General features: G+C 64.4%; 50 protein-coding genes and 1 pseudogene. 20 read left to right on the top strand and 31 right to left on the bottom strand.

Annotated elements, in window-relative coordinates:
• Positions 1–1392: 1392 nt before the first annotated feature.
• Both AB0L63_RS30930 and AB0L63_RS30925 read right to left on the bottom strand, forming a co-directional pair.
• Complete coding sequence (locus tag AB0L63_RS30930) at positions 1393–1740, bottom strand: hypothetical protein (RefSeq protein WP_364508113.1); 348 nt, start codon at positions 1738–1740, stop codon at positions 1393–1395.
• A 140-nt stretch (positions 1741–1880) separates the two neighbouring features.
• Positions 1881–2273: pseudogene (locus AB0L63_RS30925) on the bottom strand (transposase); the annotation flags it as partial.
• Between the two features lie 188 nt (positions 2274–2461).
• On the opposite strand from AB0L63_RS30925, the gene AB0L63_RS30920 reads away from it, so the two are divergent.
• Together AB0L63_RS30920 and AB0L63_RS30915 are read left to right on the top strand one after the other, a co-directional pair.
• A complete protein-coding gene (locus AB0L63_RS30920; RefSeq protein ID WP_364508111.1) occupies positions 2462–3277 on the top strand; it encodes an alpha/beta fold hydrolase in 816 nt (271 codons plus the stop codon).
• Complete coding sequence (locus tag AB0L63_RS30915; protein WP_364508108.1) at positions 3261–3791, top strand: hypothetical protein; 531 nt, start codon at positions 3261–3263, stop codon at positions 3789–3791. Before AB0L63_RS30920 ends, AB0L63_RS30915 begins: the two co-directional genes overlap by 17 nt.
• Before the next feature lie 142 nt (positions 3792–3933).
• Here the strand turns inward: AB0L63_RS30915 and AB0L63_RS30910 are convergent, their stop codons facing one another.
• The 4 genes from AB0L63_RS30910 to AB0L63_RS30895 all read right to left on the bottom strand — a co-directional run bounded on the left by AB0L63_RS30910 (position 3934) and on the right by AB0L63_RS30895 (position 5830).
• A complete protein-coding gene (locus tag AB0L63_RS30910; RefSeq protein ID WP_364508106.1) occupies positions 3934–4200 on the bottom strand; it encodes a DUF397 domain-containing protein in 267 nt (88 codons plus the stop codon).
• Positions 4152–4355 (bottom strand): DUF397 domain-containing protein, encoded by a 204-nt coding sequence (locus AB0L63_RS30905; RefSeq protein WP_364508103.1) that lies wholly within the window; start codon positions 4353–4355, stop codon positions 4152–4154. The genes AB0L63_RS30910 and AB0L63_RS30905 overlap by 49 nt, the downstream gene beginning before the upstream one ends.
• Entirely contained in the window at positions 4352–5230 is an 879-nt protein-coding gene (locus AB0L63_RS30900; protein WP_364508099.1) for a helix-turn-helix transcriptional regulator, read from the bottom strand. Before AB0L63_RS30900 ends, AB0L63_RS30905 begins: the two co-directional genes overlap by 4 nt.
• A gap of 309 nt (positions 5231–5539) precedes the next feature.
• Positions 5540–5830 (bottom strand): hypothetical protein, encoded by a 291-nt coding sequence (locus AB0L63_RS30895; protein ID WP_364508096.1) that lies wholly within the window; start codon positions 5828–5830, stop codon positions 5540–5542.
• Between AB0L63_RS30895 and AB0L63_RS30890 the strand changes: the two genes are divergently transcribed.
• The 5 genes from AB0L63_RS30890 to AB0L63_RS30870 all read left to right on the top strand — a co-directional run bounded on the left by AB0L63_RS30890 (position 5829) and on the right by AB0L63_RS30870 (position 8648).
• Positions 5829–6008 carry a hypothetical protein gene (locus tag AB0L63_RS30890; protein WP_364508093.1) on the top strand — a complete coding sequence of 60 codons (180 nt, stop codon included), beginning with the start codon at positions 5829–5831 and terminating at the stop codon, positions 6006–6008. The two genes, AB0L63_RS30895 and AB0L63_RS30890, sit on opposite strands and share 2 nt — an antisense overlap.
• Complete coding sequence (locus AB0L63_RS30885; RefSeq protein ID WP_364508091.1) at positions 6005–6706, top strand: ESX secretion-associated protein EspG; 702 nt, start codon at positions 6005–6007, stop codon at positions 6704–6706. Before AB0L63_RS30890 ends, AB0L63_RS30885 begins: the two co-directional genes overlap by 4 nt.
• A 171-nt stretch (positions 6707–6877) precedes the next feature.
• The gene (locus AB0L63_RS30880) at positions 6878–7396 is read left to right on the top strand and encodes a YbaB/EbfC family nucleoid-associated protein (RefSeq protein ID WP_364508088.1); all 519 of its coding nucleotides are present in this window, start codon (positions 6878–6880) and stop codon (positions 7394–7396) included.
• Positions 7386–7727 (top strand): hypothetical protein, encoded by a 342-nt coding sequence (locus AB0L63_RS30875; RefSeq protein ID WP_364508086.1) that lies wholly within the window; start codon positions 7386–7388, stop codon positions 7725–7727. The genes AB0L63_RS30880 and AB0L63_RS30875 overlap by 11 nt, the downstream gene beginning before the upstream one ends.
• A gap of 39 nt (positions 7728–7766) precedes the next feature.
• Entirely contained in the window at positions 7767–8648 is an 882-nt protein-coding gene (locus AB0L63_RS30870) for a hypothetical protein (protein WP_364508083.1), read from the top strand.
• A gap of 215 nt (positions 8649–8863) precedes the next feature.
• Here the strand turns inward: AB0L63_RS30870 and AB0L63_RS30865 are convergent, their stop codons facing one another.
• From AB0L63_RS30865 to AB0L63_RS30830, 8 genes are all read right to left on the bottom strand, one after another.
• Positions 8864–9367 carry a hypothetical protein gene (locus AB0L63_RS30865; RefSeq protein WP_364508080.1) on the bottom strand — a complete coding sequence of 168 codons (504 nt, stop codon included), beginning with the start codon at positions 9365–9367 and terminating at the stop codon, positions 8864–8866.
• Between the two features lie 377 nt (positions 9368–9744).
• The gene (locus AB0L63_RS30860; RefSeq protein ID WP_364508077.1) at positions 9745–10335 is read right to left on the bottom strand and encodes a hypothetical protein; all 591 of its coding nucleotides are present in this window, start codon (positions 10333–10335) and stop codon (positions 9745–9747) included.
• Entirely contained in the window at positions 10320–11171 is an 852-nt protein-coding gene (locus tag AB0L63_RS30855) for a hypothetical protein (protein WP_364508075.1), read from the bottom strand. Before AB0L63_RS30855 ends, AB0L63_RS30860 begins: the two co-directional genes overlap by 16 nt.
• A 3-nt stretch (positions 11172–11174) precedes the next feature.
• Positions 11175–11486, bottom strand: coding sequence for a hypothetical protein (locus AB0L63_RS30850; protein ID WP_364508072.1), 312 nt, complete (start codon positions 11484–11486; stop codon positions 11175–11177).
• Between the two features lie 273 nt (positions 11487–11759).
• Positions 11760–12269, bottom strand: a complete 510-nt coding sequence (locus tag AB0L63_RS30845; protein ID WP_364508069.1) for a hypothetical protein — start codon at positions 12267–12269, stop codon at positions 11760–11762.
• A 487-nt stretch (positions 12270–12756) separates the two neighbouring features.
• On the bottom strand, positions 12757–13101 hold the full coding sequence (locus AB0L63_RS30840; RefSeq protein WP_364508066.1) for an L-2-amino-thiazoline-4-carboxylic acid hydrolase: 345 nt from the start codon (positions 13099–13101) through the stop codon (positions 12757–12759).
• A 30-nt stretch (positions 13102–13131) separates the two neighbouring features.
• Positions 13132–13662, bottom strand: coding sequence for a pyridoxamine 5'-phosphate oxidase family protein (locus tag AB0L63_RS30835; RefSeq protein WP_364508063.1), 531 nt, complete (start codon positions 13660–13662; stop codon positions 13132–13134).
• Between the two features lie 602 nt (positions 13663–14264).
• Positions 14265–15554, bottom strand: a complete 1290-nt coding sequence (locus AB0L63_RS30830) for a D-alanyl-D-alanine carboxypeptidase family protein (protein WP_364508060.1) — start codon at positions 15552–15554, stop codon at positions 14265–14267.
• Between the two features lie 124 nt (positions 15555–15678).
• Between AB0L63_RS30830 and AB0L63_RS30825 the strand changes: the two genes are divergently transcribed.
• Together AB0L63_RS30825 and AB0L63_RS30820 are read left to right on the top strand one after the other, a co-directional pair.
• Positions 15679–17223, top strand: coding sequence for an MFS transporter (locus AB0L63_RS30825; RefSeq protein WP_364508056.1), 1545 nt, complete (start codon positions 15679–15681; stop codon positions 17221–17223).
• Complete coding sequence (locus tag AB0L63_RS30820) at positions 17213–17818, top strand: TetR family transcriptional regulator (protein WP_364508053.1); 606 nt, start codon at positions 17213–17215, stop codon at positions 17816–17818. The genes AB0L63_RS30825 and AB0L63_RS30820 overlap by 11 nt, the downstream gene beginning before the upstream one ends.
• Before the next feature lie 39 nt (positions 17819–17857).
• Here AB0L63_RS30820 and AB0L63_RS30815 read toward each other — a convergent pair whose 3' ends face one another.
• Both AB0L63_RS30815 and AB0L63_RS30810 read right to left on the bottom strand, forming a co-directional pair.
• The gene (locus tag AB0L63_RS30815) at positions 17858–18760 is read right to left on the bottom strand and encodes a phenylalanine 4-monooxygenase (protein ID WP_364508050.1); all 903 of its coding nucleotides are present in this window, start codon (positions 18758–18760) and stop codon (positions 17858–17860) included.
• Positions 18761–19056: 296 nt separating this feature from the next.
• Positions 19057–20544, bottom strand: a complete 1488-nt coding sequence (locus tag AB0L63_RS30810; protein WP_364508048.1) for an aminotransferase class V-fold PLP-dependent enzyme — start codon at positions 20542–20544, stop codon at positions 19057–19059.
• 961 nt (positions 20545–21505) lie between these two features.
• Between AB0L63_RS30810 and AB0L63_RS30805 the strand changes: the two genes are divergently transcribed.
• A complete protein-coding gene (locus AB0L63_RS30805) occupies positions 21506–21709 on the top strand; it encodes a type II toxin-antitoxin system VapB family antitoxin (protein ID WP_364508045.1) in 204 nt (67 codons plus the stop codon).
• A 12-nt stretch (positions 21710–21721) separates the two neighbouring features.
• Here the strand turns inward: AB0L63_RS30805 and AB0L63_RS30800 are convergent, their stop codons facing one another.
• Positions 21722–22024 carry an alpha/beta hydrolase gene (locus AB0L63_RS30800; protein ID WP_364508042.1) on the bottom strand — a complete coding sequence of 101 codons (303 nt, stop codon included), beginning with the start codon at positions 22022–22024 and terminating at the stop codon, positions 21722–21724.
• A gap of 190 nt (positions 22025–22214) precedes the next feature.
• Between AB0L63_RS30800 and radC the strand changes: the two genes are divergently transcribed.
• A complete protein-coding gene (gene radC / locus AB0L63_RS30795) occupies positions 22215–22898 on the top strand; it encodes a DNA repair protein RadC (RefSeq protein ID WP_364508039.1) in 684 nt (227 codons plus the stop codon).
• A 5-nt stretch (positions 22899–22903) separates the two neighbouring features.
• Here the strand turns inward: radC and AB0L63_RS30790 are convergent, their stop codons facing one another.
• From AB0L63_RS30790 to sdhC, 5 genes are all read right to left on the bottom strand, one after another.
• Positions 22904–23068, bottom strand: coding sequence for an N-acetyltransferase (locus AB0L63_RS30790; RefSeq protein WP_364508036.1), 165 nt, complete (start codon positions 23066–23068; stop codon positions 22904–22906).
• A 513-nt stretch (positions 23069–23581) separates the two neighbouring features.
• Complete coding sequence (locus tag AB0L63_RS30785; protein WP_364508033.1) at positions 23582–24352, bottom strand: succinate dehydrogenase iron-sulfur subunit; 771 nt, start codon at positions 24350–24352, stop codon at positions 23582–23584.
• Complete coding sequence (gene sdhA, locus AB0L63_RS30780) at positions 24352–26118, bottom strand: succinate dehydrogenase flavoprotein subunit (protein ID WP_364508030.1); 1767 nt, start codon at positions 26116–26118, stop codon at positions 24352–24354. The genes AB0L63_RS30785 and sdhA overlap by 1 nt, the downstream gene beginning before the upstream one ends.
• A gap of 93 nt (positions 26119–26211) precedes the next feature.
• Positions 26212–26646: a succinate dehydrogenase hydrophobic membrane anchor subunit gene (locus tag AB0L63_RS30775; RefSeq protein ID WP_364508028.1), complete on the bottom strand. Its 435-nt coding sequence runs from the start codon at positions 26644–26646 to the stop codon at positions 26212–26214.
• Between the two features lie 84 nt (positions 26647–26730).
• Positions 26731–27129, bottom strand: coding sequence for a succinate dehydrogenase, cytochrome b556 subunit (gene sdhC / locus AB0L63_RS30770; RefSeq protein ID WP_364508024.1), 399 nt, complete (start codon positions 27127–27129; stop codon positions 26731–26733).
• A 298-nt stretch (positions 27130–27427) separates the two neighbouring features.
• Here sdhC and AB0L63_RS30765 point away from each other — a divergent pair, with 298 nt between their 5' ends.
• A complete protein-coding gene (locus AB0L63_RS30765) occupies positions 27428–27829 on the top strand; it encodes a cytidine deaminase (protein WP_364508021.1) in 402 nt (133 codons plus the stop codon).
• 285 nt (positions 27830–28114) lie between these two features.
• On the opposite strand, the gene AB0L63_RS30760 is transcribed toward AB0L63_RS30765, so the two are convergent.
• Complete coding sequence (locus tag AB0L63_RS30760) at positions 28115–28384, bottom strand: hypothetical protein (protein ID WP_364508018.1); 270 nt, start codon at positions 28382–28384, stop codon at positions 28115–28117.
• A gap of 92 nt (positions 28385–28476) precedes the next feature.
• Here AB0L63_RS30760 and AB0L63_RS30755 point away from each other — a divergent pair, with 92 nt between their 5' ends.
• Together AB0L63_RS30755 and AB0L63_RS30750 are read left to right on the top strand one after the other, a co-directional pair.
• Positions 28477–29763: a thymidine phosphorylase gene (locus tag AB0L63_RS30755; RefSeq protein ID WP_364508015.1), complete on the top strand. Its 1287-nt coding sequence runs from the start codon at positions 28477–28479 to the stop codon at positions 29761–29763.
• A 173-nt stretch (positions 29764–29936) separates the two neighbouring features.
• On the top strand, positions 29937–31034 hold the full coding sequence (locus AB0L63_RS30750) for an adenosine deaminase (protein WP_364508012.1): 1098 nt from the start codon (positions 29937–29939) through the stop codon (positions 31032–31034).
• Between the two features lie 3 nt (positions 31035–31037).
• On the opposite strand, the gene AB0L63_RS30745 is transcribed toward AB0L63_RS30750, so the two are convergent.
• The 5 genes from AB0L63_RS30745 to AB0L63_RS30725 all read right to left on the bottom strand — a co-directional run bounded on the left by AB0L63_RS30745 (position 31038) and on the right by AB0L63_RS30725 (position 34635).
• Entirely contained in the window at positions 31038–32300 is a 1263-nt protein-coding gene (locus AB0L63_RS30745; protein ID WP_364508009.1) for a primosomal protein, read from the bottom strand.
• 26 nt (positions 32301–32326) lie between these two features.
• Positions 32327–32674, bottom strand: coding sequence for a YbaB/EbfC family nucleoid-associated protein (locus AB0L63_RS30740; protein WP_364508006.1), 348 nt, complete (start codon positions 32672–32674; stop codon positions 32327–32329).
• Positions 32675–32823: 149 nt separating this feature from the next.
• The gene (locus AB0L63_RS30735; RefSeq protein WP_364508004.1) at positions 32824–33174 is read right to left on the bottom strand and encodes a hypothetical protein; all 351 of its coding nucleotides are present in this window, start codon (positions 33172–33174) and stop codon (positions 32824–32826) included.
• Positions 33175–33194: 20 nt separating this feature from the next.
• Positions 33195–34313 (bottom strand): NlpC/P60 family protein, encoded by a 1119-nt coding sequence (locus AB0L63_RS30730; RefSeq protein ID WP_364508001.1) that lies wholly within the window; start codon positions 34311–34313, stop codon positions 33195–33197.
• 4 nt (positions 34314–34317) lie between these two features.
• Positions 34318–34635, bottom strand: a complete 318-nt coding sequence (locus AB0L63_RS30725) for a hypothetical protein (protein ID WP_364507999.1) — start codon at positions 34633–34635, stop codon at positions 34318–34320.
• A gap of 143 nt (positions 34636–34778) precedes the next feature.
• On the opposite strand from AB0L63_RS30725, the gene upp reads away from it, so the two are divergent.
• Together upp and AB0L63_RS30715 are read left to right on the top strand one after the other, a co-directional pair.
• Positions 34779–35402, top strand: a complete 624-nt coding sequence (gene upp, locus AB0L63_RS30720; protein ID WP_364507997.1) for a uracil phosphoribosyltransferase — start codon at positions 34779–34781, stop codon at positions 35400–35402.
• A gap of 49 nt (positions 35403–35451) precedes the next feature.
• Positions 35452–35850: a DUF4913 domain-containing protein gene (locus AB0L63_RS30715; RefSeq protein ID WP_364507995.1), complete on the top strand. Its 399-nt coding sequence runs from the start codon at positions 35452–35454 to the stop codon at positions 35848–35850.
• 9 nt (positions 35851–35859) lie between these two features.
• On the opposite strand, the gene AB0L63_RS30710 is transcribed toward AB0L63_RS30715, so the two are convergent.
• Positions 35860–37356 carry a phospho-sugar mutase gene (locus AB0L63_RS30710; protein WP_364507992.1) on the bottom strand — a complete coding sequence of 499 codons (1497 nt, stop codon included), beginning with the start codon at positions 37354–37356 and terminating at the stop codon, positions 35860–35862.
• The gene (locus AB0L63_RS30705) at positions 37357–38136 is read right to left on the bottom strand and encodes a purine-nucleoside phosphorylase (protein WP_364507989.1); all 780 of its coding nucleotides are present in this window, start codon (positions 38134–38136) and stop codon (positions 37357–37359) included.
• Between the two features lie 297 nt (positions 38137–38433).
• Between AB0L63_RS30705 and AB0L63_RS30700 the strand changes: the two genes are divergently transcribed.
• From AB0L63_RS30700 to AB0L63_RS30690, 3 genes are all read left to right on the top strand, one after another.
• A complete protein-coding gene (locus AB0L63_RS30700) occupies positions 38434–39138 on the top strand; it encodes an enoyl-CoA hydratase-related protein (RefSeq protein ID WP_364507986.1) in 705 nt (234 codons plus the stop codon).
• A 93-nt stretch (positions 39139–39231) separates the two neighbouring features.
• Positions 39232–40464, top strand: coding sequence for a M20 family metallopeptidase (locus AB0L63_RS30695; protein ID WP_364507983.1), 1233 nt, complete (start codon positions 39232–39234; stop codon positions 40462–40464).
• Positions 40465–40523: 59 nt separating this feature from the next.
• Positions 40524–41723, top strand: a complete 1200-nt coding sequence (locus AB0L63_RS30690; RefSeq protein ID WP_364508117.1) for a M20 family metallopeptidase — start codon at positions 40524–40526, stop codon at positions 41721–41723.
• A gap of 52 nt (positions 41724–41775) precedes the next feature.
• Here the strand turns inward: AB0L63_RS30690 and AB0L63_RS30685 are convergent, their stop codons facing one another.
• Positions 41776–42255 (bottom strand): gamma-glutamylcyclotransferase, encoded by a 480-nt coding sequence (locus AB0L63_RS30685; protein ID WP_364507981.1) that lies wholly within the window; start codon positions 42253–42255, stop codon positions 41776–41778.
• Between the two features lie 125 nt (positions 42256–42380).
• Between AB0L63_RS30685 and AB0L63_RS30680 the strand changes: the two genes are divergently transcribed.
• Complete coding sequence (locus tag AB0L63_RS30680) at positions 42381–43784, top strand: NAD(P)H-quinone dehydrogenase (protein ID WP_364507978.1); 1404 nt, start codon at positions 42381–42383, stop codon at positions 43782–43784.
• The last annotated feature ends 576 nt before the right edge of the window (positions 43785–44360 follow it).

Raw genomic sequence — 44360 nt, 5'->3', positions numbered from 1 at the left:
ATCCAAGGGAACCGCGGCAACCATCAGCGTCAACACCGAACAGACCAACGATCAGTTTTCCACCGCACTCACCGCTATCACCTGCACAGTCGCCTGACCAAGAGTCATCTACCGTTCCGTCGACGGCATGGGGCGAAAGCCGACACGGTACATCGATGGAAGCGGCAAAGTCGTCGAATTGCCGAGATCCGTCGACTTTAAGACTCGCGGGCCAAGCGATAGACCACGTAGCCGCACCTAGCCTCGATCTTTCGAGCGACCAGCAGATTGGAGGTGACCGTATAGGTCGTTTCTGGTCGTAAGCTCGTCGTCGCTTGCCGGTGGGAGTCCGGTCCGGGTAGCTGTCAGGAGGCCCGGTAGCAGACTGGCGGCTGGGTCTGGAAACGGGTCCGGTCGAAGCCCAGTGTCGAAAGCCCTTCTGGGGGAGCGAAGATGCGGTCCGCAGCATGAAGCGAAGCCTGCGGCGTCGTTAGAGGTCCGTCTCGTGAGGGGCGGGTGAGGAGAGTGCCGAGCCGCCGAAATCACGGTGAAGGCCATGGAAGGCACCGAAGACCTGAAGATGCAGGTGCCGAAGAACTCTCCAGCGTAAGGGGCGTGGAACGTATCGACAGTGGCGGCGGGAACTGGTGAGGCCCTCCCCGGCCCGGTGACCTGCGGAGTAGGTGTTGCCGGAAGCGTGGCGCTCTATAACCGATGACCTCGGGAGGTGAGTGGCTGGCTGGAAGGGCGTCGGAGGCGGTCGTATTGCTGGTTGAGCCGGGCGGACAACACAACCGCCGGTGAGGGAAGGACCGCTGCTTCGTCGATGCGTCATGACTGTGGAGAGGGGCCTGGTGAGTGCCGTTGATGGCTAGTTCCGCCACGTCGGGGTCCGGTCCGGACCCGGTTCGGGTTTTGCAGCATGCGCTTTATCGGGCGGCCAAGGCAGATCCCGGGCGACGGTTTCATGCGTTGCGGGACAAGGTCTTCCGCAGAGACGTCCTGTGGCGTGCATGGGTCGCGGTGCGCGTGAACAATGGTGCACCGGGTATCGACAAGACCACTCTGGCTGAGGTCGAGCAGTACGGGTCGACCGGCTGCTCGATGAGTTGGCGGCCGAGCTGCGGGCCGGAACATGTCGGTCGCTGCCGTCGCGTCGGGTGTGGATTCCCAAGCCCGGCAGCAGTGAGCAGCGTCCGTTGTCGATTCCCGCTGTTCGGGACCGGATCGTGCAGGCGGCGTGCAAGATCGTGCTCGAGCCGATCTTCGAGGCCGATTTCCTGCCGAGGGCTGGGTGGTTTGTCAGTGCCAGCATCTGCATCCATGCGGTAAGGTCGAGCGCGAGCGCGACCAGCGCGAGCCAAATCTGGTTCGCTGCAAAGGATTTGAAGGGCAGGTTACGCATCCCGGTGTCTATCCCGGTCGGCCACCCGGAAAGGTCGACCAGGTCGGTGATTTCAGCGACCCACGCGCCTTTGCGGACCTGTCCGTCGGCGTCGTAGGCGGGGGTCCATACTTTCTTGGGGACCTTGTCGACTGCTTTGACGAGGGCGTCGGTGAGGGTGAACCGAGGGAGTACTGCACCCGCCGTTTGTGGCAGTACTTCACGAACTCGTGTGTTCCGCCGCCGGCGTCGGTGCGTACCAACACTTTCCGTCCGGCCTGCCACGACGGCTGCCATGGCAGCTGACCCAATGCTTGGGCGAGAACGGTTTTGTGGTCGGTGGCGGTGTTGGCGCCGGAGTTTCCGGGCCGCAGCAACAGCGCTGCGGGTTCGCCGGTTCCGTTGGGGCCGTGGTCGATGAAACGCGCACAGTGGATGGAACCCGAATCCTTTTCCAGGTCGGGGTGGCGTTTTCCTTCTCGGAGTGCGCGTCGAGCAGGGTGGCGTCCAGGTCGATGATCAACGGATGTTCGGCGTCGATCTCGTGATCGGGGGCGTGGATCCCGGCGCGTTTCCAGACCGCGGCCCGCGCGGCGGTGCGGGCTTTGGTGCTGGCGGACAACGCTTTCGGCGTATTCGAGGCCAGGGCGGCGACCAGCCGTGACACCGTCGGATCAGAGGCGACCGGACCGAAAATCCTCGGCTGGGTGCGCAAAACCGACACATCCGCGGCGCAGTCGGCCCTGGCCCCGGCCGCGACCGCGACCGCGATCGCCAGATCCAGCACGATCTTGCCCGGATTGTGGGTGGCGAGAGGTTTACACCACGGCGCCAACGCTTCGGACAAGCCTGTGACCAGGCCGATCCTTTCCGCGGTGCGCACCAGCAACAGCGAACCGGCCTGCGCCACCAACCCCGACCCGTCCCCGTCGGCGACCAACCGCGGATACCACGTAGAATCCTTCACCAGAAAGGTGCTCCTCACCCAACGATAAACGGCCCTCAGCAAGCCGAATTATCGTAGGTCGGAGCGCCTTTCGCCGTTCCGGGACCAGCGTGCACTCAATGACCGTGAATGGCGCAGGCTAGCCTTGGCGTATGGAAACATCCCCGGAGGTGCTCGAAACCCACATACTCGATGGTGTCGCATTGACTGAATGCATCTGCGACCCGTCCACAAGTCGTGCACCGGTGGTCCTCGTGCACGGCGGCTGCCACGGAGCTTGGCAATGGGAGGCGACTCAGCGATGGCTCGCGACCGTCGGACGTTCCTCGACTGCCTTGGATTGGTACTCCCATGGCGCTTCGCGTCGGCTGAGCGTCGACGAGTGGATCGCCCGCGGCATCCAAGACGTCCAACACGAGATCGGAATTGCTGTTCGAGAAGTCGGGACACGGCCAGTGCTTGTCGGACACAGCATGGGCGGCCTGGCTGCCCTGTCGTACGCAGCAACCCATACGGAGGAGATCGCGGCGCTCGTCCTGCTCACCCCCGTTGTGCCAGTACAGTTCGCAGGTGCCGTCGTCGATCTACCAGTCGACCTCACCGTACCCTGGCAGGCTCCTCCACCAGACATCGCACGAAAGCTGTTCTACGGGGGCGCATCGGAAGCTGACGGGGACGCAATCTACGCCAAATTGCAGGCGGAATCGCCCCGCGCCGTCTGGGAGGCCACGCGGTGGATGGTCGACGTGGACGTTGAGCGCGTCACGGTGCCGGTACTCGTGATAGCCGGCGAAACCGATCAACTGACCCCCGCCGACCTCGTATCCGACCTGGCGCGCGGCATCGGCGCAGATCTCATCACATTGCCTAGTGTCGACCACGGAGTAACCTTCGACCCGTCCTGGCCTGCGGTGCGCGCCCGCATCGACGCCTGGATCTCCGACGTGCTCGGTGAGCAGCGACTCTGATCTGCCAGCGGTTGCACTGTTGGTTTCTATTGTCGTGTCGGCGCTGAGCGCCTGCACCTCCTCCACCGATCGAGCCGACGATCAAACCTGCACTGGCACATTCGATTTCAGCTCTCCCTACGCTGAGCCGCTTGGTTCGAGCAAACGTTTCGATGCCGCGCTGCGTGAGGTGGCGAAGGGTGCGGACGGAGCCACGCTGATCGAGATAACCCGTGCGGCCGGTTGGACTGATGGCTGGGAGCGGTTGGTGGAGGTGCGTGTGTTCACCAAAGTGGCCGACCTCAACAAGAATGCGAACACGCCAGGTCAGTGTTGGAAGCATCTCCCCACAATGGGTTACCGGGAAGGGCCGGAGCAGGGCTACTACCTGTTCGTCGACAAAGGCAAGCCGGTTCAGATCGTCTCTTGGAGCGGCGATCGCAAGCCCCTCGAAGTACGCGACCGCGGGGCACTGACCGTCGAATCGGTGCTGGTGCCTCGGCCAAGGCACGACAGACTGGAGCCGGCACCATAGGAGTCTGTGGTGGTGACGTTATTCGGCCGCGCCACGTGGACGGATTCCGTTTCAACGCGTAGCGAAGTGCCATGTCCGTCGAACAGTAAGTCGGACAACGCCTCAGCTCAGACGACCTGCTCGCGACCAGACAGGCAGACCATCAGTAATCGAACTCTCCGCGAGTCGTCGCTGCGGTGGTGGCCGACCACTCCGCTGGGGTGAACATGAGTGCGGGGGCTGATGGGTTCTTCGAATCGCGAACGCCGACATGGTTGTTCGGGAGGAAGGCGACTTCGACGCGGTTCGAGTGGGCACCGCTGCGGCTGCTCTTGAACCACGTCGGTTCGAGAGGTTCGCCGTAGGGTGCCCGTCCAGAGATCAGTGGTCGAACTCTCCGCGAGTCGTCGCAGCGGTGAAGGCTGACCATTCGGCTGGGGTGAAGACCAGTGCGGGGCCGGATGGGTTCTTCGAATCACGAACGCCGACATGGTTGTTCGGAAGGAAGGCGACTTCGACGCAGTTCGCGTTGCCCCCGCTGCGACTGCTCTTGAACCAGTCGGCACCTGTCAGATCAATGTTCACGCGTACTCCTTTGCCATTCGCCTGAGCAGAGCACGGTTGTCGGCGGGATCCATCGCGTTTTGCCGGAGGCTCTCGTACGCGTCATGGTATCGCTGAATAGTGGTTGGTTTCGCAAGATACAAGTTCCCCGTGAAAGTCTCCGTGTAGACCACTGGCGGCTCGATTGCCTGCCCCTGCCTATCCGCGCCGAACTCCAGGATGACGAATGGACCAACCGCGACCCCCAGGGGAAACCCCGCGCCGAACGGGAGGATTTGCAGCCTGACATTGGAGCGTGTGCTCATGTCGGCAAGATGCCTCATCTGGGTCGCCATCACCTTCGACCCGCCGATCATCCCCCGGAGCACCGACTCTCGCAGGATGACGTTGAGTGTCGCCGGTTGGTGCTTTCGGGTGATTCTCGTTTGCCGACGTATGCGCAACTGCACTCGGCGTGCGTGCTCCTCGGGGCCATCGTCCGGATAGACGGATCGGATGAGCACACTCGCGTATGCAGGTGTCTGCAACAACCCAGGCACGAGTTCGGGCTCATAGGTCGTAAGCCGCTGCGCCGAAGCCTCCAGGCCGACGAAGAAGTCGAAGTTTGTCGGCATGACGTCGCCGAACTCGTACCACCAACTCAGCTCATTGCCCTGTACGGCAAGCCCTTTCATCGCGGCTGTGTGGTCCGCATCGAAACTGTAGATCTTGCACAGTGCGTCGAGGTCCACATCGCGCAGATGCGCTACCGTGCTCTTCTCGATCCGCTGCAACGTGCTGCCACTGCGCTCGATCAACATCGCCGCCTGTGCCAATGTGAGGTCGCACCCCTCTCGTCCATCTCGCAGATACTTCCCCAGCTGCCGCCGTGCCAGCGTCGATCCGTCCTCTGACATTGCCCGCCTCCCTTCAGGTTTGACTGTTCGCGTCAGCAGATCACACCGCCATCCCATGTGGAGGCCGCATCGAGAATCATCATGCAATCAGTGCATAACCTCAGGAAGAATTGCATCCAGCGGCGGATTCGCGATCCAGATCAGCGTTGGCGCATACCTGTTCAGCGGTCCACTCGACCCGCCCGAGCCCGGTACAGGCACACACCTTCGTGTGGGCGTTCGCGCTGAGCGCGGCATATGTGATCCGAAACCGCAGGATCGAAACCGATCGAGACGCACTTTGCGTCCCAATGGAACCGATTGACCGTTTCACGCGTCCAGTACAGTAAGCGCACGGATGGCGAGGGAGGCCGCCAGCACCGCCGCCACCTCGCCCGCCGCGACTACCAGCACTCCTGGCACCCAAGCGATGACACCGGGACAGACCGGCCACCTCGGCACTTCTGGACCGGGCGGCGCGTCCGGGCCCGGCAGCAGCACCACACCGAGCCCGGGACACAGCGTCACCGGCGTTCCGATGGCCGGAAACTCCAGCGCGGCAACGGTTTCCAGTGCGACGAGAAGTGCGGCCAGCACTGGCCGCAACGGTATGCCGGGCATGTCGTCGCCCGGTGCGGGACGCAAATCAGGGGAGGACGAGTCGAGCCGCAAGGTTCCCGATTACCTGATCGGCCAGTACGAAGAACTGGTCGGCCCGGACGATCCGGCGGTTCCCCCGTCGATCGGGGCCGACGCGCCCTCGGCGCAACCGTCCTACCCGACCGGTGAGCGCCGGTGAAGTTCGAGTTTACGCCGGATGAGTTCATGCACATCTGGCGCGAGACGCGGTCGGATCGCTACCCCTTTCCGTTGCGCCTGATCGCCTCGGTGCGCTGGGAGGACGAATTCGACCAGCTCACCCGCGAATTGGACCGTCGCATGCCGCTGCACGCCAACCCGGACCTCTCGGCCGCCATGCGGGTGGCAGCCGATCCGCAAATCGCCTTGACGCTCAACGGAACTCGGCGACGTCCGCTCCGCGCGTTCGGCGCGATCGACGCCGACATCGGCGGGGTGCAACGGCCGGGCCCCACCCCCGAATTCGGCGGCAATGTCGTGCTCGAGGTCGGCTCCGCCGCGATCGTGCCTGCCGTGTTCACGGCGGTGCTAGGCGACGTGCCGCCCGGACGGCATCCGGCCGTGGCCGAGGATGTCCAACGCCTGGTCGACGATCTCGAATCTTGGACAGGCATCGAAGAGACGGCATCGGACCGGATCTACCGCCTGCTGCGCGCCCCGCGCGCCGGTTCCGGAACGGTGGAAATCCTTCGCGGCCTACGCGATTCACATCCCGTCGCACCCGAATATCTGAACTGGTTCGACATCGATGGCGACGGTCGCTACCACTACCGCCACCAGTACAACGAATTCCACATCGCCCCCTGCGACCAGTCCACGATCCGCCGCGAACTCACCCGTATGGCACAGATTCCCTGACTGCCGCTCGAGCACCGATGGTCGCTCCCCGCGTTTTGACTGCCAGATAGTCGGATGCTCGAGAAATCGATACACCTCGGACTGTCGGTGCGGGCGAAAATTGATGGAACCACACCAGCATTCGGCGCGTCTACAACTTTGAGACGACACTTCCGATCTGAGGACTTCAGTGTGGATTCATACGAGCAGGCCCAACTGAGTGCACGCACCAATGTGCTCCAAGGCGAGGTCGACACCATGCTTGCCACTTACGAGCAGCAGTTGCGTGACATCGCGAACGCCCGAGACGTCCTGGCTACGGCAACCGCCGAGGGTTGGTCATCGGACAACCTTATTCGGGTGACGGCGAACTCGGCTGGGGTGCCGGTTGATGTGTGGGTCGACCCCGCTACCTACAAGCGGATCACTCCGGACAAGCTCGGCGCATCCATCACTGAGGCCGCGCAGGCCGCGGCGCGAGCGGCGAAGGCGGAGATCGATGCTGTGCTCGCACCGGTTACCGCGGCCGCCGCCGAATTCGTGCCCCCGGAGGACATTTTCACCAGTATCCCGTTCGTCGGCCGCCCGATCGGGGATATCTTGCCGCCACCTCCCGGGCCTGAGCAGGTGCCGACGGGGCCCGAGCCGGATGCGGACGAAGACGAAGGACCGCACTGGAAGGGCTGGGGGCAGAGCAAGAATGGCTGGTAACGATGACTTCGGAATCGATCCGGAACAGGTCAAGGCGCAAGCGCCGAAGTTCGCTGAGCTTGCGAGCCAATTGACGACAGGTCTGGCCGCGCTGCGCAATGGGCTTGCCGAGCATGGGGAAAGCTGGGGCAACGACGAATTTGGGGACCGGTTCGCGCAGAACTACGTGCACAAGGCCGACGAGGCGTTGGAGGGAATCGAAGGCGCCGTACTCCTGTTCCAGTTCCTGGAGAAGGGAGTCGGGCTCACCGCCGACACATTCGAAGGGTTCGATCAGGAATTCAAGGATGCCTTGACCAAGGTCACGCGCAATCTCGATGGAAAGGGCTGACCGGCAGTGGGACTCGAGATACCCGACGAGCTGAAGCCGGTGGCCGCGCTGGTCGTAGCGAAATGGCCCGAGACCGATGAAACCGGCCTGCGTGCCCAAGCCGACCGCTGGGACGAAATGGCTGAATTGCTGGAGCAACTCAGCGAGCTCGGCGACGATGTGGTCAAGGTCGTGCTGGCGCACACCGCAGGGAAAACCCACGACGCGATCGATGCCTTCTGGAAGAAGGCTGGCGGTAGTGACGGAGCGTTACCGCAACTTGCCGAGTTCTGCAGGGAATTGGCCTTCGTGCTGCGAGTGATGGCGTTCCTTGTGCTCGGGGTAAAGCTCTACATCATCTCCATGCTCGTCTATTTGGCGGTCCAGTTGGCGATTGCCGCCGCATTGGCGGTCGAGACACTCGGCGCGAGCGTGGCAGAGGGAGCCGCGGTCCAAGTGGCGGTCCGGACGATGATCATGACTGCCTTGCGGGAGTTGATCCAGGAGATCGGCGTTCGCACGATAGTCCAGGGCGCAGTCCTCGGGGCGGGCATCAAAGCCGGGACTGAGGTCGGGTTCGAGTCGCTCGAAATCAAACTCGGCATCCGGGATGGCTACGACGGATTGAGTATCGCCTCACAGGGAATCTCCGGTGCGATCTCGGGTGCGGTCGCCGCCCCAGTGACCAAACTGCTGAACGACAATGGGGTCAACCTCACGAACAGCTCACTGGGTAAGACGGTTTCCAACTATCTGATCGGCAAGAAGGTCGGCACCACCGTCTCGGAACTTACGTGGGGTGAGCAGGATGGCATCACCGATCGGGTGAAAAAGGATGCGGGCGACTACGTCCGCAAGGAAATCGTCGAAGAACTGTCGGAAAAGCCGGACACTCAGACCACTAGCCAGCCACAGAGCAGCCTTGACTTGCCACCTCCCTGATCGGTTGACGTTGTCGACCGGAGCGCTGCCATGCACGAGGCACATCACCTGCGGCGCGAGGGGTGGACAGGTGGAACCTCCCGCAGCCTGAGGCCGCAGGCGGCGGAAAGTCGCTGGGCGGGTACGGGTTTGGCGGATTGGGATATGGGGCCTGTTGGGTGCCAGCGGGATACGGGTGGTGGCTGTAGTCAGAATTGACCGCTGGGCGGGTTCTGCTATGCGGGAGCTAGACCGTGTCCGGACCTCAGTGCGTTCACATCACGTCGGCGGACAGTAACCAGGTGTGGATCGGGGTCCCCGCTACCGCCGAAACCGTCGGCCAGTGTGAGCGCGGTGATGAGGACCCGGGCGAAATACCAGAAGATGAGGCGGCCGGTGGTTGGCCAATTGCCGTCGTCGCCGCGGATCACCACGAGTCCGAAGATTGCCTTGCCGAGGGTGGTGTGGGTGATGCGCTGGACCGCGACAGTATGGATAAAGGACAGCACCACGTAGGCGACGATCGCGAGCGCGATCCCGGCCAGCCCTGAAACCTTGACCAGGACTGTGGCAGCCAACCCAGCATGAGATGCAATGTCGATGATCGGCGCGAAGAAGACGCGCCATTCCCGCGGCGAAGGGTAGCGGGGATCGTTCTTGTCGCCGTGGTACCGGGGTTCGCGCGGTGCTGACTCCAGATAGTCGTTGACTCGCCGCAAACCTCGACTCACGATCCCCATATCGACGATCTTGGCATACCTCGTGCTGTGAAGTCTCCATGCGCGGCGGTGACACCGCGCATGGCCCGAAAGGGTCTCGCATTCATCGAGTTTCGGATCCGTCAGCACCCACAGGGGCGGCTCCAACATGATGCCTATAACGCCCCCGAGCGGCCAGTCCGCTACGTACTCGTCGCCGATACCATGTTGCGTGAACATAGTGATGGCAAGAGCGTGGAGGTAAACCGATGTCTGCGGTTCACTACGACAGCTACACCGAGGCTCGCCCTCATCTGAAAGGCACAAATCGTTCCCTGATCCGCCGCTTCAGTACAGAGGGCTGTACCTGCTAACGCCACGACACCCGCACCGCCGTCAATCTTACCTAATCTGTGAAATCACCAGGGCCATCCAAAAATCCTGCGCGCTTTGGAAGGCAAGGGTTGGCCTTTCAATGCGCGAACCATACCCACAAGTGTTTCCGCCCCGGCCTGAAGTGTTTCCGCGCCGGCCTGCGTGCCCGCGTCATTGCCCAGATTATAATGTAACTCGCCATACCATCCATCGATGGTCGCAGTCAACGTGTACGAGGGCTGAGTAGTCCGGTGATTCCTGTTCGTCGGTATCGGGTCGACATATTGGTCGACGGACGCGCCGTCAACACTGATATGACGCGCCAATCGGCCCTCAACAGCGGACTGTTTCGGTTCTTGCCGCAATGCGACGTATCCGAGGTACTCCGTTGGGGTCTCGTAAAAGCAGCTTTCCCCAAGGCCGATCTTCTTGCTCATCGGCGTCGAGGTGACTGAGCTCGTTTTCAGGTTCGTGGCATTGAATTGCTTGGCGAAGAACGGCTTCGGAAAATCGCACAGTTCCTGCATAGTGTGCGTGCTTTCACCGAGGTCCACAGGCCGAATAAAACCGCATCCGGAAATTGTCAGCACACCCGCCAATAGTGCGAGCCTTGCAAGATTCACCTTGCCGCCCATTTTTCCGAATTGGGCGAATCTATCGACAGTGATCCTGTCCCGATTTCCGGCCACTTGTTGTTATGAAACGATCTGGGGTTATCGGTGGAGCTGTTGATTTTGTTTATGATCTTCTTCTGGGCTAGGAGTGTGTCGCCAAGTGTCTTTGCATATTCGCCGGCAATTTTGATCATTGAACCGAGGGCATCTATCGCATCCGAGGCGCCAAAGGGTGCCCCCACACCAGTGGCTATCTTGGCCAGTGCCGCACCTAGATCGACAAAGAAATCGATCAAGTCCTTGACGATCTTGGAATAGAAGTCCCAAGCAGCGTCCGATGCTGCAGCGAGGCAGTCGCTCATGACATCGCAGTTCGAGCTGGCGGTATCGGTCGCAGTTACCTGCAGTTGCTGTGCTGCGAAGTATTCATCAGCCGCGGCGCCGCTCCATTTACCGCGAAGATCAGTCTTGACTAGGACCCAATTTCGCGCCTTGTTGATTTCGGTTTGAACATTAAGCCAGTCTCCGCTGACCTGAAGCAAGGCGATCGGCGCTTTGAGTCCATCAATGGCATCTTGCAGTTTGCTCAGGAGTTCAACGATCTTATCTTTGATCTCCTCCTTGTTGTCTTGCATAGTCCCGGTGAAGTCATCTTGGGTGATTGCGCCGTAGGTCGCACCGATGGCGGCACCAATCGGCCCACCGCCGAAAGTTCCGCCCTCAGCCGCTGCGAGCGCTATCGCACCCTTCCGGAAAGCCTCCTCGACATCTTCGGGAGAATTCCTGATGCGCTCGATCTGCTTCGAGAAGTCGGCCAGTACGGTATTCAGATCATCAAGGGTCTTGGTTGCGCCCACAGGTCACTCCTCATCAAGTCTGAGCAACACGCTGGCAAAGTTCTGGTCCTGCTCCATCAGCACCTTGGCAACGTGCTCGAGGGTGTTGCCCATCGCTTCGGTCTGCTTACTTCCTTCGGACACTCTGTCGCTCATGTATTGGGCCGCTGCCACCTGTGCATCCCAAATCTCCTGAAAAAGCGCCCACGCCACTTCTTTGTTGCTGTACTGGATGCCCTGGGCTTTTTCCGTGCCTTGCTTCAGGTCGGTGGAGGCATTTTCCCAGGCTTTCGCAGACGAGACCAACTTGTTCAGGTCGGCGGAAAAATCGGGCATTACTGGGTCCTCATCAAATAGTCCCTATACCGGCGAAGCTCGTGCTCGAGCTCTTCATCGGAACGTGTCGCCCATGTTCCGCTCTCCTGGAAGATCGGGCGCTGCTGACGAATGCTATTCGAACAGTCGATAATGTCGCGAGCAATGTTCCAGAGCGGGACAGTTGTCGCCCATTCCGGGTTGATGTCAATCCGGCTGATTCGAGACAGGTTTGCCATGACAGATACCGACGGCGCTCCGAACTGGGTGTCCGGTCCGTCGGCCTTGAACGCATCACGTCCGCGGAGCGCTCGTTCGATTGCCTCGAATTTTGCGCGTGAACGCGATTGAAGTAGCGCAATCATTTGGGAGCGGCGCGGGCGGGTGTGCGCTCAGGTCCGAAAATTTTCCGCGCGCGATGATCGGCGCGTCACGCGCCCACAGCGCAAGATAGTATCCTGTCATTGCTGCTGCAGAGAAATCGTGCGGATCCAACCGGTTATGGAGATTCCTATCGATGTCGATCGCTATCGGAAGGCGGTCATTGTCGAGCTTCATCGAAACCATTCCGGCGCCGATCAGACCGGTCGTCGGTCTGCTATTCGATGATTTTCGCTCTGGATCCGGTGAGGTGTCTAACGGACTCGCAGTCGCGTCGGACATTGCGCTTCCCGGAACCGGTGGGCTCGACGTAACCTGGGCAGGTGCGGGCTCGGGTGCAGCTGGCTGCTTTATTTCAAGAGGATCGTCGTCCCAGAACTCATCCGGATCGTCGTAGTGATTGTGAAAACCCCCAATTGTCATTATCACAGCCACCGCAAGGCGGCGACAGCCCGACTGGACGTCTTTGTGTACTTGAAAATTTGCATCGAACCCCCGCTCGGTCTGGCCGCGTCACTGCGGACACATGGACTCTAGTTGGTATCAGCCGTTCGTGCATCTCTCCACCGGAAGGCTCGGCCAGACCGGCGGCGGGGTGAGCACGGGCGCTGTGGCGAACCATCGGCGGACCTTCACACACCACCGCCGACCGCACCGAACCTCTGAAATTGCCTGGGCCATCCAAGAATTCAGCGTGCGTTGTTCTTGGCCCACTGAATTCCAAGCTCGCCGCTCCCGCCGGTGACCGATCTCGTTACTACCAGCACACCCTTGACCTGAACCCAGTGGCTGGTCACGCTGGCGGCGACACCGTCACCACCAAGCCCGGTTATCGCATTGTCGCCGCCGCGGCCACCCACCCATCTGAGTGTCGTCGCGCGGCCGCTGGGTGGGCGGCCGGAAGGCAGCCTTACCGGGGGATTCGGTCGAAATGGAACGGGCAGCGGCTGCCCCCGAGTCCAATCGTGGTGGTGCGGTCGAACCGGAAGCCGTGCTTGCCCGGATCGATGGCCGCTATCCAATTGCTGTCGAAGGCGCACATCGCCGGGGTCAGTTCGGCGGCCGAATGGGCGGCTAGTACATCGTGATAGAAGCAGCGCACGACCTCCAAGTGGTAATGGTGATCGTCGTCGGCCGGGCGTTCGAAGCCGAAACCGGCTCCGAACGCGTGTATTTCGCGCGATTTGGATACTTCGACCATGGCATCGAACGGATCAGCGGCCGCATCGAGCATTGTCCGGGTGCTGGCTTGCATGGCCGGTCCCGATGCCGCCGGTCCTGCGGATCAGGACTGGGACGCCGCGGTGAGCTTTGCGATGTCGGAGGCGTAGACGGTCATCCAGTGCGGATGCAGCCGGTAGTAGACCACGTCGTTGTCCCAGTCGAAGAAGTCGTCGCCGTAGAAGTCCTTGAAGTGCGCGAGCAGGTCCGGCCAGTCCGCGGCTGGCTCGCCGTCCTCGGGGTTGAGGATCTCCACCGTGCCGTGCGTGAACACGCCCAGGTCCTCACCGCGCATGTGCGCGGCGCTGACGGCGGGCCGCGCCGCGAGGTGGCGCGCCTTGGCGGCGCCGCGCGCCGTGCCGAAGTGCCACTTTCCGCGCAGGAAGTGCCCGTCTACGCCGCTGATCCGCGGTTCGCCCTTCGCCGTCACGGTGGACAGCGCGAGGGTGCACATGCCGGTGAGGACCTGGCTGAGCTGCTCCGCGGTCAGTGTGCTCTCAGCGTTGATGATCGAGCGGAGGTGCGAGGTGGAGCGGGAGAGGGAGGCGTCGAGGAGGGCCTGAAGCTCTTTGAGATCTTCTGGAGTTTCATGCATGGAGGTCCCTTGTCTATTCGTATCCAGCCGTGGTGGCCGGTCCATGCCCACCCATCGTTGACCGGCGAAACCATCCTCGTCTCAAAACCTGACATCTTGTGTCATATTTTCTGCTCTATTTTCGCGGGCGTCACCGGGCCGCATCGACGTAACCTTTCGCGCGTGAAAGAGAAGGTGGCGTACGTGGAAATGACAGCTCATGGTCAGCTCGAGCCGGCTGCTCCGGTTCCCGGCCTGGACCTGCAGCCCTTGAATCGAGATTCACCACTGGTTGTCGACCTCCAGGCCAGGATCGGTGCCGCCTATGGCTGGACGAGTGCCAGTCGAACCGAGGAGGAATGGATCAGTTGGTTCGCGAGCTGTCCGGGCCGGACGTTTTGGCTGCTGACCTTCCAAGGTGAACCGGCAGGCGTACTTTCCTACGAGGCTTGCGCACCTTCAAGATCGAGGAAGGAGAGCGCGGCTGAGCATGAGCGACCCTCTGCGTGCCCAGCCGGACGCCACACATGGCGATGACGGGTGAGAGGGCTGCGGCGGCTACCTGCGCCTCGATGTCACTCCGCGCCGCGGCGCCTGCCCGCACCGAACTTTCGGACGAGGTGCTATCGGCGGCGGCTCATGCGGCGGGCGCCGAACAGGAGTGCCAGGGCCAGGATGAGGCCGCCTATCAGCAGTAGCGTGCGGGTGTCCGCGTGGTTGCCGGGCTCAGCGGCGGGCTGGGCTTCGTGGTCGGTGTCTTTCGGTGGTGGGGAGGCAAGTCCCGCAGTGGCTTTCGTGGATCCGGACTTGATTTCGGGGAGCTTGCCGACGGTGGAGTCCGTCGGCAGCGCGAAACCGTAGTCGAGCAAACGTGCGGCCTGTTCCCACGGCCGCAGCGGCCGTACATCGGCTTTCAGCAGCGTCACGACGAGTCGGCGGCCATCGCGTTGGGCGGCGGCGACGAATGTCTGCCTGGCGTCGTCGGTGAAGCCGGTCTTACCGCCGAGCGCGCCCTCGTAGTTGTAGAGCAGGTGGTTGTCGTTGGCGATGAGGAAGCCCGGATGGTCTTTGTCGTCAGGGTCTTTCGGATCCTTGGGGAAGCCGGGAAAGTCGACCTCTTCGGTCTGGATGAGTTCGGCGAACAATGGGATGGTCATCGCCTCGCGGAACAATACGGTCAGGTCGTAGGCCGAGGTGCTCATGCCGGGCCCGTCCAGGCCGGACGGGCTGGCGGTCCGAGTATCCAAGGCGTACAACGACTTCGCCAGTTCGTTCATCTTCTGTACGGCACCGGCGTCCCCGCCGAGTTGGGCGGCGATGGCGTGCGCGGCATCGTTACCCGATGCCATGATCAGCGCCTGCATGAGCTGTCGGTTGGTGTAGCGGCCGCCCGGGCCGATGCCGACGCGGGTGCCATCGGCATTCGCGTCCTCCTGTGTTCCGGTGACGGTCTTGTTCAGGTCGAGGTTGCGCAGCGCGACGGTCGCGAGCAGCACCTTGATGGTGCTGGCGGGCCGGTAGCGCCCATGCGGGTCCTTGGCGGCGAGCACCTCGCCGGTATCGAGATCCGTTACCTGCCAGGCCGTCGCGGAAATGTCCTGCGGCACCGGCGGTGCGCCGCGCGGGATGACGACACCGCATTCACCCAGACGTGCGCCGCCGACCGGCGGAATCGGCACGGCAAGTGGGGTCGGCGTCGGCTGTCCGGGTTCGGGGACCTCGGATAGGTCGATCGGATTGGGCGGCTTCGTTTTCTGTGGGCAGCTGTCGGTATTCGGGGTGCTGAACGGCGTGGTCGTTGTCGACGGCGTCGCCTGCGAAATGGTCGCGGCAGGGCCCCAGGTCACGGCGGTAATGGCCAGTGCAGAACCGAGGCAGAGGGCGACAAGGAGGCGAAGGTCCCGGATGCTCATCGGCTGCGAGCCTACTGATCGGGCGCGCGGGGGGCGTCCAGAGACGCCAGTGGGCGAATATTGACAGAAGCTACTAAATGAGAGTTACTATCAAAAAGTTGTAGCTGTCATTTTTGGAGGGCTTATGAACACAGACCCGACTCGCCGCTGGTTGGCGCTGGGGGCGCTGGCTTTGGCAATGCTGACCGTCGGCCTGGATATGACCGTGCTGACCGTCGCGCTGCCCACTCTCGCCGTCGACCTGAACGCGAATACCGGCGCGCTGCAGTGGTTCAGCACCTCGTACACCCTGGCGCTCGCGGCCGTCATGCTGCCCGCGGGCGCGCTCGGCGACCGTTACGGTCGCAAAAAGCTGCTGCTCGGCGCGCTGGTGCTGTTCGGAGCGGCCTCGCTGGCCTGCGCGTTCGCCACCACCGCCGGTCAACTCATCGCCGCCCGCGTGGTCCTCGGCGTCGCGGCCGCGGTCATGATGCCGCTGTCGATGGCGGTGCTGCCGGTGTTGTTCCCGGATTCGACAGAGCGGGCCAGGGCTATGAACATCTGGATCACCTCGACCGCACTCGGACTGCCGCTCGGTCCGATCCTCGGCGGTTGGCTGATCGACAACTTCTGGTGGGGTTCGGTATTCCTGATCAATGTTCCGATGGTGGTGCTCGGTGCGGCGGCCGTCGCGGCCCTGGTGCCGGAATCGCGGAACCCGGACCAGCGGCCGATGGATCTGCCGGGCATCGCGCTGTCGATCCTCGGCATGCTCGGCGTCACCTACGGATTCATCCGCCTCGGCGATAAGGGCTGGGGCGACGGACTCGGCTGGGGTGCGCTGCTCGGCGGCGTCGCGATCGTCGCGGTGTTCGTCGTGTGGCAGCGGCGTGCGAGCTTCCCGCTGATCGATCTCGGCCTGTTCCGCAGCCCCGGTTTCCGCTGGGGCGCGGCGTTCACCGTGATCATCACCTTCGGCTTGTTCGGTCTGTTCTTCACCGTGCCGCAGTACTACCAGGCGGTGCTCGGGGTCGACGCGCTCGGCAGTGGGGTGCGGCTGCTGCCGATGATCGCCGGACTGGTGATCGGATCGCGGCTGGGCGATCGGTTGCAGCCGAAACTGGGATCGGCCGTGATGGTGGCGCTCGCGCTGACCGTGCTGGCGGTCGGCATGGGCTTGGGCGGGCTGACCGAACTGGAGACCTCGTACTGGTTCGTGGCCGTGTGGGTCGGGTTGACGGGCGCGGGCATGGGTCTCGGGCTGCCGGTTGCCATGGCGGTCGCGCTGGACGATCTCGAGGTGGCCCGCGCGGGCGTTGGCTCGGCATTGGTGCAGGCCATGCGTCAGGCGGCGGGGACCATCGCGGTGGCACTGCTCGGCACCGTCCTGGCTACCGTGTACCGCGACGAACTCGGGGCGCTGAATGTCGATCCGATTCGCGACAGCGTGAATGCCGGTGTGGCAGTCGCGAAGTCGACCGGCAATGCGAGCATGCTGGAACAGGTACAGTCGGCATTCGTCGGGGGTATGAGTGCGATGCTGTGGGTGTGCGCGGCCATCTGCGCGGTGGCGGTGCCGCTCGCACTGCGGGTGCTGCCGCGGCGGTCCGCCGCCGCAGCGCAAAGCCGGGAGACGATGCCGGATGCACTGGCGGCGGCCGATGGGCCAGAATCGACACATGTCGGTTGAACTGCCCGCGGACGGGCCGGCCGCGCAGAGCCTGCGCGAGCGGAAGAAGGAACGCACCCGCCGGACGATTCGCGAGGAAGCGTTTCGGCTGTTCCGTGAGCAGGGCTACGTCGAGACCACCATCGAGCAGATCGCCGCGGCGGCCGAGGTATCGCCCAGCACCTTCTTCCGCTACTTTCCGACCAAGGAACAGCTGGTGCTCGCCGACGATCTCGATCCGCTGATGATCGATGCGATACGCGCCCAGCCACACGACATCCCGCCGTTGACCGCATTCCGCAACGCGATAGCGGCGGTGTTTGCGAATCTGCCCGCCGCCGAGCTGGCATTCGAACAGGAGCGTCAGGCACTGGTGTATCACGTGCCCGAGCTGCGTGCGGCCATCGGATTGGAATTGCAACGTGGCATCGATCTGATGGCGGGTCTGCTCGCCGAGCATATGGGTCGGGATGCGGACGACTTCGAGATACGCATAACCGCCGGCGCCATCGCGGGAATCGCACTTGGCATCGCGCCGATCACGCCGATGAATGCCGAGAACCTCAATCGCGCAATGGATTTCCTGGAGGCAGGGTTACCGCTCGGCAAGCAGTAGTGTCGCCGAGCGGCCGAAAACCCTAGGCGGACTTCGAGTTCAACGCTGTGTCACATTGCTCTTGTCGTGCAGTGCGCGCTGCGGCGAATCGTCGTCCATGGTGGCGAAGAAGCCGCCGATCACATCCTCGATCTCCGAAACCGACTGTGCGCAATAGAGAATCGGTTGATAGTGCGTGATGTCGTAGCTGGCGGTACCCATCGCCGCCACGTCCAACGGTCGCAGCTCGGCGTGCTGGAACTCCTCGATCTCGCCGTAAGAGGACAGTAATCCGGCTCCGTAGCAACGGATTTCGTCCTTCTCGCGAACCACGCCGAACTCCATGGAGAACCAGAAGACGTCGGCGAGGAACTTCAGGGCGGTCTCGGTGGTCAGCCGGACGACGGCCGCGCCGACCGCCTCGTAGATGGCGGCGAAGCGCGGGCTGGCGATCTGATTGGCATGCCCGATGATCTCGTGGATGGCATCGGGTTCCGGGGTGTACAGCGGGGCCGAGTGATGCCGGATGTACTGGGTGGAGTGGAAGGTTCGGTCGGCGAAGGAGCCGAAGAACTCGCGCAGCGGCACCAGGCCCGCGGCGGGCACGTAGCGGAATCCGGTCAGCGGGGTCAATGCCGCGGAGACCTCGTCGAGCTGTGGAATGTGATCGGTTGGCAGATCGAGCTGGGCCGCGGCCGCGAGCACCTCGGTGGCGGCGTACTTCCGGTGTTTGCGGGCGAGCTCCGCCGACACGATGCGCCACACCTGTTGTTCGGCATCGGTGTAGTCGATGTGCGGCAGTGGTTTACCCGGTGCGTAATCCAGCGCCATCGCGGCGATCGCATTGCGGCGGGCGCGGTACTCCGGATCGTGCACGCCGGGGTGCTCGTCGCTCAGGTGCACCATGACATCGCCATCGCCGGATCGAGTCACCGGCGAGTACAGCTGAGCTTCGGTGAACATACGTCGATGCAAGCACCGCTGGGCCGTTGCGACAACAAAAGCCCGCCCAGATGGTCAAACTGCCTAGTTGGGAGGGCTTTTTCGGGCTATTACCGGCACCAGACCGATTCCGGCGGCGGCGAGCTGATCAGTGGTGGCCCTGCAATTCGTGCACCATCGCGTCGCCCACGCCGCGGCCGAGTCCCCAACGTTGCACGTTGTGTAACACCGCAGGAGTGCTCGTCCGGTATCCGGTGCCGGTGATCGGAGCCGTCAGTGGCGGTTCCGAACACCGGGCGCAGGTGCAGGGGGTTCGTTCAGCAATGCCCTCGCGGTGGAAGATCCTGCGCCTCACACGGACGGTTACGGTAGGTGGTGTCGACGAATTCGACGAATCGCTGGGCATCCTGGAAATTGGAGGCGATTCCGAAAGAGACACGGAGAGCACCGCCGGTGGGCAAGCCGAGTTCGGTGATATACGAATCGATCGTGAGAGGAGGCTTTTCGAACAGGCGAAGCAACGACGAGCGGCCGATGTCGAAGGCGGCCTCGCCAGCGCCAGGATTGCAGAAGCAGCCGGTGCGTAAGGATAGCCCTGCTGCCGAGGATTCGCGTGCTACCAGACGCTCGTCGACGATGGCCCCGGAGGGGTCGAGGATGTTCAACGCGACCGTCGCACCGCGGTTGACAATATTGCGCGGGCCATAGATGCGGACCACTGGGGCGCCGTTGTCGTGCACGAGCGACAGCAGCTGATCCAGAAGCCACCCGGTCAGGCAGCGGGTACGCCGATTGATCACATCGATGCCGACCCCGTGCAGCCAGTTGAGACCATGCTCGATATCCGGTATGGCAAGGAAATTCACGGTGCCGTCCTCGAATTCAGCACATCCTGCGGCTGGTGTGTGCCACTCTCCCTGCGCGCTGGCGACCTGAATGGTGCCGCCGGAAAACCACGGCCGCCGTAGTCTGGCCAACGCGTCGCGGCGGGCGACCAGACAGCCGACTCCGGTCGGATAACCGAAGACCTTGTACCAGCTCACGGGTACGAAATCGGCTCGAACGGTGGCGAGATCGAGCTCGTGTGTCGGCAGGTATGCGGCGGCATCCAGTAAGACATCGAAGCCGTGCTCGTGTGCGATATCGACCCATTCGAGTGGATGCTGAACACCGGTGAAATTGCTCTGCGCCGGATAGGCGAACAACCCACGGCGACTGTCGCGTCCGTTCGCCGCGGCCGGCGAGAGTGATTCCCGCACCGTGCGGTCGCCCAGTGCGGCGCGGACGGCGGCCTCGGTCACTCGAAGTTCGGTACCGGTGATCGGGATGTACTCGGTTCGAGCCCGCCTGGAGCGGGCGAATTCTCGAATGCCGTTGACCGAATTATGGTTGTCGGCCGTCAGGACGAAACGTGTCGACCGGCCGAAGGGGTAGGCCTCGCCGACCAATCGGCATGCCGTCGTGGCATTCGCCGTGAAGATCACGGTGTAGTCCTGCGGTGGCGCATTGAAATGGGCGAGCACAGCAGCCCTGGCAGTCTCGACCCCGGCCGTCGCCGCACGTGAGGTGGGATTGTCCGAATGCGGATTGCCGTAGCAGCCCGCAGAGATCCACTCGTTGTGTGCCTGGTGTTGGGCGGTCGCGGCCAGCCCTGCGCCGGTGTAGTCGAGATAGACGTCCTGGTTGCGGTCGAGATAGGCGTACTCGGTGGCGCGCAGGTCATCCAGCACTGTCGTAGTGATGTACTCCGGATAATCGGCCAGAAATTGCTCTGCGCTGATCGTTCGCGCGCCGTCGCCGCTCATGGTCGGTCCTCGTCTCGTCGTGCGGGGTCTGCCGCGGCCCGGTCGGAGCGACGCCACGTCATCAGATCTCCCTAGCGTTGTACGCCGAGTACGAGTGTCGCTGAAGTAGCTCGGGACATGAAGCCTGCATTGATCCCCGCCGTGGTAAGGCCGCTTCCCGCGACGATCGCCGCCGCCGACAGCATCCGCACCCACAGCTGGTGGTGCCGGAACGCTGTGGCAACGCAAGAGGGTTCCGCATAGCAAACCGGTTGGTTGGGGGGATCACGCTTCAGAATGGTCCATCGCGCTACGTGGCGCATCGGTGTCCGATCGGTAACTCGGTATGGCACAGGGGGATGCCATGACATCACGCTGCCGGCAATCTTTAGTGCTTCCGGAGCTGATCCATCGCATGCTGCGTTTGGTTTTCGCTGATCTCGAGGGCATCGGCAAAGTCGGCGTCGGAGCTGCCGGCGGTGTATTCGATGTGTATGTTGGTGTATCTCGTTGCGGTTCATGAGTCCCCGCGTAGTTTCGGGTCGCCGCCGCCCGAAACACCCCGCCATCCGCGCGGTCATCGCCTCGAATTCCCGTTCCCACAACCCGACATCTACGCTGTCCGTCGCGGCCGCCCGGCAACTTGCTGATCCCGCACAAACCGGACATGGTCGCGCGGTGGCTGCCCAGAATCGGGGCGACACGCCGACACACGTTGCCGTGCAACCTGTCTCATATTTAAAACCACCTGCGATGCTCGGTGTTTGCGTGCTGAGTGTGCTCGACGGCCGCCGTATCCGCGGAATGTGCTGCGTGCTAGGCATGTTCGTGGTGATCGACGGGCGTTCTGTGCTCGTGCGCTATGCCGGGGAACTATACCCATGTAGGTAATTAGGCAACTGTGGATTCCGGCGTTGTGCCCGATTTGCCAGACATCAGCGGGCCGGATAAAGCAATATGGCGAATGTACGAAGGAGGGCGCATGAAATCCGTGCGGATCGATCTCGACCAGAAACTGCTCGTTGCCGCGGCCGCCATCATGGGCACATCGACGAGCAGCGCCACTATCAACGAGGCGCTGCGCCGAATCGTTGTGCACGAGCGGCAACTTCACCATCTGGAACGGTTGGCCGCCGGAGTGCTGTGTACCGTGCCCGGACCCGGTGTCGCGGTTGCCGACAACTGATCGGACCGTCGCTCACCTGGTCGGACAGCGCAGACCTTCCTGCGGCGGGGTCAGCTCGAGCAGGTAATTCAGGACCGGTTCGTCAACACATGTGACGCCGTCCAAGAACGAACCATGTTGGATGCCTTCATAAGTGACCAACGTGGCGCCCGGCGCACGGGCGAGATTCGTCGCGCTCTGGTAAGGCGCGACCGGATCGCCGGTGGAGGAGACGACAACCAACTTCGGTAAGCCGGTCACCGTCGGGATATGCGGGCGGCTGGTCGGTGGGACCGGCCCAAAGGCGCAGGCTTCGAACGGCCGATATGGCCGCACCGCCGCTGTCGAAGGCCGCGGCGCCGGCGCGGACCCGCCGGTCCAGCTCGAGCGCTCTCTCACCAAGTTGGGGTCAACCCAGCAGAGCGACAGTCGGTGGGACAGACACGACGCTCAGGAACCTTCTCCATCAGCAATGTCGGTGGGGGCTGGCATGATGCGGAGATCGCACCGCATTCGAGGGGGATTGATGTCGGTACCCATCGCCAAACTGCCGTCCGGTCAACGACCACGGGAACGGCTGCTCACGCTCGGCCCGCACGCGCTCAGCGACAGCGAATTGCTCGCCCTTCTACTGCGTCAAGGGCGTCGGGGTGAAAGCGCGCTGGAAATGGCCGCCGAATTGATCGCCGAGCACGGTGGCATCGCCGGTTTGGCGGCCGCGCGGCCGGAGGAGCTATCGCGGCGCTCGGGCGTGGGGGCGGCCAAGGCGGCGGCCATCATCGCCGCCTTCCACCTCGGCACCAGGGCCCGCAACAGTCCGGAAACCGCCCCGCGTCTGGACGGCGCCGCCGATGTCGTCCGGGTGGCGCTGCCGCCGTTCGCAGGTGCTCGCGTCGAACGGTTGCTGGTGCTGGTGTGCGATGCGCAGAATCGCTTGCGGCACAAGGTATTCGTCGCCGAAGGGGCGATCGATCAGGTCGCCGTCCCGGTCCGCGAAATCCTGAATACCGTGCTGCGCCACGACGGTCGGGCCTTCGCGGTCGTGCACAATCACCCTTCCGGCGATCCGGTTCCCAGCTTCGACGACCGGCGTGCGACCACTCTGCTCCTCGAATCCGCCCGCACCGTCGGCCTGCGCTTTCTGGACCACGTGGTGATCGGGGGCGACAGATGGGCGAGCGCTGCACCGCTGCACCCGTCGAGTACCTGATGCGGTCAGCGGGGTAGTACTGGAATGAGTTGCAGCAGTGTGGATGTCGGCTCATCGATGCTCACCGCGAAGTCGTTGTGCCGGTTGACCCACCGCACCACGAACGGGCATACCGGCACGATCCGGCGGCCGGTCGCCACGGTGTCCGCCAGCACGTCGTGGATCAGCATGCTGCCAATTGCCCTGGCCGGTGCCGCCAGATATCGGTGCGTCCCGAGTGGGCACGTCAAAGAATATCTGTGCCGATCCGGATCGGATTTCGGAGCGCCTCGAGGTAGGGGTAGAGCCCGAACGTGTCGCGCTTACCGAAGACGAGGGATATTCGTTGGGAGTCTGGCTCCTCGAAGGCGCATATCGGACAGAGTTCGTTTACGCATGCTCAGGCATCGATCTTCAGCTTATCGAACATGTTTCGTAATCCCGATCTGAAGTATCTCGCGGTACGGCTTGATCAATCCCTCCGCTAGAAGAGAGTGAAACTCCCTGTGTTGCATCGTGTTTGGTTGCTCAGGAGCGATCGCTCGATATCAGAGCGTTCAAATGCCACTGAAATGTCCGCGTAAATGGTACTGAAATGAACGCAATTCGGTGGTATTTCTTCGGTGCCCGAGCGACTGTGCTCGAGCGGAAATAACAAAGGCCGCCCGCGTCTTTCGATGCGGGCGGCCTTCGAGTGCCTCGGGTCAGCGGGCGAAGAGCAGTGCGCGCTTGACTTCCTGGATTGCCTTGGTGACCTCGATGCCGCGGGGGCAGGCGTCGGTGCAGTTGAAGGTGGTGCGGCAGCGCCAGACACCTTCGACGTCGTTGAGGATGTCGAGGCGTTCGCGGGCGCCTTCGTCACGGCTGTCGAAGATGAAGCGGTGCGCGTTCACGATCGCGGCCGGGCCGAAGTAGCTGCCGTCGCTCCAGTACACGGGGCAGGAGGTGGTGCAGCAGGCGCACAGGATGCACTTGGTGGTGTCATCGAACCGGGCGCGGTCGGCCTGGCTCTGGATCCGCTCGCGGGTGGGCTCGTTACCGGAGGTGATCAGGTAGGGCTTCACGGCACGGAACGCGTCGAAGAACGGCTCCATGTTGACCACGAGATCCTTCTCCACGGGCAGGCCGCGGATGGGCTCGACGGTGATGGTGAGGGTCTTGCCGCTCTTGTGCAGCATGTCCTTCATCAGCACCTTGCAGGCCAGCCGGTTCACGCCGTTGATCCGCATGGCATCCGAACCGCAGACACCGTGCGCGCAGGAGCGTCGGAAGGTGAGGGTGCCGTCCAGGTAGGACTTGATGTAGATAAGCACGTTCAGGAAGCGGTCGGTCGGCAGCACCGGCACCTGGAAGGTCTCCCAGTGCGCGCCCTTGTCGTCCTCTGGATTGAACCGGGCGATCTTGACGTCGACCATGACCGAGCCCTCGGGGACCGGAGCGGACTTCTGCGGGGGTGTTTCGAGTACGGCAGTCATCAGTACTTACGCTCCATCGGCTCGTAGCGGGTCTGCACCACCGGCTTGAAGTCGAGGCGGATATCGGAGATGAGCTCCGCACCCTCCTTGTAGGCCATCGTGTGCCGCATGAAGTTCACGTCGTCGCGGTCCGGGTAGTCCTCGCGGGCGTGGCCACCGCGCGATTCCTTGCGGTTGAGCGCGCCCACCACGGTGACCTCGGCCAGCTCCAGCAGGAAGCCGAGTTCGACGGCCTCGAGCAGATCGCTGTTGTAGCGCTTGCCCTTGTCCTGCACCGTGATTCGGGTGTAGCGGTCCTTGAGCGCGTGGATATCGGTGAGCGCCTGCTTGAGCGTGTCCTCAGTGCGGAACACCGCGGCGTTCATATCCATCGTGTACTGCAGTTCGGTGCGGATATCCGCGACCCGCTCGTTGCCGTGATCCGACAGCAGCATGACCAGCCAGTCCTGCACCATCTGCGCCGGGTTCTCGGGCATGTCCACGAACTCGGTGCGCTGGGCGTACTCCGCGGCGGCGATGCCGGAGCGGCGGCCGAAGACATTGATGTCGAGCAGTGAGTTGGTGCCCAGACGGTTGGAGCCGTGCACCGAGACGCACGCGCATTCGCCCGCGGCGTACAGGCCGGGCACCACATCGGTGTTGTTGCGCAGCACCTCGCCGCGGATCCGGGTCGGGATGCCACCCATCACGTAGTGACAGGTCGGCATGACCGGCACCAGTTCCTTCACCGGGTCCACACCCAGGTAGGTGCGCGCGAATTCGGTGATGTCGGGCAGCTTCTCCTCGAGCACGTCCTCGCCGAGGTGGGTCACGTCGATGTAGACGTAGTCCTTGTTCGGTCCGGCGCCGCGGCCTTCGAGCACTTCGAGCACCATCGAGCGGGCGACGATGTCACGCGGCGCGAGGTCCTTGATGGTGGGGGCGTAGCGCTCCATGAAGCGCTCACCGCTGGCGTTGCGCAGGATGCCGCCCTCACCGCGCACGGCCTCCGAGATCAGAATGCCCAGACCGGCGAGACCTGTCGGGTGGAACTGGTGGAACTCCATATCCTCCAGCGGCAGACCCTTGCGGAACACGATCGCCATACCGTCACCGGTCAGCGTGTGCGCGTTCGAGGTGGTCTTGTACATCCGGCCGGAACCACCGGTGGCGAAGACGATCGACTTCGCGTGGAAGACGTGCAGCTCGCCGGTGGCCAGCTCATAGGCGACCACACCGGTCGCCACCGGACCGCGATCGGTCTCGGTGAGCACCAGGTCGAGCACGTAGAACTCGTTGAAGAACTCGACGTCGTGCTTGACGCAGTTCTGGTACAGCGTCTGCAGGATCATGTGGCCGGTGCGGTCGGCGGCGTAGCACGCGCGGCGGACCGGGGCCTTACCGTGATCGCGGGTGTGACCACCGAAACGGCGCTGGTCGATCTTGCCCTCGGGCGTGCGGTTGAACGGCAGACCCATCTTTTCCAGGTCCATCACCGCATCGATGGCCTCCTTGGCCATGATCTCCGCGGCGTCCTGGTCGACCAGGTAGTCACCACCCTTGACGGTGTCGAAGGTGTGCCATTCCCAGTTGTCCTCTTCGACATTGGCCAGTGCGGCGCACATGCCGCCCTGCGCCGCACCGGTGTGGCTGCGCGTCGGGTAGAGCTTGGTCAGGACGGCAGTGCGGGCCCGGGGACCGGCCTCGATCGCCGCGCGCATACCGGCGCCACCGGCACCGACGATGACGACGTCGTAGCGGTGCTCCTGAATCCGGGATTCACTCATGCCTCCACCTCGCTGCGCTCGGCTCCGGCATGTGTGAAACACGCTGTATCGATGATTCGTTCGCTGCGCTCACTCATCGGAGTTCGCCTGTTCCTAACTGCTGATGTTGGGGTCGAAGGTGAAGATGACGTAGGTGCCGACGCCCACGATCAGGATCATCGAGATGGCCAGCAGGGTGTTCAGCCAGAACCGGGTCGAGTCCTTGCGCGAGTAGTCCGCGATCACGGTGCGCAGGCCGTTGCCGCCGTGCAGCTGGGCCAGCCAGAGCATGGTCAGATCCCAGAACTGCCAGAACGGGCTGGACCAGCGGCCCGCGACGAAGGCGAAGTTCAGCCGCTTCACGCCGCCGTCGAGCAGCAGCATGATCGTCATGTGGCCGAGGACCAGCACGATCAGCAGCAGGCCGGAGAAGCGCATGAACAGCCACGCGTACTTCTCGAAGTTGTTGCTCGAGCGGGCACGTGGCGAGCGGGGCAGATCCAGGCTCGCAGGCCGGTCGTAAGACTTACCGAGAACGGGTGCGCTCATGCCTGCACCTCGCTGACGCTCGGCTCCGGCATGACCGCATTGGCGGCTGTGTTCATGATTCGTTCGCTTCGCTCACTCATCGGATCAGTGCTCCGTGAACAGGTAGAAGAACTGGCGACCGACGGCCGGGACCACCAGCAGGAACCAGATGGCGAGAACCACCCAGAGCATCGTCTTCTGGTACTTCGGGCCCTTACCCCAGAAGTCGACCAGGATCACGCGGACGCCGTTGAGTGCGTGGAACAGCACGCAGACCACAAGACCCATCTCCATCAGCGCGACGAGGGGGTTCTTGTAGGTCTCGATGGCGTGGTTGTAGGTATCCGGGCTGACCCGAACCAGCGCGGTGTCCAAGACGTGCACGAAGAGGAAGAAGAAGATGGTGACACCGGTGATCCGGTGCAGCGCCCAGGACCACATTCCGGGGTCGCCTCGGTACAGCGTCTTCCGCTTCGGCTGTGCCGGAGCTTCTATCGTAGTCATAGAGTGCGGTGCCTCCAACGTCGTCGATGGACCCGGTTGCAAGTCCGACGCAGGCGACGTGGAGATAAATGCCCAGGTGGCTGCGCTTTGCTGCTCCATCTAGCTCGCGCGGGGCCCGCCGCCGGGAACCTGAACCGATCTGATCTGGACTCTAATCCCCTCGCAATCGCGGAACTAATTCGGTGTGCCGTGCGTTGCGCTACAGTCGAGCGAGTTAGGTTTACCTTTCTTGATGTGTAAAGGGTTCCGCTATGGCCCTCGCGCGGGCGCTTGCGGCTTGGCTCGAAAGGGGGTTCCGGTGCCGAATATCGACTGGAAAACCTTGCGTGACAAAGCAATTCAAGTTATGCGCAACGCCTATGCGCCGTACTCGCGGTTTCCGGTCGGCGCCGCGGCTCTCAGTTCTGACGGTCGAATTGTGAGCGGCTGCAATGTGGAAAATGTCTCATATGGATTAGGCCTGTGCGCCGAATGTGTACTCATCGGTAACTTATTTGCAGGTGGTGGCGGGCGTTTGCTGGCTATCTCCGTTACCGATTCCCGAGGCGAAATCCTGATGCCCTGCGGCCGTTGCCGACAGCTGCTCTACGAACACGGCGGGGCCGATCTACAGGTGGATCACAAGGCCGGGCCCGTGTCGCTGCGAACCCTGCTCCCGGACGCCTTCGGACCCGACGATCTCGATGCCGGGCAGACCTAGGGTGAGCGCCGTCCTCAGCAAACGTCGTCGAACGACGCGTCGTTTTCGGCTTCCATCGGCAGCTCGACGTCGGTGAGCTGAATCGGCGGTAACCCCATCCGCGCCATCATCGGCGCGATGCCCGCTCCGAGGGTGCTCGTCTGAAACGCGAGCCGGTGGGCGGAGATCTTCAGCTCGCGAACATCTCTGGACAGACCTTTGCGCGCATCGCGGTGGCTGGTTTCGATGTCGTCGACTCGAGTTTAGTCATCCGGCGATCCATCTGTGCGGACGTCATGATCGCCCTCAGCAGTCTTCGTCGAGGACGGCGTCGATCTCGGCCTCGGTCGGCATGCTGATCTCCGGTGTGTCGACCGGCGGGATCCCAAGGTGCTCGGCGATGAGCTTCACGTTTCGTCCGACACCATTTGCGTGTGTGGTGACTCGACCAGCCCAGATCTCGAGTCCGGAGACTCGTCGTGTCAGGCCGAGCTGTGCTTCGCCGTAGCCTTCCTCGATATCGCGAATACGGGCCTCGAGACCGGTCGCACGACGACCGATGTGTGCGTGCGTCATTGCTCCCCCAATTTCGACTCGATGCGCAGAGGCTATCGGAGGCCACCGACAAGTTCCAGGGGCCGAGCGTGTCCCGTGCCAGACTTGCGGGTGTGACGGCAGTGGACGCGGTTTCGATCATTACGGCCAAGCGGGACGGCGGGGAGCTGTCGGATGCGCAGATCGATTGGGTGGTGGCTGGATTCACCAAGGGGGCGGTGGCCGACGAGCAGATGGCGGCGTTGGCGATGGCCATCGTCTGGCGGGGGATGACGCGGCGGGAGACCGTGCGGTGGACGAATGCCATGATCGCGTCGGGGCGGCGGATGGACTTCACCGATCTGCCGCGGCCGACCGTGGACAAGCATTCGACCGGCGGGGTAGGGGACAAGATCACGTTGCCGCTGGCGCCGTTGGTCGCTGCGTGCGGTGCGGCGGTGCCGCAGCTGTCGGGGCGTGGGCTGGGGCATACCGGTGGGACGCTGGACAAGCTCGAAGCGATCCCGGGGTGGCGGGCCGATGTGCCGGTGGCGCGGATGCGGGAGATCCTGTCCGATCCGAGCATCGGCGCGGTGGTGTGTGCGGCGGGTGCCGATCTGGCGCCTGCCGATAAGCGGCTGTACGCGCTGCGCGATGTCACCGGGACTGTCGAATCCATCCCGCTGATCGCCAGCTCGATCATGAGCAAGAAAATTGCCGAAGGGACCGCCGCCCTCGTACTCGATGTGAAGGTCGGCTCCGGAGCCTTCCTGAAAACCCTGGACGGCGCACGCGAATTGGCGACGGCCATGGTCGAACTCGGTACCGACGCCGGAGTGCGCACGGTGGCATTGCTGACCGCGATGGACACTCCACTCGGACGTACCGCGGGCAATGCACTCGAGGTTGCCGAATCGGTGGAGGTACTCGCGGGTGGCGGCCCCGCCGATGTTGTCGAGCTGACGCTCACCCTCGCCCGCGAAATGGTCGCCCAGGCCGGACTCGACATCGACCCCGCCGATGTCCTCGCCGATGGTCGTGCGATGGACCATTGGCGCGCCATGGTCCGAGCCCAAGGCGGCGATCCGGACGCGCCCTTGCCACGCGCGAAGCACACCGAGACCGTGCGGGCCGAACGAGATGGTGTGCTCACCCGCCTCGACGCGCTGGCCGTCGGCATCGCCGCGTGGCGACTCGGCGCGGGCCGAGCACGCAAGGGCGACCCCGTCCAATTCGGCGCAGGCATCGAAATGCACACCAAGCCAGGCGATTCCGTATCCACCGGCCAACCCCTGCTCACCCTGCACACCGACACCCCGGAAGCTTTCCCCGGCGCCCTCGCCGCCCTCGAAACCTCCTGCACCATCGCAACCTCGCCCCCGCCACAGCGCCCCTTGCTTCTGGAGCGCATCGCCGTCTGACACCGTGGAAAACCGACCGCTACGTTGATTCTTGGCTGGTTAAAGGGCATTTTCGGTAGTTCGTGGGGTGGGAATTGACTGCTCGATTAGGGGGTTGCGGGTTATGTGTCGGATCGGGGTGGCGCAGAGCGCAATCGCAGCCGCATGAAGGGTTGTGCGGCTAACGTGTGGTCATGACAGGACCGATGCCTTTGACCCTTGCCTCGATCCGCCAAGCTCCCAAGGCGCTGCTGCACGATCATCTCGACGGTGGTCTGCGGCCTGCGACGGTTTTGGAGCTCGCCGTCGATTGCGGTTACGACGACCTACCCGCCGACAATGCGAGCGAACTGGCGGCCTGGTTCCGCGATGCGGCCGACAGCGGCTCGCTCGAGCTCTATCTGGAAACCTTCGCGCATACCGTCGCGGTCATGCAGACCCCCGAGGGCCTGCGCCGGGCAGCTCGGGAATGTGCGGAAGACCTCGCCGCCGACGGTGTCGTCTACGCCGAGGTTCGCTTCGCTCCCGAACAGCATCTGGAGCGCGGCCTGACCCTGGACGAGGTGGTCGAGCACACCCTCGCCGGATTCCGCGAGGGCGCGGCGGCCGCGGCCGCGGCCGGTCGCCCGATCGTGGTGATCTGCCTGCTGACCGCCATGCGCCACGCCGCGCGTTCGCGCGAGATCGCCGAACTCGCGGTGCGGTGGCGCGACCGCGGCGTCGGCGGTTTCGATATCGCGGGCGCGGAGGCGGGCTTCCCGCCCAGCCGCCACCTGGACGCCTTCGAATTCATGCGCGCCAATAGCGCGCACTTCACCATTCACGCGGGTGAGGCGTTCGGGCTGCCGTCCATCCACGAGGCGCTGGCGTTCTGCGGCTGCGATCGGCTCGGCCACGGTGTGCGGATCACCGATGACATCACCGTTTCCGGTGCGACCGAGGATGCGCAACTCGGACTGGTCGCGAACTACGTGCGGGATATGCGAATTCCGCTCGAGCTCTGTCCTTCGTCGAATGTGCAGACCGGCGCGGTCCCCTCATTCGACAAACATCCGTTCGACCTGCTCGCGCGGTTGCGTTTCCGCGTCACGGTCAATACCGACAACCGGCTGATGAGCGATACCAGCATGAGCCAGGAGATGCTCAAGCTGGTCGACACCTTCGGTTACGGCTGGAGCGACCTCGAACGCTTCACCATCAATGCGATGAAGTCAGCGTTCATCCCGTTCCCGGAACGCCTGCGCATCATCGACGACATCATCAAGCCGGGTTACGCCGTCCTGCTCGGGTAGCTCCTACTTCTCCTGCGTGAGCCGGGACTCGAAATTGCGCTCCAGATCCCGCCAGCTCTGGGCCTCCGCGGTGAACGGCGGGTTCGGAGCCATGCGGGTCGGGTCCGGGTTCAGCAGGTAGGAGACGTACCAGCCGAGCGGGGCGGACTGCGCCAGCGCCTGCTCCACGGTGTCATCGTCGGCGTAATCGGCTGCGTCGGTGAACAATTCGACTGCCAGATCGAGCTGCTCGATATCGACCGCCTCCGGGCCTTCCCCCAGATCGTCGGCGAGACCGGGCAGCACGTAGACGTTCTCGTCGGTCACCTCGACCTCGAGCGAACCGTCGACCGCGGCGGTCTGCACATCGGTGTAGGTGCTCACCCGCGCCAGATCGTGCTCATGGGAATCGGCCAGGTAGCGGGCCAGTGCACGCTCGGAGCCGAAGACCGTGATCGATCCGTCCTTCCCGAGGAAGATCGGCTCGTCGTCGAGGTAGCAGCGCAGCGTGAAGTAGGTGCCGTCGGAGGTGACGATCTTGACCGGGTCGATGCCGACCTCATGCCAGAACGAGTCGTCCTCTTCCTCTTCGTCTTCTTCCTCGTCGTCCGCATCGAGGTCGACGGATTCGAACTCCTCGTCCTCCTCGCTGTCGGCGGCGTCATCGGCGTCGACGACGTTCTCCTCCGCGGCCAGCAGTTCGGCCTCCGCGACCGCGACCGCCTCGGCATCGACCTCGGGGGTCTGCACGACCGAGTCGATGGCGTCGAGCACATCGTCCCAGCCCTTGGCGATGGCCGCGCCGATCTGATCCCACAGCTCCTCGCCATCGCGCCCGACGAAGGCGCTCACGCCGCTCGCCAGCGCGCCGACCACCGGATGGGAGCCGAAGAACTTGGTCACGGTCTCCAGCTCGCACACCTCACCGATGTTGCGCACCATGCTGAGCGTGTCGTCGAGTTCGGCGATGGTGTCCCCATCGGGATCGCTCGCGACCAGCTCCGGCACACCGACCAGATCGAAGGTGAAATTCTCCTCCGGCTCCAGTTCCACCGCCGACAGCCCGGCAACGACCTTCCACGCCGGATGGTCCACGAGATCGTTATCGGAGTTGGTCCGGATGAATGCGGCCAGCTCCGCGACGGTCTCGAAACCGTAGAGCGAGTCCTCGTGTCCGAGGAACGCCTCCCACTCGTCATCACCGTCGCGCCAGCGCGGTGCCCACAGGGTGACGAGATCGCCGTCGGTCAGGCCGAGCTCGATCGGGACGATGTCTCCAGAAGCCATGTGCGGAAGCCTATCGACCTTCCGAGTCAGTGACTATCCGGCCCGCCCCCAACGCTTCCGGGGTCACCGTTCGGCGCCCCGGCGAATGACTCGTTCAGTGTTGCAACGACCTTCGATCGCTGTGCGCCGGCGTCCTCGGCGGCCTGCCGACAGGCCCATACGATCAGCTGACCGACCTCGGCGGGCGGCAGCGATGTGACCGACTCCGACAGGCTCAGCGCGACCAACGCGCCGTCATTGTTCACCTCGACGCTGACCGTGCCGTCCTCGGTCCGGAACCGGCCGTGCACCTGCTCGAGGCCGTACAGCGCGGCCTCGAGCGCTTCCAGTTTCGCCGTCGCGTTGGCGACCAACGCGTCCATTTCCGCACTCATGCCTCCGCCTCGCTGGCGCTCAGCTCCGGCTCGAGCGCGGACGCGCCTGTGTTCATGATTCGTTCGCTCCGCTCACTCATGTGCCTGCGCCTCGCTGGCGGTCGGCTCTGGCTTGACTGCGGTCGCAGCTGTGTCCATTGTTCGCTCGCTCACACCGGCCTCATCCAGCTCGTCGGTCCGGTGTCCGCGTCATCGATCCGGTCCAGCTCGTCCACCGCGGCCTGCCGCGTCGGCAGGCCGAGCTTGTCCAGAATGTCGGCGGGCATACCCGCCTCGGCGAGCAATTCGCGGCGGCGGGCTCGGGCGGCGACAGTGGAGCGTTTGGTCAGCCGCAGGATCTCGTTGGCCAGAGTCTGTGCGCCGTAACGGTATTCGCTGCGTTCGAACTTGATCTCGATCGGCATGCCCTGGTCGGTGGCCCGGACCGAGATGGTGCCCGATCGGTTGGTGCTCGACGCCACCGTGACATTGGGTATCGGTGGGGTCTGGGGCTGAGACATTGTTCGTTCGCTCCGCTCACTTATGAGGTCGGTCGGTAGAAGCCATAGAAGTTCATACCTATGTTGTCGGTTCGAATAGAGCTGATCTGGACCGGATTACCGGCCTCGACGAACTGCCCGTTGCCGATCACCATCGCGACGTGGCCGTCCCACACTGCCAAATCGCCCGGCATCAGATCACCCGGCGAAACCTGCATATGACCGTTGCCCTGTTCCTGCGCCAGCCGGGGCAGCTCGACACCGGCCTCGCCGTAGGCGTACTTGGTGAGACCGCTGCAGTCCAGCCCGGAGCCGGGCGTATTGCCACCCCACACATAGGGCGTGCCGACCGCGCCGATGGCCGACTTGACGGCGGTCGCCGCCTTTTCGTTCGGGGCCTCAACGACACTGCCGTCCGGCAGGGTGATCTTCACGCCATTGCCGGAGGTCGACGATTGCCCGGTCGTGGTGCTCGTACTCGGTGTGGTAGTCGACGCCTTGCTCGCGGTCGTCGTGCTGGCCTTGCTCGCGGTGCTCATCAGGCTGCTCAGCACGCTGCCCGCACCGCTCGCGACAGTGCCCACCGTCGACGACAACTGGGATGCGCCCTGTGCCGCGGTGCTGACCGTGCTGGCGACCGAGGACAGCGACGGCGTCGACGGCGCTGGAGTCAGCTCGTTCATCGACGCGGTCTGGGTATCCAGTTCATTGCGCACGCGGCCGACCACATTGAGCCCCTGACCGATGTGGTCGATCGCGGAGCCGACGAGCACGGCCAGCCCCTCCGGCGTCGCCAGCGCCGGGCCGAGACCGGTGGCCTGGCTCACGAACGACTGGACGATCCCGTTCAGGTCCTTCTGACCCGATTCGACCTGGGCGGCAGCCTGATTCACGACGGTAGCCATGTCGTTGCCGCGGTCGGAAATGGTGGCGGCGGAAGTCTGCACCCGCAGCGCCTTCGCGGTGACGGAATCGGCGGCCGCGCCGTCCCATGCGTTGTTCACCTGGTTGATGCTGTTGCGGCCGAGTGTGTGCACCTGTTCGATGGCGGTCGAGGTGGAGGTCAGTGCGTCGGCGGGCCCACCGGTGGGCAGGACACCGGTGCCGAAGCTGGAGAGCAGGTCGAGCAGTGGCTGGACCAGAACGCTGACATCGATCACCACGTCATCCGTCCAGTCCGGTGGCGTTCAGCCCGGCGGCATTGTTCAGGTCGGTTTCCTCGAGCACGACGGCGGAACCGACGGCCGCACCGCTCATACTCGCGAGCACCGCCGACAGCTGACCGATCGAGGCGACGTGCCCGGCATGTGCCGCGGCGTAGGCGGCCATGAAATCGCCGCCGATCAAGCCCATGATGGGGCCGAGGAGAGTGGGATCGGCGGCCGCGGCGCTCACTCCGGCGGCTGCGAGATCACCGGACATGGTGGCGGCGGTCGCACCATAGGCGGTGATGCCCTCGGTGTCGGCCGACATCTTTCGCATAGCTTCCCCCATCTATTCGTTCCCAGGCAGAGTACGTCATCCACCTAGTTCGACGCGCTGCCTTACCGATCGGTTCCAGCCGTTCGAAAAAAATTCGGGTGGAGGTTCGCCGCCGAACTCGCCTTCGACCTTATCGTTCCCTCATGCGCACGCACACCGTGAACCATCCACTCGCCGCCGCCCTGCTGACCACGATGCGCGATGCGGGCACGGTCAATCCGGCCTTCCGCGCGGCGCTGCGCGATCTCACCGGAATTCTGATCTACGAGGCGCTGCGTGACGCGCCGGTGATCCAATTCCCCATCACCACACCGGTGGCCGACACCGAGGGCATGCGATTGGCGCAGCCGCCACTGCTGGTTCCGGTGCTGCGCGCCGGACTCGGCATGGTCGACGCGGCCGCCGAACTCATTCCGGACGCCCGGGTCGGTTTCGTCGGGGTCGCCCGCGACGAAACCACCCATCAGCCGGTGCCGTACATGGAATCGCTGCCCGCCGATCTGTCCGAGATGCCGGTCTTCGTCCTCGACCCGATGCTGGCTACCGGCGGTTCGATGCGCCACACTCTGCAACTGCTCGCCGCGCGCGGAGCCACCGACATCACCGCGGTCTGTGTCGTCGCTGCTCCTGAAGGCATTGCCGCCCTTACTGATTCGGGCCTACCGGTCCGTTTGGTCACTGCCGCCGTCGACGCCGGCCTCAACTCCGATGCCTTCATCGTCCCCGGCCTCGGCGACGCGGGCGACCGCCAATTCGGCCCCCGCTGAGCCACTTTCGCGTCGAAATGTGTCGGTGGCTTCTGACAGGCTGAGTGCCATGGGGAGTCAGCAGGAAGTCCATACAATGATCTATCTCGATGTCGTCGAATTCGTCGAGAACTATTTCTCGCTGGTGTACGGCGACGCCGTCGGATTCACCGACAGCGAGGTGCAGTGGTGCCCCGAATGGTGGAAGCATGTCAGCGTGGTGGCTCGTCTGGATGCACTGTGGCGTTCATGGGAGCACTATCGACTCGATGGCAGCACCGGCCTGAGTGTTTGGTTGTTGGACCACGCTGACCCACACATGCGCGAGATGCTCAGGCGCGACGGTCCGTTCCGCCATTGCTCGGTAGCGAACGGACACGGGAGCACTCGGCCGCTGCCGTTGAAAAGCCCCATGTCGGGCCTGTTTCGAGCTCCCTTGGTGGCTCGCTCGGCGACCGAGTCCGGGTGATGGCCCGGCTCAGAGCCCTCGACAGAAAGCACGCAGTTCGGCGATGCGTTGTCCGGCTGCGGTTCTCGTCGCAGGTAGAACGGCGCGGTCGGTGACCGGCTCGACCACCTCCAGGTAGCACTTGAGCTTCGGCTCCGTGCCCGACGGGCGCACCACGATCCGGACACCGGCGCCCTCGAAAATCAGTGCGTCGGTGCGCATTCGGCCGCGCATCTGGAGCAAATCGGTGTATTCGACCGGCTCCCCGGCGATTTCCGCGGGCGGGGCGGCACGCAGCCGGTTCACCACGTCGGCGGCGGCCGCCGGATCGGGTAGGCGCAGCGAGACCTGGTCGGTGGCATGCAGCCCGAATTCGATCGCGTAGTCGTCGAGTTCGTCGGCGAGGGTGCGGCCCGCGGCCTTCAGGCGGGCGACGAGATCGGCGGCGAGGACTGCCGCGGAGATGCCGTCCTTGTCGCGGACTGCGGCCGGATCCACGCAGTGACCGATGGCCTCTTCATAGGCGTAGACCAGCCCGTCGCCCGCGCGGGCCAGCCATTTGAAACCGGTCAGCGTTTCCGCGTACCGCGCGCCGCGGGCGGCGGCGAGTTTCGAGAGCAGTCGCGACGACACGATAGTGGTCGCCACCAGTGCATCCGGCGGCGCGGTTCGCAGCACGTAATCGCCGAGCAGCACACCGGTTTCGTCGCCGCGCAGCATGCGCCAGCCGCCGTCGCCGTCCGGAATTCCGATGGCACAGCGATCGGCATCCGGGTCGAGCGCGATGGCGAGGTCGGCACCGATCCGGGTGGCGGTGGTGAGCAAAAGGTCGGTGGCGCCGGGCTCTTCAGGATTCGGGAAGGCAACGGTCGGGAAGTCGGCATCGGGCGCGAATTGCGCACCGACGACGTGCACATGCTGAAATCCCGCAGCGGTAAGGGCCGCCACCGCCGTATCGCCGCCGACACCGTGCAGCGGTGTCAATACGATCCGGATATCGGAGCGCGCACCGGGACCACCGATCAACTCGGGCAGCCGGGCCACCCGGTCGATATAGCTTCGCACCAGGTCATCGGCGGCCGGTGTCACGGGTGTGCGGGCGATGGGCTCGGTGACGGCCTCGATGCAGCGCTCGATCTCGGTGTCGGCCGGTGCGATCAGCTGCGAACCGCCGTCCAGATACACCTTGTAGCCATTGTCGGTCGCGGGATTGTGCGATGCGGTGATCTGTACTCCGGCAACGGCTCCCAGCTCACGCACCGCGAACGCGACAACCGGAGTGGGCAGCGGTCCCGGCAGCAGCGTCACCGGAAAGCCCGCGGCGGCAAAGATTTCCGCGGTCGCGATGGCGAATTCGGCGGAGCCGTGTCTGGCGTCGCGCCCGACGACTATCGCGCCGCCGCCGAGACAGCGACTGCGTAACCAGTCCACGAGTCCGGCGGTCGCCCGGCTTACCGTGTCCGGATTCATGCCGTCGGGCCCGTCCCGCAGCGGCCCGCGGAGTCCGGCGGTGCCGAAGCGCAGCATCTACAGCCGTTCCAGTACGCCGCGCAGCAGTTTGCCGAGACGCGGTGCGGCCGCTTGCCCTTCGGCGAGCACCTCGGCATGCGAGAGGTGCGCACCCGTGACGCCGGCGCCGAGGTTGGTGACCAGTGAGATACCGAGCACTCGGGCCCCGAGCGCGCGGGCCGCGATCACCTCGAGCACCGTCGACATGCCGACCAGATCCGCACCGATGGTGCGCAGCATCCGGATCTCGGCCGGGGTCTCGTACTGCGGTCCGGTCAGCCCCGCGTACACGCCCTCGGTCAGGGTCGGGTCGATTTCCCTTGCCAGCGAACGCAATTCGGGATCCCAGGCGTCCACGAGATCGACGAAGGTCGCGCCCGTCAACGGCGTGCGGTCGGTGAGATTGAGATGGTCGCTGATCAGCACCGGCTCGCCGACGTGCAGTCCATCCCGGATCCCGCCCGCCGCATTGGTGAGCACCACGGTTTCCGCGCCCGCCGCGATTGCCGCGCGCACCGGATGGACGACATCGCTCGGCTGATAGCCCTCGTACAGATGCTGGCGCCCCATCAGTAGCAGCACGGGCGTGTTGTCGACGGCGACCGAATGCACCATCCCGACATGCCCTTGCGCACTCGGCGTCCCGAATCCGGGCAGCTCCGGCATCGGCACCGACGCCGTCGGCACCCCGATCTCCGCGGCCGCCTTCTGCCAGCCCGATCCGAGCACCACCGCAACCCGGTGCCGCTCCACTCCCGTACGTTCGGCAATCGCCCTCGCGGCCTGTTCGGCAACCATGCCGTCACGATAGCTGTGTTTGATTTGCCGCGCCTGCGGCGCGGCGTGTCCGCGGCCCCCTGCTGTCTCGCGACTGCTCCTTCGAGCGACCTCCAAGCAGTCGCTAGCGGCGCCGTCGAGACTGGCGACTTCGTCGCATGCGCTTCGACGACCCGGACGCGAAATGGGTTGCCGACGTCGCTCGTAACACTCGCTTCGTCGGGGCTGGGGTGAGCGGCGGCGCCCGCGGACGGTGATCTGCCGATAATTAGCTACCCGCGAGTAGGTGGTGCGGCGCATGCCCGTTACGCTGCACGCATGCCGTATCTGGAACGTGAAGGGGATGTGTTCGTCGTCTATCTCGGGAACGAGGGGCAGACCGACAGCGAGAACCGATTCCATCCGGATTGGATCGATGCGTTCCACGGGCTGTTGGACCAGGTCGAGGCGTCCGAGGGGCCGGCGGCTCTGGTGACCACGGCGGCAGGGAAGTTCTACAGCAACGGGCTCGATACCGATTGGCTGTTCGGCAACCTGGACAAGATGCACGGGTACCTCGATCGTGTGCACAGCATCTACACCCGGCTGCTGACCTTCCCGTTGCCGACCGTCGCCGCCGTCAACGGGCACGCCTTCGGCGCGGGCGCGATGCTCGCCACCTCGCACGATTTCCGGGTGATGCGCGCCGATCGCGGCTTCTGGTGTCTGCCCGAGGTGCACCTCGGCATGCCGTTCACCGTCGGTATGAACGCGCTGCTCACCGAGCGCCTCACCAATCAGGTCTGCGTTCAGGCCATGACCGCCGGACACCGCTTCGCCGCCGATGCGGCCATCACCGCCGGCATTGTCGATGCGAAGGCGGATGCCGATGTGTTGCTGAAGTCCGCGATCGAGCGTGCTGGCGCCCTCGCGGCAAATCGCAAGCCGAATCTGCCGGTGATCAAGCGGGCGCTGCATGCCAAGGCGCTCGCCGGACTCGCGACCCCGACCACCCCGAAGAATCTGGCGTTCGCCCCCGGATAACCGCAACCTGATCACAACTCTTGCGTCGTGCGGCGACATCGCCCCGGGGCGCGGGATGCGCCCGATCATCGGCGCAGTGCCAGACTGTGTGCCATGCCACCACCGCGCAGCGGGCACCCCGAATCACCTACGGACGACCACGTCGCGCACCCTCGTGCGGCGGCGGCTGCCGCGATCCTGGCCGCCGCACCCGAACTGATCGCGCTCTCGCATTCGATCCACGCCGAACCGGAGCTGGCGTTCGAGGAAACCCGCAGCGTCGCCAAGACCATCGCGCCGCTGGCCGAACGCGGGTTCGCCATCGAGACCGGCATCGCCGACCTGCCCACCGCATTCCGCGCGACCTATGGATCCGGCGAGCTCACGGTTGGAATCTGCGCCGAATACGACGCGCTGCCCGAGATCGGGCACGCCTGTGGGCACAACATCATCGCCGCATCCGCGGTCGGCGCCGGACTCGGCCTCGCCGAGGTGGCCGACGCCCTCGGCATCACCGTCGTCGTTTTCGGTACGCCCGCCGAGGAGAGCGGCGGCGGCAAGGTGCTGATGCTCGAGCGCGGCGTCTTCGACGATGTCGCGATGGCGATGATGGTGCACCCCGGCCCCATCGATATCGTCGACGCGCGCTCGCTGGCGCTGGCGGATCTGTCGGTGGTCTTCCACGGGCACGAGGCGCATGCCAGTGCGGCCCCGGAATTGGGCCGCAATGCGGGCGACGCGGTGACCGTCGCGCAGGTTGCTCTTGGATTGCTGCGTCAGCATCTGCGACCCGGGCAGCAACTGCACGGTATAGTCAGCGACGGTGGTGTTGCCCCCAACATCGTTCCCGGACGTGCGGAACTGCTGTATTACCTACGCGCAGTGGACTCCGCATCCCTCGACGATCTGACGCGACGAGCGTCGGCTTGTTTCGAGGCGGGTGCGCTGGCGACCGGCTGCACTCACGAAATCCGGACGGTTGCGCCGACATATACCGAGCTGACGCCCGATTCGGGATTACTGTTTGCCTATCGCGAGCAGATCGTCGACTTGGGCCGGGTGCCGATCGCACCGGAACTGGAGGCGCAGCGACCGCTCGGGAGTACGGATATGGGCAACGTCACCAACGTCGTACCGGGCATACATCCGGTCATCGGCATAGATGCCGGTGGGGCGGTGACGCATCAGCCCGGTTTCGCCGCGGCGAGTGTCAACGCCTCGGCGGATCGTGCGGTAACCGACGGTGCGATCGCGCTCGCGCGTACCGCTATCGCCGTGGCCCACGATCAAGTACATAGGGACAGGTTGTTGCAACGGCTCGTTCAACGACAGGAGGACATTCGGTGAGCATTACCGGCCGTTCCGCGGCGCACGCGACACGCAGCGGGGCGGCGACGCGCGTGACCATGGGGGGCCAGGGGAGCACCGCGCCGTCGGCTATCGCGGAAGTCGGACCGGATGCGGTTGATTCCTGGCTGGCCGAGCACACGGTCGATCTCGTCCAGTGGCGCCGGCATATCCACGCGAACCCGGAGCTCTCCCGCACCGAATTCGCCACCACCGAGTTCGTCTCGGCCTGGCTGACCAAGGCGGGATTGACGCCGCAGAAGATGCCCAACGGCACCGGAGTGCTCTGTGACATCGGTCCGGTGGACGCACCGCGCATCGGACTGCGCGCCGATATGGACGCACTCCCACTGCAGGAATTCACCGGACTCAGCTTCGCCTCGACCGTCCCCGGCGTCTCGCACGCCTGTGGTCACGACGCGCATACCACGATCCTGCTCGGCACCGCGCTCGCGCTGGCCGATCAGGAGCTGCCGGTGGGCGTGCGCTTCGTCTTCCAGCCCGCCGAAGAGGTGATGCCGGGCGGTGCCATCGATATGGTCGCCGCGGGCGCGATGGAAGGTGTCGACCGGATCTTCGCACTGCACTGCGATCCGCGCCTCGAGGTCGGTCGGGTCGGCATCCGGGTCGGTGCGATCACCTCGGCCGCCGACACCATCGAATTGGTCCTCGATTCGCCGGGCGGGCACACCTCGCGTCCGCATCTGACCAGCGATCTGGTCTACGCCATCGGCACCGTGATCACCGGCCTGCCCGGTCTACTCAGCCGCCGCATCGACCCGCGCACCAGCACGGTGATGGTCTGGGGTGCGGTCAGCGCGGGTAAGGCGCCCAATGCGATTCCGCAGACCGGCATGCTCACCGGCACCGTCCGCACTGGTGATCACGCGACCTGGTCGCTGCTGGAGCCGACGGTGCGCGAGATCGTGGACGGCCTGCTCGCCCCGACCGGGGTCCGCTATCAGTTGAACTACCGGCGCGGCGTGCCGCCGGTAGTCAATGACGAGCAGTCGACCAGGATGTTCGAGGACGCGATCCGCGCGCTCGGCCCGGACGCGCTCGCCGACACGGTGCAGTCCAGTGGCGGTGAGGATTTCTCCTGGTACCTGGAGGAGGTGCCGGGCGCGATGGCACGCCTCGGGGTCTGGGCCGGTCACGGTGAACAGTTGGATCTGCACCAGCCGACCTTCGATATCGACGAGCGCGCGCTGGCCGTCGGTGTCCGGCTGCTCAGCAATATCGTGTTGAACGCGAGCTGACGAAGTCAGGGAAGCGGCCGACCTCGATCGGGTCGGTCGCTTCCGCTTCTGTTCAGCTACCGAAGAATCCGGGTCCAACGTTCTTGCTGTTGCGGGTGCGCAGCGCGTGCACGTATTCCGCTGGCGCGCCGGCCTTTTCGGCCGCATCGGCCATTACGCCGATATAGCGCGCCGACGGGAGCCCGCCCTCGTACGCATCGAGGACGTACAGCCAGGCCAGGATGGGTTCGGAACCGCTGCCCGCACTCGGTGTCACGCGCAGCCGGATCTTGCGGTGGATACCGAAATCGGAACCCTCCCAGCGGTCAAGGCGCTGCTCGTCCTCGGGGGATACGTCGTAGAGCACCACGAATACCCGTGAGCCCGGCTCCTCGACGACGGTGGCCAGCGGGCCCTCCCAGCCGATGTCGTCGCCGCTGAAGGTGAGGCGCCAGCCCTCTAACCAGCCCGTTCCGTACATGGGGGAGTGCGGACAGCGCTCGAGCATCTGGGACGAGTCCATGTTGGACCCGTAGGCGGCGTAGATCGGCACGACGCAAGGGTATCCAATAACCTGCGCGCATCGTCTCTATCCCGCCGAGATGAGCGTGTGTTCGCCAGCTAACGTTGTGTACCGGCACCGGAGATCCCGGTCGAACAGCTCCAGCGGAGGTATCCATGACCCGCATAGCGATCATCGGTGGCGGACCGGCCGGTTATGAAGCGGCCTTGGTGGCGGCCCAACACGGGGCCACGGTCACCCTGATCGATAGCGACGGCATCGGCGGGGCGTGCGTGCTGTGGGACTGTGTGCCGTCGAAGACCTTCATTGCCTCCACCGGCGTGCGCACCGATCTGCGTCGCGCCCGTGACCTGGGCATTACCCTCGACCCGAGCCAGGCCCAGATCGAACTGGGCGAGGTGAACGCGCGCGTGAAGGCGCTGGCGTTGGCGCAATCCTCCGATATTCGCTCCAAGGTGCAGGCCGCGGGCGTGACGGTGCTGGCCGGACGCGGACAGCTCAGCGATCCGGCCACCGGGTTGGCCGCGCACCGGGTGCGCGCACTGTTGGCCGATGGCACCGAGGAGTCCGTCGAGGCCGAAGTCGTGTTGATCGCCACCGGTGCGAGCCCGCGCGTGTTGCCCGGCGCCGAGCCCGATGGCGAGCGCATCCTGAACTGGCGTCAGCTCTACGACCTGGAGGAACTCCCAGAGACTCTGGTTGTGGTCGGCTCCGGTGTGACCGGTGCCGAATTCGTCTCCGCGTATACCGAAATGGGTGTGCGGGTGAAGTTGGTCTCGAGCCGCGACCGGGTGCTGCCCAGTGAGGACGCCGATGCCGCGCTCGTGCTCGAGGACGCGCTCGCCGAACGCGGTGTCGAACTGGTCAAGCACGCCCGCGCCGATGCGGTGGAGCGCACCGCCGAGGGCATTGTGGTCAAGCTCTCGGACGGCCGCACGGTCACGGGTACGCATGCGTTGATGACCGTCGGCTCGATCCCCAATACCAACGACGTCGGCCTGGAGCGGGTCGGCATCGAAGTCGACCGCGGCGGCTACCTGCGGGTCGACCGGGTGTCGCGCACCTCGGTGCCCGGCATCTACGCGGCGGGCGACTGCACCGGTCTGCTGCCGCTGGCCTCGGTGGCCGCCATGCAGGGCCGCATCGCGATGTATCACGCGCTGGGTGAGGGCGTCAGCCCGATCCGGCTGAAGACGGTCGCCTCGGCGGTGTTCACCCGTCCGGAGATCGCGACCGTCGGCGTGAGCCAGACCGCTATCGATAACGGCGAGGTGCCCGCGCGCACGGTGATGCTGCCGCTGAACACCAACCCACGAGCCAAGATGTCGGGTCTGCGCAGGGGTTTCGTCAAGATCTTCTGTCGGCCCGCGACCGGTGTTGTCATCGGCGGTGTGGTCGTCGCACCGATTGCCTCGGAACTCATCCTGCCGATCGCGCTCGCGGTGCAGAACAATCTGACCGTCAGCGATCTCGCCCAGACCTTTTCGGTGTACCCGTCGCTCACGGGCTCGGTCACCGAGGCGGCCCGCCTGCTGATGCGTCACGACGACCTGGATTAACCGGGGCCGAATTCGGCCGCCCCGAGACTTATTGTCTTGTGGCGGTTTTCACCGCATTGCCAGCCCGGCGTGCATGTGGTTCACTTCCCGCAGAGATGCGATCGGCGGGCGATCGCGAGGGTTCTGTGTGGGGGGATCGATCCTTTCCATCGGGAACGGCGAACGGCCGCTTGGTCGTTCGGCGGTCTTCGTTCGTGGACCAAGCGTCTCACCAGGGATAACTGCGTGTGACCCACTCGGTCGCACACGGGAAGGGATTGCGAAAAGTGAAACATCGTAAGCCGAGTCGGGCGCAGCGAGCGATGGCGAGCACATCGTTGCCACTTGCCACCGCGGCGGCCGTGGCGACGCTCTTCGCGGCGCCGGCGGGGGCAGTTCCGGATCAGCCGAGTACACCGACCACTCCGGTGCCCGCGCCCGCGGATCCCGGCACCACGGCGCCGACAGATCAGGGCCAGCCGGAGACGACGAAGCCGGAGCCGGGCCAGCCGGAGACGACGAAGCCGGAGCCGGGCCAGCCGGAGACGACGAAGCCGGAGCCGGGCCAGCCGGAGACGACGAAGCCGGAGCCGGGCC

Origin of the sequence: Nocardia sp. NPDC051990 (genome assembly GCF_040680755.1) — a bacterium.
Taxonomy (GTDB): Bacteria; Actinomycetota; Actinomycetes; order Mycobacteriales; family Mycobacteriaceae; genus Nocardia.
The sequence above is the reverse complement of the archived record's forward strand: the minus strand, read 5'-3'. Positions and strand labels throughout refer to the sequence as shown.

What these genes read in the sequence shown, in the direction of transcription:
- AB0L63_RS30920 (WP_364508111.1), top strand. Translation starts at nt 2,462, where the DNA reads ATGGAAACATCCCCGGAGGTGCTCGAAACCCACATACTCGATGGTGTC.
- AB0L63_RS30910 (WP_364508106.1), bottom strand. Translation starts at nt 4,200, where the DNA reads ATGGTCAGCCTTCACCGCTGCGACGACTCGCGGAGAGTTCGACCACTG.
- AB0L63_RS30900 (WP_364508099.1), bottom strand. Translation starts at nt 5,230, where the DNA reads ATGTCAGAGGACGGATCGACGCTGGCACGGCGGCAGCTGGGGAAGTAT.
- AB0L63_RS30890 (WP_364508093.1), top strand. Translation starts at nt 5,829, where the DNA reads ATGTCGTCGCCCGGTGCGGGACGCAAATCAGGGGAGGACGAGTCGAGC.
- AB0L63_RS30895 (WP_364508096.1), bottom strand. Translation starts at nt 5,830, where the DNA reads ATGCCCGGCATACCGTTGCGGCCAGTGCTGGCCGCACTTCTCGTCGCA.
- AB0L63_RS30875 (WP_364508086.1), top strand. Translation starts at nt 7,386, where the DNA reads ATGGCTGGTAACGATGACTTCGGAATCGATCCGGAACAGGTCAAGGCG.
- AB0L63_RS30865 (WP_364508080.1), bottom strand. Translation starts at nt 9,367, where the DNA reads ATGGGGATCGTGAGTCGAGGTTTGCGGCGAGTCAACGACTATCTGGAG.
- AB0L63_RS30860 (WP_364508077.1), bottom strand. Translation starts at nt 10,335, where the DNA reads ATGGGCGGCAAGGTGAATCTTGCAAGGCTCGCACTATTGGCGGGTGTG.
- AB0L63_RS30850 (WP_364508072.1), bottom strand. Translation starts at nt 11,486, where the DNA reads ATGCCCGATTTTTCCGCCGACCTGAACAAGTTGGTCTCGTCTGCGAAA.
- AB0L63_RS30845 (WP_364508069.1), bottom strand. Translation starts at nt 12,269, where the DNA reads ATGACAATTGGGGGTTTTCACAATCACTACGACGATCCGGATGAGTTC.
- AB0L63_RS30840 (WP_364508066.1), bottom strand. Translation starts at nt 13,101, where the DNA reads ATGCAAGCCAGCACCCGGACAATGCTCGATGCGGCCGCTGATCCGTTC.
- AB0L63_RS30835 (WP_364508063.1), bottom strand. Translation starts at nt 13,662, where the DNA reads ATGCATGAAACTCCAGAAGATCTCAAAGAGCTTCAGGCCCTCCTCGAC.
- AB0L63_RS30830 (WP_364508060.1), bottom strand. Translation starts at nt 15,554, where the DNA reads ATGAGCATCCGGGACCTTCGCCTCCTTGTCGCCCTCTGCCTCGGTTCT.
- AB0L63_RS30825 (WP_364508056.1), top strand. Translation starts at nt 15,679, where the DNA reads ATGAACACAGACCCGACTCGCCGCTGGTTGGCGCTGGGGGCGCTGGCT.
- AB0L63_RS30820 (WP_364508053.1), top strand. Translation starts at nt 17,213, where the DNA reads ATGTCGGTTGAACTGCCCGCGGACGGGCCGGCCGCGCAGAGCCTGCGC.
- AB0L63_RS30815 (WP_364508050.1), bottom strand. Translation starts at nt 18,760, where the DNA reads ATGTTCACCGAAGCTCAGCTGTACTCGCCGGTGACTCGATCCGGCGAT.
- AB0L63_RS30810 (WP_364508048.1), bottom strand. Translation starts at nt 20,544, where the DNA reads ATGAGCGGCGACGGCGCGCGAACGATCAGCGCAGAGCAATTTCTGGCC.
- AB0L63_RS30805 (WP_364508045.1), top strand. Translation starts at nt 21,506, where the DNA reads ATGAAATCCGTGCGGATCGATCTCGACCAGAAACTGCTCGTTGCCGCG.
- radC (WP_364508039.1), top strand. Translation starts at nt 22,215, where the DNA reads ATGTCGGTACCCATCGCCAAACTGCCGTCCGGTCAACGACCACGGGAA.
- AB0L63_RS30790 (WP_364508036.1), bottom strand. Translation starts at nt 23,068, where the DNA reads ATGCTGATCCACGACGTGCTGGCGGACACCGTGGCGACCGGCCGCCGG.
- AB0L63_RS30785 (WP_364508033.1), bottom strand. Translation starts at nt 24,352, where the DNA reads ATGACTGCCGTACTCGAAACACCCCCGCAGAAGTCCGCTCCGGTCCCC.
- sdhA (WP_364508030.1), bottom strand. Translation starts at nt 26,118, where the DNA reads ATGAGTGAATCCCGGATTCAGGAGCACCGCTACGACGTCGTCATCGTC.
- AB0L63_RS30775 (WP_364508028.1), bottom strand. Translation starts at nt 26,646, where the DNA reads ATGAGCGCACCCGTTCTCGGTAAGTCTTACGACCGGCCTGCGAGCCTG.
- sdhC (WP_364508024.1), bottom strand. Translation starts at nt 27,129, where the DNA reads ATGACTACGATAGAAGCTCCGGCACAGCCGAAGCGGAAGACGCTGTAC.
- AB0L63_RS30760 (WP_364508018.1), bottom strand. Translation starts at nt 28,384, where the DNA reads ATGACGCACGCACACATCGGTCGTCGTGCGACCGGTCTCGAGGCCCGT.
- AB0L63_RS30750 (WP_364508012.1), top strand. Translation starts at nt 29,937, where the DNA reads ATGACAGGACCGATGCCTTTGACCCTTGCCTCGATCCGCCAAGCTCCC.
- AB0L63_RS30745 (WP_364508009.1), bottom strand. Translation starts at nt 32,300, where the DNA reads ATGGCTTCTGGAGACATCGTCCCGATCGAGCTCGGCCTGACCGACGGC.
- AB0L63_RS30740 (WP_364508006.1), bottom strand. Translation starts at nt 32,674, where the DNA reads ATGAGTGCGGAAATGGACGCGTTGGTCGCCAACGCGACGGCGAAACTG.
- AB0L63_RS30735 (WP_364508004.1), bottom strand. Translation starts at nt 33,174, where the DNA reads ATGTCTCAGCCCCAGACCCCACCGATACCCAATGTCACGGTGGCGTCG.
- AB0L63_RS30725 (WP_364507999.1), bottom strand. Translation starts at nt 34,635, where the DNA reads ATGCGAAAGATGTCGGCCGACACCGAGGGCATCACCGCCTATGGTGCG.
- upp (WP_364507997.1), top strand. Translation starts at nt 34,779, where the DNA reads ATGCGCACGCACACCGTGAACCATCCACTCGCCGCCGCCCTGCTGACC.
- AB0L63_RS30715 (WP_364507995.1), top strand. Translation starts at nt 35,452, where the DNA reads ATGGGGAGTCAGCAGGAAGTCCATACAATGATCTATCTCGATGTCGTC.
- AB0L63_RS30710 (WP_364507992.1), bottom strand. Translation starts at nt 37,356, where the DNA reads ATGCTGCGCTTCGGCACCGCCGGACTCCGCGGGCCGCTGCGGGACGGG.
- AB0L63_RS30705 (WP_364507989.1), bottom strand. Translation starts at nt 38,136, where the DNA reads ATGGTTGCCGAACAGGCCGCGAGGGCGATTGCCGAACGTACGGGAGTG.
- AB0L63_RS30700 (WP_364507986.1), top strand. Translation starts at nt 38,434, where the DNA reads ATGCCGTATCTGGAACGTGAAGGGGATGTGTTCGTCGTCTATCTCGGG.
- AB0L63_RS30695 (WP_364507983.1), top strand. Translation starts at nt 39,232, where the DNA reads ATGCCACCACCGCGCAGCGGGCACCCCGAATCACCTACGGACGACCAC.
- AB0L63_RS30690 (WP_364508117.1), top strand. Translation starts at nt 40,524, where the DNA reads ATGGGGGGCCAGGGGAGCACCGCGCCGTCGGCTATCGCGGAAGTCGGA.
- AB0L63_RS30680 (WP_364507978.1), top strand. Translation starts at nt 42,381, where the DNA reads ATGACCCGCATAGCGATCATCGGTGGCGGACCGGCCGGTTATGAAGCG.